Here is a 56,607-nt window from a genome sequence, read left to right as displayed (position 1 = left end):
GGGGTGCGGGGAGGAGAGTGGAGGACGCCGCGGTGCGGGCTGCGGGGAGGACGGTGGAGGAACGCTCCCCGGACGTTCCCGGGGTGCGGCCGGGGTGCGGCCGCGGCACCTCCAGGGCATGAAAAAGCTCCCCGGCGGTGCACCGGGGAGCTGATCGGACCCTGCAGACCGCCGTGCGGCAGCAGGGTGGGGGGAGGTGGAGGGGCCGGTCGGGTCGGTCCGAGCGGGCGGCGCCCTGCGGTCGGCTCCGGGTCCGGGCGGGGCCGGTCAGGTGGACGGGCCCCCGGAGTTGCGCTGGTCCCAGCGCTCCTCGAGGTTCTGCAGGAAGGGCGACGAGCGGCGGGGCGGGCCGCCCTTGCCGGGCTCCCCGCCGGGGCGCGGCTTGCCGGAGCGCAGCGTGGCGACGTAGACACCCGCGCCCATCACGACGAAGCCCAGGACCCCGACCAGGATGGAGTCGATGACGACCCCGCCCAGGAGGACGAGCAGGCCGACGACGGCGATCACGATCCCGAGGACGATGTTGCGGGTGGAAGCACCCCTGACGGCGCGGGACCCCATGTTCGTCACGAACCTCGGGTCGTCCGCGTGGAGCTGCTTCTCGAGCTGCGCCAGGAGCTGTTGCTCGTGCTCGGACAGTGGCACGGTATGCCTCCTCATCCTTCGGGTGCGGATTCCCCGGCTGTTCCGGCGCCGCCTGCTACCAGGATAGACCGTCGGGTGCTGATTTGGCACCGCGCACACGGCTGTCAACAGCCTCCGAGTTGCCCTCCGGACTCCGGGGTGCGGGAGGCAGGAGACGGGCGGGGCCGAGGCGCTCGGCGCCGAAGCGGGCGTGCACCCGGTCCATGGCCTGCTCGGCGGCCCCCCACTCCTCCTCGCGGCCGTCCAGGCTCAGCTGCAGGGCGTCCGTGGCGGGCTCCAGCCGCTCGGCGCGGATGCCGATGAGCCGGACCGGCTGGGGCCGGTCCCCGAGCTCCTCGAGCAGGCCCACGCCGTGCTCGAGGAGGTCGTGGGCGGACGTGAAGGGATGCTGCAGGGTCCGCGACCGGGTGATGGTCGTGAAGTCCGCCCAGCGCACCTTGAGCCCCACCCGGCGGGCGCGCAGACCCTGCCGGCGCAGCCGCGAGGCGGTCCGGTGGCTGAGCCGCAGGAGGGTCTCGTGCAGCACGCGGTCGTCCGCGACGTCCCGGGGGAAGGTCTCCTCCGCGCCCACGCTCTTCTCCTCGCGGACCGGTTCGACGGGGCGGGGGTCCCGTCCGTTGGCGAGCTCGTGCAAGTGGTGGCCGGCCGCCCGTCCGACCAGGCGGGTCAGCATCGGCACGGGGGCGGCCGCGAGGTCCCCCACGCTCCTGAGCCCCGCGCCGGTGAGCGTCTCGGCCGTGCGCCCGCCGACGCCCCACAGCGCCGAGACCGGCAGCTCCGCCAGGAACGCGACGGTGTCCTCGGGCTGGACGAGCAGCAGGCCGTCCGGCTTGGAGCGGGTGGAGGCGATCTTCGCGACGGTCTTGTTGGCGCCGATCCCCACGGAGGCGGTCAGTCCCAGCTCGTCCCGCACACGGGCCCGCAGGCCGCGGGCGATGCCCACGGGCGGGCCGAGCCGCCGGACCGCTCCGGCGACGTCGAGGAAGGCCTCGTCCACGCTGATCTGCTCGACACGGTCGGTGATGTCCCAGAACATGGCCATGACCCGGCGGGAGTAGGCGTCGTAGGCGTCCCGGTGGGGCTCGAGCAGGACGGCCCGGGGGCACATCGCCCGGGCCCTTGCCAGGGGCATGCCGGAGCGGACGCCGAACGCCCGGGCCTCGTAGGACGCGGAGAGGACGACGGAGCGTCCGCCCGACCCGGCCACGATGACGGGCCTGCCGCGCAGCCCAGGGGCCGCGAGCAGCTCCACGCCGACGTAGAACATGTCCATGTCGACGTGGAGCACGGCGCACTGCCGCCAGCGCTCCAGCCGGTCCCTCGGCGTCTCGGTCACCGCGTCCTCCTCCCGGGTCCGGCACAGCTTAGCCCTCGGCGCGGACATCCCGGCCGCGGTGCGGGCCCCGGCCCGGGCGGAGCGCCCCGGTCCGCTCACCGGGCCTTCGATAGGCTGGGGCGGACATCGCGGACGACCGGCAGAGGGCGTCCGCCGCCGCCCCAAGTCCGAGGTCGATCCGCCCATGACGTGCCCGCCCCTCCCGCACCACCCCGACGCCCCCGCCGGCACCGCGCCGCAGGCCCGGCCCGAGGACGCCTTCCGCGCCGAGGACGAGCGGTTCGTGGCGCGGCTGCACGCGGAGCTGGAGGAGTTCTTCGGCCGGCAGCGAGCGGTCCTGGGCGGCATCTCGGCGGACGCCCTCCCGCTGCTGGACGCCGTCGTCGCGCTCTCCGCCGGCGGCAAGCGGCTGCGGGCGCGGCTGTGCTACTGGGGCTGGCGGGCGGCGGGCGGCGACCCGGAGGACCCGGCCGTGGTCCGGGCCGGGGCGGCGCTCGAGCTCTTCCAGTCCGCCGCGCTCATCCACGACGACGTCATCGACCGCTCCGACACCCGCCGCGGCGCCCCCAGCGTGCACCGCCGCTTCGAGTCCGTGCACGCGGACCGGGGCTGGGCCCTGGACGGTCCGGCCTTCGGCGTGGCCGCCGCGATCCTCTCGGGCGACCTGTGCCTGTCCTGGAGCGAGCAGTCGTTCGCCGCGGCCACCACCACGGCGCCCGGCGGCCACCGCGCACGGGCGGTCTTCGACCTCATGCGCTCCGAGGTGATGGCCGGGCAGTACCTCGACGTGCAGGGCGAGGTCGCCGGCGGGGGCCAGGACCGCGACGGCGCGGTGCAGCGGGCCCTGGACGTCATCCGGTACAAGTCGGCGAAGTACTCGGTGGAGCACCCCGTGGTGCTCGGCGCCGCCCTGGCCGGGGCGCCGGAGCCGGTCCTGGAGCGCTGCTCCGCGTTCGCGCTGCCCCTGGGCGAGGCGTTCCAGCTGCGCGACGACGTCCTGGGCGTGTTCGGCGATCCCGCGGCCACGGGCAAGCCCGCCGGCGACGACCTGCGCGAGGGCAAGCGGACGGTGCTCGTCGGCTACGTCCGCACGCTCGGCAGCGAGGCGCAGATCGCGCGGCTCGAGGACGCCCTGGGCCGACCGGAGCTGACGGAGGAGGACGTCGAGGAGCTCCGCTCGCTCATCACGGCGTGCGGCGCCCTGGGCTCCACGGAGGAGCTCATCGAACGGCTCAGCGGGGAGGCGTTCACCGCGCTGGACCGGCTCGGGGCCGACGCCGTGCCGATGGCCGCGCTGCGCGGCCTCGCGACGGCTGCGGTCCGCCGCTCGTCCTGAGTCCGGCGCGCCGGGCCGGTCCCGCGGTCGGGGCCGGTCCGGCGCGCCGGTCAGGAGCGGGTCACCAGGCCAGGGCCTGCGCCCGGCGGCGGATCTCCGTCTTGCGCCCGTCCCGCAGCGCGTCGACGGGACGGCCCGGCAGGGACTCGTCCTCGGTGAACAGCCACGTGATCGCCTCGACGTCGGTGAAGCCGGAGTCCCGCAGGACCGCCACCGTGCCCTTCAGCGAGTCGACCACGGCGCCGTCCAGCAGGAAGGCGGCCGGCACCCGGCGGATGCTGTCGTGCGGGTTGCGGACGGCGAGGAGCGTCCCGTCGTCGACGAGGCCGTGGACGCGGGTGACCACGAGGCCGAGCTGCTCGGCGACGTCGGGCAGGGGCAACCACTCCTGGACGAGACCGTCCAGGCGGTCGAACTCCTCGGTGCTGATTCCGGATGTGTTCTTCACGCCCCCAGAGTGCCACGTCCGCCGGTGCCCGTGCCACGCGGGCCCGCCACGGTATGCTCGACCCGCGGAGCCGGCTGAGACCTCCGCACCTTCCCCGATCAGCGTCAGAGAGTTACTTCATGCCGTATCCCCCCGACAGCGACACGACCGACCCGAACGACGCACCGCGCTCCACCACCGCCGAGACCACTGCCGAGACCTCCGCCGAGGCCTCCGGGCGGCAGGACGACCGCTCCCCCGGCTGGGCGCGCCGCGCCCGGACGGGGTCGGCGGTCACCGCCGTCGCCGCCCTCGCCGCCCTGGGCGGGGGCACCGTGGCCCACGCCGCCCCCGCCCAGACGGCCCAGGTGGCCTCGGCGCCCCTGCTCGCCGGCCAGAAGACGACGAAGGCCCCCGTGCACACCGTGTCCCCCGGGGACTCCCTGTGGGCGGTCGCCCAGCGCCACGGCGTGGCCGTGGACGAGCTCATGCGGTGGAACGACCTCTCCGGCGCGGCGCTGCTGCTGCCCGGGCAGGAGCTGCGCCTCTCCGGCGGGGCGGCCCCGGCGGCCGAGCCTTCGAAGAAGCCGGCCCCGCCCGCGGCGGAGCCGCCCCGGACGGAGCACGTGGTGCGCTCGGGCGACTCGCTGTGGAGCATCTCGCAGGCGCGCGGGGTGTCGGTCCAGTCGCTCCTCGACGGCAACGACCTCACGGTGAACTCGCTGCTGCGCCCGGGCCAGCGGCTGTCGGTCTCGGAGCCGGCCCCCGAGACCGTGCGGACCGCCCAGGCCCCTGCCCCCGAGCGGGCCGAGCAGCCCCGGCCGGCGCCCGCGCGCGCCGTCGGCGACACCTTCCTGGGCCGCACGTACGAGGACGGGGTGGTGGACTCCGCCAACCGCCACCACGAGCAGCTCGCCGCCCGCCCCGCGCCCTCGCGCGAGGAGATGCGCCGGCTCGTCCACGACACCGCCGTGCGGATGGGCGTGGACCCGGCGCTCGCCCTGGCGCACGCCCACCAGGAGTCGGGCTTCGACCACCGGGCCGTGTCCCCCGCGGACGCCGTGGGCACCATGCAGGTCATCCCGGACGCCGGGGACTGGGCCTCGGGACTCGTGGGCCGGGAGCTCGACCTGCTCGACCCGCAGGACAACGTCACCGCCGGCGTGGCCATCATCCGGCAGCTGGGCCGCGCCGCGCCCAGCACCGACGTGGCCATCGCCGCGTACTACCAGGGCCTGCACGGGGTGAAGAAGTACGGGATGTACGACGACACCAAGCAGTACGTCAAGAGCGTCAAGACGCACCGCAAGCGGTTCGGACCGTGACCTGCGACCCAGCCTGCGCACAGCGCCCCGCCCTAGGCTGATCCCGTGCAGCACGCGCTCCCCGACCACCTGACCGGGACCGTCCTCGAGGGCCGCTACGAGCTGGGTCCGCGGATCGCCCGCGGTGGCACCGCCACCGTGTACCGGGCGGTGGACACCCGCCTGCAGCGCGTCGTGACGGTCAAGCTCATGCACGCCCACCTGGCCGAGGACCCGGCCGCGGCGGACCGGTTCGTGCGGGAGGCCCGGTCGGCGGCGCGGCTGTCCCATCCCCACGTGGTCTCCGTGCTCGACCAGGGCCACGCCCCGGACGGGGTGCCGTACCTGGTCATGGAGCACGTGGCGGGCTCGACGCTGCGGGACCTCCTGCGCCGGCGCGGCGCCCTGCCCCCGGGCGAGGCGCTCGGGCTGCTGGAACCGGTCCTCGACGGGCTGGCGGCGGCCCACCGCGAGGGCCTGGTGCACCGCGACGTGAAGCCGGAGAACGTGCTGATCTCCGCCGCCGGCCGGGTGACCGTCGCGGACTTCGGTCTCACCCGCGCCGTCGACCAGCACACGGCGACCGGAACGGTGCTGGGCACGGTCGGCTACGCCTCGCCGGAGCTCGTCACGGGGCAGCGGGTCGACACCCGCGCGGACGTGTACTCGGCCGGGATCCTGCTCTTCGAGCTCCTGGCCGGCCGCCGTCCCTTCGAGGGCGGTCCGCTGGCCGTGGCCCGCGCCCACGCGGACGGCGCCGTCCCGGACCTCCGCACCCTCGATCCCGGTCTCCCGGCCGGTGTGGCGCGGCTGGTCGCCCGGGCCACGGCACGGGAGCCGGAGCGGCGTCCGCCCGACGCCGGCAGCTTCCTCGACGAGCTCCGGTCGGTCCGGGCGGGTCTGCGGCCCGCGGAGCTCGACCGCCCCCCGGGACCCGGCGCCGCCCGCGGCACCCCGGCCGTGCCGGCTCCGGACGGCGCGGCCACGGCGGCCCTGGACCCCGCGGTCGGACCCACCGCGGCCCTCGGGGCGGGCGCCCCCACGGAAGCCCTCGGCCGGGGCGCTCCCACGGAGGCTCTCGGGACGAGCGGCACCACGGAGACCATCGGCCGGCACGCCCCCACCGAGGCCCTCGGCCGGGACGCTCCCACGGAGGCGTTCGGCCCGGCGGCCGGCCGGACCGGGGTGCCGGGTCCGCACGCCGCGACCCTGGGAGCGGCTGGAGCCGGGGCCCCGGCGGTCTCCGGCCGGCCGCTGCCGGCGCGGACCTCGAGCGGCTCCTCCGACCCCTGGCGGCCCGAGGTCGAGCTGCGGCCCACCCGGCCCCTGCACGCGGCGGGGACGCTGGCCCTGGTCGCGCTCGCGGTGGCCGGGGCGGCGTTCCTGGGCTGGCTCCTGGGCTCCGGTCCGGGCGGGACCGTGAGCGTGCCGGACGTGCGGGGAGCGGGTCCGGAGCTCGCCGAGCAGTACCTGGCCGGGGCCGGTCTGGGCAACGTCGCCGTGCACGAGACCGCGGACCCGGTGGCCCCCGCCGGCACCGTGCTCGGCACCGACCCGGAGGCCGGGGCCACGGTCCGCTCCGCGGAGCAGGTCGTCCTGCTGGTCTCGACCGGTCCCGTGCGGACCACCGCGCCCGACGTCACCGGGATGTCCGAGGAGGACGCCCGGGCGCGCCTCGAGGACGCCGGGCTGGCGGCCGGCACCCGGGGCCCGGTCGCCGACGCCGCCGCCGCCGGGACGGTCGTGGGCCAGCACCCCGAGGCGGGCGAGGCGGTGGCCGAGGGGTCGGCGGTGGACCTCGCCGTCTCCCTCGGGGCCCGCGCCGACTCCGCGCCCGGGGTGCTTGGCAGGCCCGTGGACGAGGCGGTCCGGCTCCTCGCGGAGGCGGGGTTCGCGGCGCGGGTCGAGGAGAGCCTCGGCGCCCCCTTCGGCTACGTGGTGGCCCAGACGACGGACGGGGCCGAGGTCGTCCTCACCGTCGTCTGAGCGGACGGCAGGAACGGCCCCGGCCCCGTCGGCCGGTCCCGCGCTCAGCGGCGGGAGAGGTAGCCCGCCACGAGGAACGCGATCTCCAGGGACTGCATGTGGTTCAGGCGCGGGTCGCACAGCGACTCGTAGCGGTCCTGGAAGGAGGACTCGTCGACGGGGTCGGCGCCGCCGAGGCACTCCGCGACGTCGTCGCCCGTCATCTCCACGTGGATGCCGCCGGGGAAGGAGCCGATCGCCTCGTGCACCTCGAAGAAGCCGCGGACCTCGTCCACGACGTCGTCGAAGTTTCGGGTCTTGTACCCGGACGGCAGGGACACGGTGTTGCCGTGCATGGGGTCGGTGACCCACACGACCTTGGCGCCGGAGCGCTCCACGGCCTCGACGAGCGGGGGCAGCTTCTCCCGGATGTTCTTCGCGCCCATGCGGGTGATGAAGGTGAGCCGTCCGGGCTCGCGCTCCGGGTCGAGCTTGTCGATGAGCGCCAGCGCGTCGTCCCCGGTGGTCTTGGGGCCGAGCTTCACGCCGATCGGGTTGCGCAGCCGGGAGAGCAGGTCCACGTGGGCGCCGTCGAGCTCCCGGGTGCGCTCGCCGATCCACAGGAAGTGCCCGGACGTGCCGTACGGGAGGTGGGTGCGGGAGTCGATGCGGCTCAGCGCGCGCTCGTAGTCCAGCAGCAGGGCCTCGTGGCCGGCGTAGAACTCCGTGGTGCGCAGGGCGTCGAAGTCCGCGCCGCACGCGTCCATGAACTTCACGGCCCGGTCGATCTCGCGGGCGAGCGACTCGTACCGGGCGTGGGCCGGGTTCGTGGTGAAACCCATGTTCCAGGCGTGCACGAGGCGCAGGTCCGCGAACCCGCCCGTGGTGAAGGCCCGGATGAGGTTCAGGGTCGAGGCCGAGGTGTGGTAGCCGCGCACCATCCGCCGCGGGTCGTGGACCCGGGACTCCTCGGTGAAGTCGAAGCCGTTGACCATCTCGCCGCGGAACGTCGGCAGCGTCGTGCCGTCGCGGGTCTCGTCGTTGGACGAGCGGGGCTTCGAGAACTGCCCGGCCATCCGGCCCATCTTCACCACGGGCATGGACGCGCCGTAGGTGAGCACCACGGCCATCTGCAGCAGCGTCTTGACCCGGGCGCTGATCCGGTCGGCGGTGGCGCCCTCGAAGGTCTCGGCGCAGTCCCCGCCCTGCAGGAAGAACGCCCGGCCGTTGGCGACCTCGGCCAGACGGTCGCGCAGCTTGTCCACCTCCCCCGCGAAGACGAGGGGCGGGACCGCGTTGAGCTCGGCGATCGAGGCGGCGAAGTCGGGGTGGTCGCGCCAGGTCGGCTGCTGGTCGGCGGCCAGCTCGCGCCAGTCGTCCAGCCCCGGGTAGTCGGCCGCGGAGGGCACCGGGGAGGCGAGGTTGCGGAGGCTGTCGGGAACGGTGAAGTCGAGCATCATGTCTTCCTATGTCTCGTCCGGGGCGGGGCCGGGCGCGGGATCAGGGTGCGGTGGGCCGCGGGGTGTCGTCGTCAGCGGCGCCGGGACGGTCGCGGTGGGCGATGGAGTCCGCGGTCCGGCGGGCGGTGTGGGCGGCGCTGCGCGCCTTGTCCTTGGCGTTGCCCACGAGCTCCGCCGCGGCCTGCTTGGTCTCCTGGCGCTTCTGCTCGGCGAGCCGCTTCTTGTGCTCCGAGGCGTAGACGTCCACGTAGACCTGGCCGGAGAGGGCCTGGATCGCGTGCATGATCTCGTCGGTGACCTCGCGGAGCAGGGCGTGCTCACCCTGCCGGCCCCGGTAGCGGGAGAAGTCGAGGGGCTCGCCGAAGATCGTGGTGACCCGGGCGCTGCGGCGGGGCAGCGGGAGCCTGGTCCCGATCGGCTGGACCTTGTCGGTGCCGACCATGGCGATCGGGACGACCGGGGCCCCCGTCTCGAGCGCGAGCCGGGCCACCCCGATCTTGCCCTTGTACATGCGGCCGTCCGGGGAGCGGGTGCCCTCCGGATAGATCCCGAGCAGCTCGCCCTCCAGCAGCTTGCGGCCGCCGTTGCTCAGGGACTTCGCGCTGGCCCGGCCCCCGGAGCGGTCCATGGGGATCTGGTTGATGGCGCGGAAGAACGCGGCCATCACCCTGCCCTTGACGCCGGGGCTGTTGAAGTAGTCGGACTTCGCCAGGAAGTACACCTGCCGGGGCACGGCCACGGGCATGAACACCGAGTCGGAGACGGAGAGGTGGTTGCTCGCGAGGATGGCCGGGCCCTCCTCGGGCACGTGCTCCAGGCCGCGCACCTCGGGACGGAAGGCGACGTTGATCAGGGGGCCGACGACGTAGCGCTTCAGAAACATGTAGACCATGTGGGAGGGGACTCCTTCGTGCTGATCGGGATGTCGCGAGGGTCCGTGCCGCTCGGACCGGGTCCGGCCTCCGGTATTCTCTCACGTCCGCACGGGCACCCGCGCCGGTCCGCCCGCCGACGGCGCCCGCCCTGACATCATGGACGCATGACGCCACCCGTCGAGGACCAGCACCTGCCCGCCCCCTCCGCGACCGTCGGGCCCGCCGCCGCGGACGATCCCGGCGCGCCCTTCCACCATCCGGCCGACGGGCCCGCGGGCGCGCTCGTGCTGCACGGCTTCACCGGCGTCCCGTTCAGCGTCCGCCCCTGGGGCCGGGCGCTGCACGCGGCGGGCGCCGACGTCGTCGGGCCCGTGCTGCCCGGCCACGGCACCCGCTGGGAGGACCTCGCCGGCGTCCGCTGGGAGCAGTGGCGCGACCACGCGGCCGAGCACGTGCAGCGGCTGCGGGCCCGGCACGACGTGGTGGTGGTGTGCGGGCTGTCCATGGGCGGGGCGCTCGCCCTGCACCTCGCCGCGACCCTGCCCGTCGACGGGGTCGTGGCCCTGAACCCGGCGCTGTCCCTCGTCAGCCGCACGGCCCGGCTCGCCCCGGCCCTGCACCGCGCGGTGCCGTCCGTGCCGGGCGTGGGGGACGACATCAGCCTCCCGGGCGTCACCGAGCACGCCTACCCGCGCACGCCCGTGGCGGGCGTCGCCGAGCTGGGCCGGTTCATGACCCGGACCCGGAGGATGCTGCCCGCGGTCACCGCCCCGGTCCTGGTGCTGCGCTCGCAGCACGACCACGTGGTGTCGGACGCCTCGCACCTGCAGGTGCTGCGCCGGGCCGGCGGGGACGTGGAGCTGGTGCGGCTGGCGGAGAGCTTCCACGTGGCCACCCTGGACCGGGAGGCGGACGTGGTCGCGGCGCGGTCCGTGCGCTTCCTGGAGGACCTGCTGGCGGGCCGCAACCCGGTCACCGCGAGACCGTTGCGCCCCGCCTCCCGGGGGGACCGGCGATGAGTGCGGGCCCGGGGACGCCGGGCGGCGCCGGGCACGGCCCCGAGGACGAGTGGAGCCGGATCGTGTCGGACCTCGAGGACGTGCGCCGGGCCGGGGACCGGCACCTCGCCGGGCCCCGGGACTGGTCCCCCGAGGACGCCGGGCCGGGCGCGTCCGCCGGGGCGGAGGACGCCGCCCCGGAGGACGCCGGAGCGGAGGCTGCCGGGACAGAGGGCGCCGGGGAGCCGGAGGACGCGGGGGACGACGACGCGCCCTACTCCCCCGACCCCGGGCCGGTCACGCAGGGACTCAGCGGCGGGGCACTGCTGTCCTGGACCGTGCTGGTCGGGGTGCCCGTGCTGCTGGTGGTGCTCTCCCTCCTGCCCGGCTCCCTGCCGTGGTGGGCCATCGTGGGGGGCCTGCTCGCCGTGGTCGGGGCCATCGGCCACCTGCTGCGGTCCCTGCCCGACGACCGCGACGAGCTGGACGACGGCGCCCGCGTCTGACGGGGTTTGCGTGAGCCAATTCACTAGACTGGAGCGGACGGCCCACCGACCCCGATCCGAGGAGAACCCCATGCGCCACGTCGCGACCGACGCCCTCGTGGACCCACCGGCCCACAGCCGCATCACCGACTTCCTCCTCATGCAGGCGGGCCAGGACGAGGATCCGCACCTGTACACCGTCCTGGGACCGGAGGGGGCCGCCCGCGAGGTGCGCGCCCGGGAGTTCCTCGCCGCCGTGCAGGGTGTGGCCAAGGGTCTCGTGGCCGCGGGGATCGAGCCCGGGGACCGGGTGGGCATCCTCAGCCGGACGCGCTACGAGTGGACCCTCGCGGACCTCGCGATCTGGTACGCCGGCGCCGTGCCCGTCCCCGTCTACGACTCGTCCTCGGCGCAGCAGATCGCCTGGATCATGGGCGACTCCGACGCCAAGGCCGTGTTCGTCGAGACGCAGGCCCTCGAGGACTCCGTGCTCGCCGCCTCGCGGGAGACGCCGTTCCGCGCCGCGGAGAACGTCTGGCGCCTGGACGGCACCGGCACGGGCCCCGACGAGCTCGCGCGCGCCGGCGCGGACGTGCCGGACGAGGAGCTCGAGGCCCGCCGCACGTCGCGCGGGCTCGAGGACGTCGCCACGATCATCTACACCTCGGGGACCACCGGACCGCCCAAGGGGTGCGAGCTGACGCACGGGAACTTCGTGCGGCTGTGCGAGAACACGACCCTGGTCGTCGAGGACATCATCCACCCGGGCGCCCGGACGCTCCTGTTCCTGCCGCTGGCCCACGTCTTCGCCCGCTTCGTGGAGGTGATCGCCCTCTACTCCGGGACCGTCCTGGCCCACACCCCGGACGTGAAGAACCTGATGGCGGACCTCGGGGCCTTCCGGCCCACGTTCATCCTGGCCGTCCCGCGCGTGTTCGAGAAGATCTACCAGAGCGCCCGCCTCAAGGCCGAGAAGGCCGGCGGGGCGAAGTCCCTGATCTTCGAGCGCGCGGTGACCACGGCCGTCGCGTACTCGAAGGCCGGTCAGGACGGGCGGGTCCCGCCGCTGCTGCGCGCGCGCCACGCCCTCTACGACCGGCTCGTGTACTCGAAGCTGCGGGACGCGATGGGCGGGGAGGTCACGCACGCCGTCTCGGGCGGCGCCGCCCTCGGCACCCGGCTGGGCCACTTCTTCAACGGGATCGGCGTGTACGTCGTGGAGGGCTACGGGCTCACGGAGACCACGGCCCCGATCGCCGTCAACACCCCGGAGATCGGCAAGATCGGCACCGTGGGCCTGCCGCTGCCGGGCAACGAGGTGCGGATCGGCGAGGACGGGGAGGTCCTGGTCCGGGGCACCCACGTCATGCGCGGCTACCACGGGCGCGAGGACCTCACCGCCGAGGCCTTCGAGGACGGGTGGTTCCGCACCGGCGACCTCGGCTCGCTCGACGAGGACGGCGCCCTCACCCTCACCGGCCGGAAGAAGGAGATCATCGTCACCGCCGGCGGCAAGAACGTGGTCCCCAACGTGCTGGAGGACCCCATCCGCGCCTCGGCCCTGGTCTCCCAGGTCATGGTGGTCGGGGACGACCGGCCGTTCGTGGCCGCCCTCGTGACCCTCGACCAGGACGTGCTCCCCGCCCGCCTGGAGCTGATGGGCCTGGACCCCGCGATGCCGGTGGCGGAGGCCGCCCGCCACCCGAAGGTCGTCGAGCACGTCCAGGACATCGTCACCCGGGCGAACCAGGCGGTCTCCCGCGCGGAGAGCATCCGGGCCTTCGAGATCCTCGACGTCGACTGGACGGAGGCCTCCGGGCACCTGACCCCGTCCATGAAGATCAAGCGGGCCAGGATCGCCCAGGACTTCGCGGACCGGATCGAGGAGATCTACTCGCGCCCCGCCCCCGAACCGGCCGCGGCCCCCGCCACCCCGGCGGAGCGGATCAAGGAGAAGCTCTCCCACGCGCACCTGCCGGGCCGCGGCTGACCCCGGGCCGGCCGGCGGCCGGTGGGATCACCGGCCGCCGACGAGGGCCCCCGGGGACAGCGGTGAGTGCTCGGGGACGTCGAGGCCCAGCAGGGCGTTCTCGACGACCTCGCTCAGGGCGGGGTGGATCCAGTACTGGCCGCGCGCCATCGTGTGCGCGTCGAGGCCGAAGGACATGGCCTGCACCAGCGGCTGGATGAGCAGGGAGGCCTCCTCCCCGATCAGGTGCGCGCCCAGGAGGCGACCGGTGCCCTTCTCCGCGATCAGCTTGCACAGCCCCGTGCGATCCTCCATGGCCCACCCGTAGGCCGTGGCCCCGTAGTCCTGCACCTTGACGGTGATCTCGCTGCCCTGCTCGACCGCCCACTGCTCGGCCTCCTGCTGCGTCATGCCGACGGAGGCGATCTGCGGGCTGGTGAACACGGCGGAGGGCACGAACCGGTGGTCGGTGGCCCGGAGGTCGCCGGGGTGCAGGAGGTTGTGCTGCACCGTGCGGGCCTCGGCGTTGGCCACGTGCTTGAGCTGGTAGGGCGAGCTGATGTCGCCCAGCGCCCACACGCCCTCGACGGGGCGGCCCCCGGAGAGGGCGCGCTGGTGCTCGTCGACGGCCAGCAGCCCGTCCGGCCGCACGTCCAGCCCGCCCGCCCGGGCGTCGAGCACGTCGGTGTTCGGCTGCCGGCCCGTGGCCACCAGCACCACGTCCGCGGGCAGGCGCATAACGAGCTCCGGGTCCTGCGGGTCGCGGAAGGTGACCATCACGGCGCACTCGTCGCCGTCCCACTCCTCGACCTCGCTCAGCGACCAGCCCGTCTCCAGCTTCCACTGCCGGGAGGCCTCGCGGGCGAACCGCTCGGCGATCTCCGGGTCGTGGTAGCGCAGGATCCGGTGCGAGCGGTTGACCTGGGTGACGCGCGCGCCGAGGCTGGAGAAGACGTGGGCGAACTCGGCGCCGATGTAGCCGCCGCCGACCACCACCACGCGGCGGGGCATCTCCTCGATGCGCATCACCGTGTCCGAGGTGTGCACCTGGGGCAGGTCGATCCCGGGGATCTCCGGCCGCACCGGGCGCGAGCCGGAGGCCACCACGATCTGGTCGGCCGTGAGGTCCTCCCCCGAGGCGGTGCGCAGGGTCCGCGGGGCGGTGAAGCGCACGTGCTCCTCGTAGACCGTCACGTGCGGCAGCGTCCGGCGGTACTCGAGCCCGCCGTGGGAGATCGCGTCGATCCGCCCGAAGATCCGGTCCCGCATCTCCCGCCAGCGCACGTCCTCCACCGAGACGTGGAGGCCGAGCCGGTCCGCCTCCTGGGCGCGGCGGGCCACGCTCGCCGGATACGCGTACATCTTCGTCGGGATGCAGCCGACGTTGAGGCAGGTGCCGCCGAAGGTCCCGCCGTCGATGATGGCGACGTCCAGGCCCTCGTAGTCCTCGGTGAGGATCGAGTTGCCCGAGCCGGAGCCGATGATGATGAGGTCGAATTTCCGCATGCGACCCATCCTATGCGCGCCCGCCGGGCGGCCCCCGCCGGCACCGCGGCCCTCCCGGGGGCCGCGGTGCCGGCGCGGGCGTGCCGGGTCAGCCGGCGGTGTCGAGCGCCAGCAGGAGGTCGCCGCCGGAGACCTGGGTGACCCCGGTCAGTGCGACCCGGGCGACCGTGCCGCCGGTGGGGGCGGTGATGGAGGCCTCCATCTTCATGGCCTCGATGGTGGCCACCTGCCCGCCCGCCTCCACGGTGTCGCCCTCGGCCACCGTCACGGTCACCGCCCCGGCGAACGGGGCGGCCACGTGGCCGCGGTCCGTGGGGTCGGCCTTCTCGGTCTCGGGCACCGAGGAGGTGATCGAGGTGTCGCGGACCTCGATCATCCGGGGCTGGCCGTTGAGGGTGAGCATCACGGTGCGCATGCCCTTGTCGTCCGGCTCCGAGATGGCCTGCAGGGTCACCAGCAGCCGCACCCCCTTGCCGAGGGAGATCACGTGCTCCCGGTCGGAGGTCAGCCCGTAGAGGAAGTCCCGGGTGTGCAACAGCGCCAGCTCGCCGTACTTCGCCCGGCTGGTCTCGTAGTCCCGCGTCGGGCCGGCGAACAGCAGCCGGTTCAGCGTGGCGCGGCGGGTGGCAGGGTCCCCGGCCAGGGCCTGGGAGTCCTCCGGGGCCAGCTCCGTGATCCCGACACGCACGTTGCGGCCCTCCAGGGCCTTGGAGCGGAACGGTTCGGGCCACCCGCCGGGAGGCGTGCCGAGCTCCCCGGCGAGGAAGCTGATCACCGAGTCCGGGATGTCGAACTTCTGCGGGTTCGCCTCGAACTCGGCCGGGTCCACGCCCATGCCCACCAGCTGCAGGGCGAGGTCGCCCACGACCTTGGACGAGGGGGTGACCTTGACCAGTCTGCCGAGCATGGCGTTGGCGGCGGTGTACATGTCCTCGATCGCCTCGAACCGCTCCCCCAGTCCCAGCGCGATGGCCTGCTGGCGCAGGTTCGACAGCTGCCCGCCGGGGATCTCGTGCCGGTACACGCGCCCGGTCGGGGCGGTGAGCCCGGACTCGAACGGGGCGTACATCCGGCGGATGACCTCCCAGTAGGGCTCCAGGGCGGTCGCGGCCTCCAGGGGGATGCCGGTGTCCCGGTCCGTGTGGGCCAGGGCGGCGATCAGCGCCGAGGCGGGCACCTGGGAGGTCGTGCCGGCCATCGAGGCCTCGGCCACGTCCACCGCGTCCACGCCCGCGTCGATCGCGGCCATCAGCGTGGCGAGCTGCCCGCCGGCGGTGTCGTGGGTGTGCAGGTGCACGGGCAGGTCGAAGCGCTCCCGCAGGGCGGTCACCAGCTTCGCCGCCGCCGCGGGGCGCAGGAGCCCCGCCATGTCCTTGATCGCCAGCACGTGGGCCCCGGCGTCGACGCACTGCTGGGCGAGCTCGAGGTAGTAGTCCAGGGTGTAGAGGTCCTCGGCCGGGTCCAGCAGGTCCCCGGTGTAGCACAGGGCGACCTCGGCGACCGCGGTGCCCGTCCTGCGCACGGCCTCGATGGCCGGGGCCATCTGCTCCACGTCGTTGAGGGCGTCGAAGATCCGGAAGATGTCCACCCCGGTGGCCGCGGCCTCGGCCACGAACGCGTCCGTCACCTCGGTCGGGTACGGGGTGTAGCCCACGGTGTTGCGCCCGCGCAGCAGCATCTGGATCGGGATGTTCGGCATCGCCTCCCGCAGCAGCCGCAGCCGCTCCCACGGGTCCTCGCCGAGGAAGCGCAGCGCGACGTCGTAGGTCGCCCCGCCCCAGGCCTCCACGGACAGCAGCTGCGGCAGCGTGTGGGCGTAGGCCGGGGCCGCGGCCAGCAGGTCCCGGGTGCGCACCCGGGTGGCCAGCAGCGACTGGTGGGCGTCCCGGAACGTCGTCGAGGTCACCGCCACCGCCTGCTGCTCCCGCAGGGCCCGGGCGAACCCCTCGGGGCCGAGCTCGACGAGCCGCTGCCGCCACCCCGGCGGCGGGGTGTGCTCGGAGGGTCCGTCGAAGGGAGAGCGGAACGGCTCGTCCTGCTTGTCGCCCGGGTAGCGGGGCAGCTTGGTGCGCGGGTCGATGCCCTCCACCCGCTCCCCGTTGGGCTGGTTCACCGTGACCTCGGCCAGCCAGGTCAGCGCCTTGGTGGCCCGGTCCCCGGAGGTGCGGGCCTCGAGCAGCTCGGGGCGGCGCTCGATGAAGTCGGTGGCCACGTTGCCGGCGAGGAACTCCGGGTCGGCCAGCACGGCCTGCAGGAACTGGATGTTGGTGGACACCCCTCGGATCCGGAACTCGGCCAGGGCACGCTGGGACCGGTGCACGGCGGTGGCGTAGTCCCGGCCCCGGCAGGTGAGCTTCACCAGCATCGAGTCGAAGTGCGGGGAGATCTCCGCCCCGGCGTAGACCGTGCCGCCGTCCAGGCGCACCCCCGCGCCGCCGGCGGAGCGGTAGGCGGAGATCTTCCCGACGTCGGGGCGGAACCCGTTGGCCGGGTCCTCGGTGGTGATCCGGCACTGCAGGGCGGCCCCGCGCACGGCCAGCTCGTCCTGGGCGATGCCCAGGTCCGCCAGGGTCTCCCCGGAGGCGATGCGCAGCTGCGACTGGACGAGGTCGACGTCGGTGATCTCCTCGGTCACCGTGTGCTCCACCTGGATGCGCGGGTTCATCTCGATGAACACGTGCTGACCCGCCCGCTCCCCGGCCGTGTCCACCAGGAACTCCACGGTGCCGGCGTTGACGTAGCCGAGCTCCTTCGCGAACTTCACCGCGTCCCGGTGCAGGGCCTGGCGGATCCCCTCGTCGAGGTTCGGCGCCGGGGCGATCTCCACGACCTTCTGGTGCCGGCGCTGCAGGGAGCAGTCGCGCTCGAACAGGTGCACCATCCCGCCCTCGTTGTCGGCGAGGATCTGCACCTCGATGTGGCGGGGCCGGAGCACGGCCTGCTCCAGGAACACGGTGGGGTCGCCGAAGGCGGTGTCGGCCTCGCGCATCGCGGCGGCCAGCGCCTCGGGCAGCGCCTCGGGGGTCTCCACCCGGCGCATGCCGCGGCCCCCGCCGCCGGCCACGGCCTTCACGAAGATGGGGAACCCGATGCCCTCCGCCTGCGCCAGCAGCTCCTCGGGGTCCGCCGAGGGCTCCGTGGAGGCCAGGGTCGGGATCCCCGCCCGCTTCGCCGCCTTCAGCGCCGCGACCTTGTTGCCGGCCAGCTCCAGGATCTCGGCCCGCGGGCCGACGAAGGTGATGCCCTCGCGCGCGGCGGCACGGGCCAGGTCCGGGTTCTCCGAGAGGAACCCGTAGCCGGGGTAGATCGCGTCCGCCCCGGACTCCTTGGCCACCCGGACGATCTCCTCGACGTCGAGATAGGCCCGCACGGGGTGGCCCTCCTCCCCGATCCGGTACGCCTCGTCGGCCTTCTGCCGGTGGATCGAGTTGCGGTCCTCGTACGGGAACACCGCCACCGTCTTGGCGCCCAGCTCGTAGGCGGCACGGAAAGCACGGATCGCGATCTCGCCGCGATTGGCCACCAGGATCTTGGAGAACATCAACACCCGTTCCGCACCCGGGGCCGTTCGGCGGACACCCGGGCACTGATTCGTCGAAGGTCGGACAACGTCGCGCACACGGTCAGCATGGCCGTCCGCGGGCGGTCCTGACCAGTGAACCACGCCACCCCGGGGCACACTGTGACTGCTGTCACAGAGCGACGTCGTGGTCAGCGTACACGGCGGCGGCGCGGGGGCGGGGCGGCCGCGGGCGGCTCCGCGCCGGAGCGGGGCGGAGCGCGCCCGCCCGGCTACGATGGGCGCAGCCGTCTCCTCGCCGCGGCCCCCGATCCCGGACCCGAGGAGCCGCTCCTCCCGTTTCCCCGCGAGCGAAGGGTGTCCCCTCCGTGCAGATCGTCAGCGTCAGCAGCCTCAAGGGCGGTGTCGGCAAGTCCTCCGTGACCCTGGGGATCGCCTCGGCGGCCCTGCAGGCGGGAGTGCCCACGCTGGTGGTGGACCTCGACCCGCACGCCGACGCCACGACCGGACTGGGCGTGCACCCGGAGCGCGGTCACGACATCGGAGAGGTGCTGCGCAGGCCGCGCCGGGGAGCGCTCGAGCGCGTGGTCGTGGCCTCGGCCTGGGCGGTGCGGGCCGGCCTGGACAGCAGGGCCCTCGACGTCGCCCCGGGCTCGGCCCGCTCGTCCCACCTCGACCGCTCCGAGTACCGGGAGAAGGACCTCGGCCGGCTGGAGCGCGCGCTCTCCGGCGCCCAGGGGTACGACCTGGTGCTGGTCGACTGCCCGCCCACCCTGAGCGCGCTGACCCGCACGGCGTGGGCCGCCAGCGACAAGGTGCTCTCGGTGGCGGAGCCCTCGCTGTTCTCGGTGGCGGGCACCAAGCGCACGATGACGGCGATCGCCCAGTTCGAGCAGAGCCGCACGTGGGCCGTGCCGGCTGCCGGGGTGGTGGTCAACAAGGTCCAGCACTCGTCGGTGGAGCACCGGCACCGCCTGGACGAGCTGCAGGAGCTGTTCGGCCCCCTGCTGGTCAGCCCGGTGATCCCGGACCTGCCCGTCTGGCAGCAGGCGCAGGGCGCGGCCTGGCCGATCCACCGCTGGCCGGGAGCGGAGGCCCAGGACATCTCCGGGCGGTACACGGCGATCCTGCAGGGTCTGCTCGACGGCTCGTCCTGAGCCGCCCGGCTCAGCCCGCGCTCTGCCGGCGGGCCCGGCGCTCGGAGAGCTCGTCCCCGGGCAACGGCTCCTGGGCGGGGGCGCGGTCCGCTCCGGTGTGCTCCCCGGGGAGCGCCGCGAGGGTCCCCTCGACCTCGCGCCACACCCGGCCCACGGCGATCCCGAAGACGCCCTGTCCGCCCTGCACCAGGTCGATGACCTCGTGGGGGGACGTGCACGCGTAGACGCTGGCGCCGTCGCTCATCATGGTGAGCCGGGCCAGGTCCTCCACGCCCTGGGCGCGCAGCGCCCCCACGGCGGTGCGGATCTGCTGCAGGGAGACGCCGGTGTCCAGGAGCCGCTTGACGATCTTCAGGACGAGGATGTCGCGGAAGCTGTAGAGCCGCTGCGTGCCGGACCCGGAGGCGCCGCGCACGGTGGGCTCCACGAGACCGGTCCGCGCCCAGTAGTCGAGCTGCCGGTAGGTGATGCCCGCGGCCTTGCAGGCGGTGGGGCCGCGGTAGCCGACGGACTCGTCCCGGATCACGGAGTCGTCGAAGAGGACGCCCTGGGTGCCGTGCGCCGGAGGGCCGCCGGGCTGCTCGCGTTCGCTCACGCCGCCTCCTCGCTCGTGGACCCGGTGCTCGCGGCGCCGGGAGTGGATGGTCTCACAGAGACGTCCGGATCCCCCCGGGAACACCTCGAGTACACCTTATGACGGTAGACCTCCCCGGGGACGGGGTCAAAGACATCAGGGGCCCGGACCCCGTGTCGGGCGGACGGGGACGGCTCAGAAGTCCTCGGGGTCGACGTTGTCGAGGAAGTCGCGGAACTGCTCGACCTGCGTCTCCGGGGGCAGCTGCGGCTCTCCCTCCCCCGCGCGGGGGGACGGCTCCCGCAGCTCCCCGTCCCCGCTCATCACGAGACCGGCTTCGTCGAGGACGGTCTCGGTGCACAGGATGGGGCAGTCGGTGCGGGCGGCCAGGGCGATCGCGTCCGAGGCGCGGGAGTCGACGACCGTGCCGTCCGAGAACTCGAGCGCGGCGTGGAAGACCCCCTCCTCCACCGTGTGGATCCGCACCCGGGTGAGCGTGCGCCCGAACGCGGTGGCCACCGACAGCACGAGGTCGTGCGTCAGGGGCCGGGGCGGCTCGATCCCCTGCACGGCGAAGACGATGGACGTCGCCTCGTTCGTGCCGATCCAGATCGGCAGGTGCCGTCCGCCCTCGACCTCGCGGAGGACGACGACGGGCTGCGCCGACGGCACGTCCATGCGGACGCCCGCGATCTCCATCAGGACCTGGTGCACGGCCACGTCAGCCCTCCACCGCGGCGCGCTCCTGGAGCGCGGCGATCTCCGAGCGCACGAGCGAGGTGTGGATGGTGAGGCACAGGCCCGAGATCTCCTGGGCGCGCTCGACCGCGCGTGCCCTCGAGGCGGCGTCCCGGCGGGAGGTGAGGGGCGCGACGGCGCGCTCCACGAGGCCCAGTTCCCGGTCCGCGGCGGCCTTGAAGGGGCGCAGGTGGCGCGGTTCCAGACCGTGGGCCGTCAGCGCGAGGGCCGCCCGGGTGATGGCGAGGGCGTGGTCGTCGAAGGCCCCGTTCTGCTCCCGGATCAGCCCGTAGCTCACGAGCTCCCGGACGAGCGGGATGCCGGCGCCCGTGCGGGCGGCGAGCTCCCGCAGGTTGTAGGTGCGCGGCGCGCTGACGACCGGCAGGGGGGCGGTGACCGGATCGGCGGGCTCCGCGGTGCGCCGGGCGTCGTCGGCGCGGGCGTCCTCGTCGGCGTCCAGCCGCTCCCGGATCACCTTCAGCGGGAGGTAGCGGTCGCGCTGGAGCTCCAGGATCCGGCGCAGCCGGTCCACGTCCGCGCGCGAGAACTTGCGGTAGCCGGACGCGGTGCGCGCCGGGTGGACCAGGCCCTTGTCCTCCAGGAAGCGCAGCTTCGAGGCGGTGATGCCGGGGTGGTCCTCGCCGAGCTCCTTGAGCACGGCGCTGATGCCCACCCGGGCCTCGTGCTGGACGTCGTCCCGGTGGGGATCGGTCTCCGCGGGGTCGGTCATGGCTCCCTTCTACTGGTCCGACTGCGAGCGCAGCGAACGGTAGAACGTGAACCGGAACTTCCCGATCTGGACCTCGTCGCCGTTGTCCAGCTGCGCGCTGTCCACGCGGTCGCCGTTGACGTAGGTGCCGTTCAGGGATCCGGAGTCGATGATCTCGAAGGAGTCGCCGCGCCGGACGAACCGCGCGTGCCGGCGCGAGACGGTGACGTCGTCCAGGAAGATCTCGGAGGACGGGTGGCGGCCGGCGGGGACCTCGTCCCGGTCCAGCAGGAAGCGTGACCCGGAGCCGCCGCTGTCGTGGGCCACGAGCAGTGCGCTGCGCGGCGGGAGCGCGGAGACCGCCGAGCTCTCCTCGGGGGAGAGCTTGTGGGAAGCCGCGTGCGAGAGGACCTCGGCCACGATCTGGATCGACGTGGTCTCCGGCTCCCCCTGGGGTGCGTTCGAGCCGTTCTGGGTTCTGGACATCTCTTCCCTCGACTGGTGACGTGTTGGTGGACGGGTCCTGTGGGACCCCTGCCCCGCGACCTCCTGTCCCGGCGGTCCCCGGGCGACCGGCCGGAGCCACCCGGTTGCTTGTCAGTGTACCGGGTGGTGGAGACACGGAGGGGCGGCCGGGACACGTCCCGGCTCGCGCGTGGTCGGGTCCTGCGCGGGTCAGTCGAGCTGGGCGGCGTACCCCTCGGCGTCGAGCAGCCCGGAGCGGTAGTCCTCGCCGGAGGGGCGGACCGCGAACAGCCAGCCCTCCGCGTAGGGGGCGGAGTTCACGGTCCCGGGCTCGGCCTCGAGCGCCTCGTTGACCGCGGTGACCTCACCGGAGACGGGGGCGAAGATGTCGCTCACGGACTTGGTGGACTCGATCTCGCCCACGGCGGCGCCCGCCTCGACGCTCTCCCCCACCTCGGGCAGCTGGACGAACACGACGTCGCCCAGCTCGCTCTGCGCGTGGTCGGTGATCCCGATGCGCACCGCGCCGTCGGCGTCGGGGCCCGCGATCCACTCGTGCTCGGCCGTGTAGGACAGGTCGGCGGGGATGTTGCTCATGGGGTGGCTCCTGGTCCGGCGGGTGCGGTCGGCTCGATTATGGCACAGACGTCCCCGTGGCCCGAGGGCGCGGGACCTCGCGGGTGTCGGCCGCTCAGCGGCCCTCCCACGCGGTGATCTCGGCGTGGATCGCCCGCTTGCGCTCCGTCCCCGCGAAGGACGCGTCCACCGAGTTGCGGGCCAGTGCGACGGCCTGCTCGTCGGTCAGTCCCAGCGCGTCGCGCAGGTCCTGGAAGACGTCCCCCACGTAGCCGCCGAAGTAGGCCGGGTCGTCGGAGTTGACCGTGACCAGCAGCCCGCGCTCGAGCATGTCCAGGACCGGGTGGTCGGCGAGCGTGTCGACCACGCGCAGCCGCACGTTGGACAGCGGGCACACGGTGAGCGGGACCCGCTCCGCGACGAGGCGGTCCACGAGCTCCGGGTCGCTCAGGCACTGGATGCCGTGGTCCACCCGCTCCACGCGCAGCACGTCGAGGGCCTCCCGGACGTACTCGGGACCCGCCTCCTCCCCCGCGTGGGCGACGACGTGCAGTCCGGCCGCCCGTGCCCGCGCGTAGACCTCCTCGAAGAGCGCCGGGGGATGGCCGACCTCGGCCGAGTCGAGGCCGATCCCGTCGATGCGCGGCAGCTGGTCCCCGAGGGAGTCGAAGAGCTCGACGGCCTCCGCGGCGGGCCGGTCCCGCAGGAAGCACAGCAGCAGCGTGCTGGTGAGGCCGTGCTCGGCGCGGGCGGCGTCGAGGGCGGCGCGGATGCCGTCGACCACCGTCCCGAGCGGCACGCCCCGGGCGGTGTGCGCCTGCGGGTCGAAGAAGACGTCGACGTGCCGCAGGCCCTGCGCCGCCGCGCGCTCGAGGTAGGCCCGGGTCAGCGCCTCGAAGTCGGAGGCGTCGCGCAGCACCGCCATCGTGGCGTAGTAGAGCGCGAGGAACGAGGACAGGTCCTCGAAGTCGTACTGCCGCCGCAGCTCCTCGACGGAGCCGTAGGGCAGCTCCACCCCGTTCTTGGCGGCGAGCGCGAACGCGAGCTCGGGCTCGAGGGTGCCCTCGATGTGCAGGTGCAGCTCCGCCTTGGGCAGGGTGTGCAGGTCGTTCAACTCCGGCGCTCCTTCGCGGTCGGCCCCGGGGACCGGAGCACTCGACGTCCCGTGCAGTGTATGCGCCGCGGTCGGCGGCGGGGCTCCGCCCCCGCTGCCGGGTCGCCCCGCACCGCCCGACCGCCGTCGGCCCCGCGGCCGGAGTGCTCTAGGCTCGCGAGCGGAGCCGCTCGGAGGAAGGAGTGCCAGATGTCCGGTGTCGTGGTGGTCGGACAGGTGGGACGGGATCTCGTGCTGACCGTGGCGGAGCTGCCGGCGGAGGGCGGTTCCGCCGACGTGCTCGAGCGGCAGGAGCTGCTCGGCGGCAAGGGCGCGAACCAGGCCGTGGCGTGCCGCCAGCTCGGCGCCGAGGTCGCCCTGGTGGGGGTCGTGGGCACCGACTCCGCCGGCACGGAGGTGCTCGCCCAGGCCGCGGCCGACGGGATCGACGTCGGCGCCGTGGTGCGCCGCGCCGGCGCCCCGACCGCGCTGCTCGTCGACCTCGTGGGGCCGCGCGGGGTCCGCCGCCTGCTGGAGGACGTGGACGCCCGGATGCTGCTGGACGCCGGGGACGTGCGCGCGAGCCGGGACCTGCTGCGCTCGGCGGACGCCGTGCTGGTGCAGCTGCAGCAGCCGGGGGCGGCCGTGACGGAGGCCCTCGAGGCGGCCGCGGCGGGGGGCGCGATCGTGGTGGCCGACGGCGCCCCGGCGGACGGGGCGGTGCGCCGGCGGGTGCTGGGCACCGCGGACGTGGTGCGCGCGGACACCGCCGAGACGGAGGCACTGGTGGGCTGGGCGCCGCAGGACGTGCCGGGGACGGTGCGGGCCGCGGAGTCGCTGCTCGCGGAGGGCCCGCGCGTCGTCGCCCTGGCCACCGGCGAGGGCGACGTGGTCGCCTGGCCGGGCGGGCACGTGCTCCTGCCCCACCTGGGCGAGGATCCCGTGGACCCCACCGGGGCGGGCGACTCGTTCGTGGCCGCGCTCACCGTCGCGCTGCTGCGCGGGGAGAGGCCGGAGTCCGCCGCCTGGTGGGCCGCGGCGGCGGCGGCCGAGGTGGTCGGCAGCGCCGGCGGCCGGCCGGACCTCGACCTGGACCGGCTGCGGGAGTCGGCCTCCCGGGCCCGCCGGTAGGCAGCACGGGCGCCGGAGGCGCCGTCCCCGGGAACGAGAGAAGGCCGGTGGTCCGCGTTCCCGCGGTCCACCGGCCTCGAATCGTCGGGCTGACAGGATTTGAACCTGCGACCCCTTGACCCCCAGTCAAGTGCGCTACCAAGCTGCGCCACAGCCCGAAGTGCTCAGTACGTTCCCGCCCCGAGCACTCGCATCACATTACAGCAAGCTCCGGCGGAATTCATCTCGGCGGGCGCCTCAGCGCTTCCGGTTCCGCTTCTCCCGCACGCGCATGGACACCTCGATGGGGGTGCCCTCGAAACCGAAGGTCTCGCGGAGGCGGCGGGTGATGAACCGCCGGTACCCTGGGTCGAGGAAACCGGTGGTGAACAGCACGAAGCGCGGCGGCCGGGAGGAGGCCTGGGTGCCGAAGAGGATGCGCGGCTGCTTGCCGCCGCGCACGGGGTGCGGGTGGGCGGCCACGATCTCGCCGAGGAACGCGTTGAGCCGCCCGGTGGGGACGCGAGTGTCCCACGAGGCCAGGGCGGTCTCCAGGGCGGGGACCAGCCGGTCCTTGTGCCAGCCGGTCTTCGCCGAGACGTTCACCCGCGGCGCCCAGGCCACGTGCGCGAGGTCGCGGTCGATCTCCCGCTCCAGGTAGTAGCGGCGGTCCTCGTCCATGAGGTCCCACTTGTTGAAGGCGAGCACGAGGGCGCGCCCGGAGTCCACGGCCAGCTGCAGGATGCGGACGTCCTGCTCGGAGAGCACCTCGTCCGCGGCCAGCAGCACCACGGCCACCTCGGCGCGCTCGAGGGCGGCCTGGGTGCGCAGGGACGCGTAGAAGTCCGCGCCCTGGGCCATGTGCACGCGGCGGCGGATGCCCGCGGTGTCGATGAAGCGCCAGGGCTTGCCGCCCAGCTCGATGAGCTCGTCCACGGGGTCGCGGGTGGTCCCGGCCAGGGGGTCCACGACGACGCGCTCGGAGCCGGCCAGCTTGTTGAGCAGCGAGGACTTGCCCACGTTCGGGCGCCCGATGAGCGCCACGCGGCGGGGCCCGCCGGTCAGCTCGGTCTCGGCCACGGCGGAGAACTCCGGCAGCAGGTCCGTGACCGCGTCGAGGACGTCGGCGGCGCCGCGCCCGTGCAGGGCGGACACCGGGTGCGGCTCCCCCATGCCGAGGGACCACAGGTAGGTGGCCTCGACCTCGAGCTGCGGGGAGTCCACCTTGTTGGCGACCAGGATCACCGGCTTCCGGACCTTGCGCAGCATCTTCACGATGGCCTCGTCCGCGGCGGTGACGCCCACGGTGGCGTCGAGCACGAGCAGCACGGCGTCGGCGAACTCCACGGCCATCTCGGCCTGCTCGGCGACGCGGGCGTTGATGCCCTTGGCGTCGTACTCCCACCCGCCGGTGTCCACGAGGGTGAAGTTGCGCCCGTTCCAGGTGGCCCGGTAGGAGACGCGGTCCCGGGTCACGCCCGGGGTGTCCTCCACGACGGCCTCGCGCCGGCCGAGGATGCGGTTGACGAGGGTCGACTTGCCGACGTTGGGGCGGCCCACGATGGCGAGCACCGGGGCGGGCCGGCGCACGGGGGCCTGGTCCCCGTCCTCCGCCCACTCGGCGAGCAGCGCGGCGTCCTCCTCGTCGAGCTCGTAGTCCTCGAGCCCGGCCCGCAGCGCCTGCGCGCGCTGCTCGGCCTCGTCGTCGTCGATGGCCGCGAGCCGCTGGGCGACGTCGTCCGTGGTGCCGCCGAGGATCTCGGCCTCGTAGGGGTCGTGGGCGGTGTCGTGCGCGGAGTTCTCGGGGTTGCCGGTCATGGCTGTCCTTCGCTGGGCCGGGTGCGGCCGGTCGGGGTGCGGAAAAATGTCGGGGGGTGTGCGGGGCGGAGCGGTTCAGGCGGAGCGGCCCGCGGCCCGGACGACCACGTCGATGACGGCCTGGACGGTCTGCTCCACGGTGAGCTCGGAGGAGTCGATCGTCACGACGCCGTCGGCGGCCTCGGTGAAGTTCACGACCGTCGCGTCCTTGGCGTCCCGGCCCACGACCCGGGCCCGCAGCTGCTCGGCGTCCTCGACGCCGCCGTTCTGCAGGCCGCGCCGGGCCATCCGGGCCCGTTCGTCGGCGGTGAGCAGGATCCGGGCGTCGGCGTCGGGGGCCACCACGGTGGTGGTGTCCCGGCCCTCGGCCACGATGCGCCGGCCGCTGTCCGCGATGAGCTCCTGCTGGCGGGCCACCAGCACCGCCCGCGCGGCCTGGTTGGTGGCCACGGCGCTGACCGCCTCGGTCACCCGGGCGCCGCGGATCTCGACGCCCACGTCGGTCCCGCCCACGAACACCAGCTCCCGGTCGGGGTCGGTGCCCTGGGCGAGCGGGAAGGAGCGGGCGGCCTCGACCACGGCGCCGCCGTCGGAGAGGTCCACCCCGCGGTCGAGGCACCACCACGTCAGCGCGCGGTACATCGCGCCCGTGTCCAGGTAGGCGAGGCCGAAGCGGCGGGCGACCTCCTTGGACACGCTGGACTTGCCGGAGCCGGAGGGCCCGTCGATGGCGACGACCAGCTGCCGGCCGGCGGCGGCCGGCGTCCCGGTGCCGGGTGCTGCGCTGCGGGCGGTGTTCGTTCCGGTGTTCACTGCACGACCTTCCATCCGCGCTCCTGGAGCGCCTCGACGAGTTCCTTGCGGCGGTTGGGCAGCACGGAGACCTCCACGAGGCCCACGGGCTGGCCCGGGGAGTGCTCGAGGCGCAGGTCCTCGAGGTTGACGCCGATCTCCCCGATCTCGGTGAGCAGCCGGGCGATCTGCCCGGGGACGTCCCCGACGAGCACGGTGAGGGTCGCGAACGCGCGGGGCGCGCCGCCGTGCTTGCCCGGGATGCGGGCCCGGCCGGCGTTGCCCTCCGACATCAGCTGGGCGATGTCCAGCCGGGCGCCCGGGGCGCGCGGGGCCTCGAGCGTGGCGATGAGCCGGTCGAGGTCCTCGCGCACCCCGTGCAGGGACGCCACCACGGGAGCGGCGTTCGCGGAGAGGATCTGCACCCACAGGCCCGGGTCGGAGGCGGCGATGCGGGTGGTGTCCCGCAGCCCCTGGCCCGCGAGGGACAGGTGGTGCAGCGGGGTGTCCTGCAGCCGGGAGGCCAGCAGGGAGGACATCACCTGCGGCAGGTGGGAGATCAGCGCCACGGTCGTGTCGTGCTCGCGGGCGTCCATGAACGTGACCGTCGCCCCGAGGTCCACGGCCAGGTTCTTCGCCGCGGCCAGCGCCGCGGGCGCGGAGCGGCCGGAGTCGCACACGACCCAGGGCATGGACGTGAACAGCTCGCCGCGGGCGGCCACGGGGCCGGACTTCTCCCGCCCGGCCATGGGGTGGGTGCCCACGTAGCGGGTGAGGTCCCCGCCCCGGGCGCGCACGTCCTCCAGCACGGACTCCTTCACGGAGGCGATGTCGAGGACGACCGCCTCCGGGTGGCGTCCCAGCGCCTCGACCACGGTCTCGGCGGTGACGTCGGGCGGGGTGGCGACGACGACGAGGGCCGGCTCCGGCACCCGGTCCTGCCCCGCCGCGCGGCAGGAGCGGCCGGCGCCGATGTCCTGGGCCACGGCCTCGGCGGTGGGCGAGGAGTCCTGCAGCCAGACGTCCACGCCGAGGTGGCGCAGGCCCAGGCCGATGCTGGCGCCGAGCAGGCCGGCGCCGACCACGAGCACGGGCCCGGCGGTCGCCGCGGGGGTCGGCGGTGCGGTGGGGGTCTGCGTCACGGGCGCTCCCTACATGCCCACCGAGGCGAGGAGGTGCCCGACCTCGGTCTTCGACAGGCGGCGGATGGTGCCCTGGCGCTGGTCCCCGATCCGGATGGGGCCGACCTCGGTACGCACGAGCTTCTCGACGGGGTGGCCCACGGCGTCGAAGAGCCGGCGCACGATGCGGTTGCGCCCGGAGTGCAGGACGACCTCGACCAGCAGGTGGCCGGGGGTGGAGTCCACGAGCCGGAAGGAGTCGACGGAGGCGATGCCGTCCTCGAGCTCGATGCCGGCCTTCATGGCCGCGCCGACGCCCTTCTCCATGGGCCCGCGGACCTGCACGAGGTAGGTCTTGGGGACCTCGTAGGAGGGGTGGGTGAGCCGGTTGGTCAGCTCGCCGTCGTTGGTCAGCAGCAGGAGGCCCTCGGTCTCGACGTCGAGGCGGCCCACGTGGAAGACGCGCTCGTTCTTCTGCTGGTTCAGGTAGTCGGCCACGCACGGCCGGCCCTCGGGGTCCTCCATGGTGGAGAGCACCCCCTCGGGCTTGTTGAAGGCGTAGTAGACGAGGTTCTCGTCGAGCTGCACGCGGACGCCGTCGACGTGGATCTCGACGGTGTCCAGGTCCACGCGGATGCCGAGCTCGGTGATGGTCTCCCCGTTGACCTGCACGCGGCCGGCCTCGATCATCTCCTCGCACACGCGCCGCGAGGCCACGCCGGCCTGGGCCATGAGCTTCTGCAGGCGCACCCCGTCCGGGTCGTGCTGGTCGAGCCGGTCCACGGGCGGGTTCTTGGGGCGGCGCTTCCGGTGCGGCGGGCGGTACGGGGTGGCGGGCATCCGCCGGGAGCTCTTCTCGGAGGACGCGAACGGGCGGGGCCCGCGGTCCTGACCGGTGCCCGTCGAGGACCCGCCCTTGGCTGCGCCACCCTTGCCGGCGCCCCCCTTGGCTGCGCCACTCTTGGCTGCGCCACCCTTGGCGGGGCCGCGGCCAGGAGCGCCCTTCCCGCCCTGGAACGACGTGCCGCCCTGGCCGGTGCGGGGCTTCTGGCCGCCCTGGGAGCCGGGGGCGCGGCGGCCGCCGGGCCCGGGGCGGCCGGATGATGAACGTGAAGTGGCCATGGTGGTGTCTCAGTCCTCGTAGTGGTCGATCTGGTCGATGCCCGGCAGATGAGGGGCGATGTCGGGGAGCTCGTCGAGCGAGCCGATGCCCATCTTCTCCAGGAAGAACGTGGTGGTGCCGTAGAGCACGGCGCCGGACTCGCCGTCCCGCTCGAGCTCGCGGATCAGGCCTCGCTGCACGAGCGTGCGGACGACGCCGTCGACGTTGACCCCGCGGATCGCGGAGATGCGTCCCCGGCTCACGGGCTGGCGGTAGGCCACGACGGCCAGGGTCTCCAGGGCCGCCTGCGACAACCGGGCGGTCTGTCCCTCCGCGACGAACGCGGAGACGACGGGGGCGAACTCGCTGCGCGAGTGGATCCGCCAGCCGGCACCGGTGCTGCGCAGCTCGAACCCGCGCGGCGCCAACGTCCCATCATACCCCGGATCGGCGGCGACGCCGTCGTACTCCGCGCGGAGCCGGTCGAGGACCCGCTGCACGGAGGCGACCGGGACCACGAGGGCGGCGGCGATCTCGTACTCGCTGACGGGCTCGTCGGCCACCATCAGGATCGCTTCGACGGCGGCCCGCACGCCGCCGGGCAGCGCCTCGAGGTCCGGCCCGCCCTCGGCCGCGGGGCTCACGCCGGGGCCCCCGAGGCGGCCGGGACCCCGTCCGGGGCCGCGACGACGGCCGCCGGGCCCGCGGCGTCCTCGGACAGCCGGTCGGCGGTCCACCCGGTGCCCGCCCCGGTCCAGCGGACCGTCAGCTCCCCCAGCGGCTGCTCCTGGGCGAGCTCGAGCACCGCGTCCCGGTACATCTCGAGCAGCGCCAGGAACCGCACGACCACCGCGAGGGTGGACCCGGCGTCCGCGACGAGCACCCGGAAGGAGCGCGGGGCTCCGTCCTCGAGCAGCCCGGCGAGGATCTCCGCCTCGTCCCGGACCGTCACGGCGGCCCCGTGCAGGTGGTCCACCCCGACCTCCGCGGGCGCCCCGGGGCGGGGCACGAAGACGGAGCGGGCGATCGCGGCGAACTGCTCCGGCGTGGTCCGCCAGTCGAGCTCGGGCAGCACGGCCGCCACGTCCGGGTCCAGCGGCACCGACCGGGGCAGGCGGGTGGACTCGGCCCGCATCCGCTCGTCGAGCAGCACGGCCACCTCCTTGAACGCCTTGTACTGCAGCAGCCGGGCGAAGAGCAGGTCCCGTGCCTCCAGCAGGGCCACGTCCTCCTCGTCCTCGACCTCCCCGCGCGGCAGCAGCCGGGCGGCCTTGAGGTCCAGGAGCGTCGCGGCGACCACGAGGAACTCGCTGGCCTCGTCGAGGGCGCGGGTCGAGCCGATCTCGTGCAGGGCGCGCACGTACTGGAGGAACTCGTCCGTGACGGTGGCCAGCGCGATCCGGGTGATGTCCAGCTCGTGCTTGGCGATCAGGGAGAGCAGCACCTCGAAGGGCCCCGCGAAGTCCTCCAGCTGCACCGCGAAGCCGCCGGGACCCTCGGGGACCGGCGGCTCCTCGGGGTGCATCAGGGTGCGCCGCCGCGCGAGATGAGCTCCCGCGCCAGCTGACGGTAGGACTCGGCGCCCTGGTGGGCCGTGGCGAAGGAGAGGATGGGCTCGGCGGCCACCGTGGCGTCCGGGAACTTCACGGTGCGCTTGATGACGGTGTCGAAGACCTTGTCGCCGAAGGCGTCCACGATCCGGGCCATGACCTCGCGGGAGTGCAGGGTCCGGGAGTCGAACATCGTGGCGAGCACCCCGTCGATCTGCAGGCGGGGGTTGAGCCGGTCCTGGACCTTCTCGATGGAGTCCACGAGCAGCGCCACGGCGCGCAGGGCGAAGAACTCCGCGATGAGCGGGATGACCACCCCGTGCGCGGCGGTCAGCGCGTTGACCGTCAGCAGCCCCAGCGAGGGCTGGCAGTCGATGATGATGACGTCGTAGTGCTCCTCGAGCTTGCGCAGGGCACTGGCCAGCACCTGCTCGCGGGCCACCTCGGTGACGAGCTGCACCTCCGCCGCGGAGAGGTCGATGTTCGCGGGGAGCAGGTCGACGCCCTCGACGTCGGTCTCCTGGACCACGTCCCAGACGTCCACGGAGCGGTCCATCATGACGTTGTAGACCGTCAGCTCCAGCTCGTGCGGGTTGGCGCCGAGGCCGGCGGAGAGGGCGCCCTGCGGATCGAAGTCGACGAGCAGGACCTTGCGCCCCAGCTCGGCGAGCGCCGCGCCGAGGTTGATGGTCGAGGTGGTCTTCCCGACCCCGCCCTTCTGGTTGACCATCGCGATGATCCGGGCGGGCCCGTGGGTGGAGAGCTCGGGCGGCTCGGGGAAGTCGCGGGCGGGACGGCCGGTCAGGCCGACGGTTCCCGTCCCGGCCTCGCCCGTGCCGGGGTTCCTCTCGTCGCTCTGCTGGCTCACTCGTGGCACCGCTCTTTCGTTCGTGGTCGCGCTCGGGCGGACCGGCCCCGGGCACGGGGCGGCCCGGGCCGGACGGGCCGACCTGGGGTTTTCCTGGACTCGATCAGCTACCAGGGTACCGCCGCCGCCGGGCGGCCCCGAATTCCCGGGCACGGTGGAGCCGGCGGACGACGACGGCCCGCGCCCGCCGCGCCCCTCTCGGGGGCACGGCGGGCGCGGGCCGGACACGGGTCCCGGTGCGGGACGGGTCAGCGCACGCCGGCACCGGCCGCGGCCTCGACCTTCTCCACGACGGAGTCCTCCACCCGGGCCCCGGGAGCGGGCTCGGCGGCGGGCCGGTCCTCGGCGGTGCCGTGCGAGTGGGCGGCCATGGTGGACTCGTCGAACCGGTCCTGGCCGGAGAGCACGCGCTCCACCTGGACGAGGTCGATCTCGCGGGTCCACTTGCCGATCAGCAGGGTGGCCACGGCGTTGCCGGTGAAGTTGGTCAGGGCGCGGGCCTCGGACATGAAGCGGTCGATGCCGACGATGATGCCGACCCCGTCGACCAGGTCGGGGCGGTGGGACTGCAGGCCGCCCGCCAGGGTGGCCAGGCCGGCGCCGGTGACCCCGGCGGCGCCCTTCGAGGCGATGATCATGAACACCAGGAGGGAGATCTGCTCGCCGATGGCCAGCGGGCTGCCCATCGCGGAGGCGACGAAGAGGGCGGCCATGGTCAGGTAGATGGCGGTGCCGTCCAGGTTGAAGGAGTATCCGGTCGGGACCGTGACGCCGACCACGGGCTTGGAGACGCCCACGTGCTCCATCTTGGCGATGAGCCGGGGCAGGGCCGCCTCGGAGGAGGAGGTCGAGAAGATCAGCAGGTACTCGCGGCCCAGGTACTTCATGAGCCGGAAGATGTTGATCCCCGTGACCGCCTTCAGGAGCCCGCCCAGGACCACCACGATGAACAGGACGCAGGTGAGGTAGAAGGCGATCATCAAGGTGGCCATCGAGACGATGGCCTGGACGCCGGTCTCGCCGACCACACCGGCGATCGCGCCGAACGCCCCGATGGGGGCGACCCACATGACCATGATCAGGATCCGGAAGACCAGGGCCTGGACGTAGCCGACGGCCTTGAGCACGGGCTTGCCGGCCGGGCCCATCTGCTGCAGCGCGAAGCCCACGATGAGCGCCACGAACAGGGTCTGCAGGATGTTGCCCTCGGTCAGGGAGGACAGCAGGGACGTGGGGATGATGCCGAGCAGGAACCCGATGGTCCCGCCCTCCCCGTCGCCGTGGCCCGCGTCCGTGACCTCGTACTCCGAGCCCTGGATGTTCAGGCCCTCGCCCGGGTGGATGAGGTTGCCCACCACCAGGCCGATGCCCAGTGCCATGGTGGACATCGCCATGAAGTAGGCCAGGGCCAGGCCGCCGACCTTGCCGACGGTCGCCGCCTTGGCGATGGAGCCGACGCCCAGGACGATCGTGCAGAAGATGATGGGGGCGATCATCATCTTGATCAGGGCGATGAACGCGGTGCCGACCGGCTTGAGCGTCTGGGCGAACTCGGGGGCCAGGAGGCCCAGGACGGCGCCGGCGACGACGGCGACGATCACGAAGACGTACAGGTAGTGCGTCCTGTCCTTCTTCTGCTTCTGGGCGGGCGGCTGCGGGTCGACGGGGTCCGTGGCGACGGTGGCCATGCTTGTCCTCCGGTTCGGGTGGGTAGCGCGGTGGGGTGGAGCGCGGGACCCGGGATCGGGCCGATGTGACGAGTCTCACCGCGGCCCGGCGCCCTGTCGTGTTGTGGTCATAATGGTCGTGACGCCCACCACAAGAGAGGGAGGGACGACCGGGAGATCAAGGAGCGGACATGTCCCTGGCCCGGCGCTTCTTCCTGATGCAGCTCGCCGTCGTCGCGCTGGTGACCCTCGCCGTCTCCCTCGTCCTGTTCGCCCACGAGCGCGGCGCGGTCGTGGAGCGCGCCGAGGCGGTGACCCGGGTCCTCGCCACGGCCCTCGCGGACGACCCGTACGTGCTCGAGGCGGTGGGCGGGCCGGACCCGCACGCCGTGCTGCAGCCGCTCACGGACCGGCTGCTCGCGGACACGGACCTCGACTTCGTCACGATCATGGCCCCGGACGGCACCCGCTGGACGCACCCCCTGCCCTCCTCGGTCGGCGAGGCCTACCGCGGGGACCGCTCGCACGCGCTCGCCGGGCAGACCTGGACCAGCACGGAGCGCGGCAACCTCGGCCCCTCCGTGCGCACGATCGCCCCGGTCCGGGACGGGGACGGCACGGTCGTGGCGCTCGTGGCCACCGGTGTCCTCCTCGAGGCCGTCTCGCAGCAGGCGCTCGCCCAGCTGCCGGCGGTGCTCCTCGTCGGGCTGCTGCTGCTGGCCGCGTCGGCGACAGTCGCGGCCCTCGGCTCCCGGTACCTGGGCCGGGTCACCCACGGCTGGGGGCCGGAGGAGCTCGCCCAGGTGCACGCGCTGCACGACGCCGTGCTCAACGAGGCCACGGAGGGCCTCCTGCTCGTGGACACGACCGGCGCGGTGCAGGTGCTCAACGCCCGGGCGCGGGAGCTGCTCGGGGTCCGGGCCCCGGCGGCCCCGGGACCGGCCAGGCACGAACCCCTCCCCGTCGCGGACCTGGACCTGCCGGACGCGCTGGCGGTCCTCCTGCGCGCCGGCGCGCCCGTGCAGGAGCAGTGGTTCGTGGTCGGGGAGCGCACCCTCATCGTCTCGGCCCTCCCGGCCCGCGGAGCGCTCGCGGGGCGCGGCACGATCGTGATCCTGCGGGACCACACCGAGATCTCGCGGCTCTCGGGACAGCTGCGCGCCACCGCGGCGCTGGCCGGGGCGCTGCGGGCCCAGACCCACGAGCACGCCAACCGCATGCACACGGTCGTCTCCCTACTGGAGCTCGGCCGGGACGAGGAGGCCCTCGGCTTCGCCTCGGCGGACATGGTGCGCACCCGGGTGCTGTCCGACGACCTACTCGCCCACCTCGACGACCCGTTCCTCGCGGCCCTGCTGGTCGGCAAGACCGCCGCGGCCCACGAGCGCGGCGTGGAGCTGGAGGTCGTCGTCGACCCGGACGCGCCCCGGATCCCCGTCTCCCCCGCCGACCTCGTGACCCTCGTCGGCAACCTCGTCGACAACGCCGTCGAGGCCGCCGCGGCCAACGCCGACCGGGTCCGCCCGGTCGTCGAGGTCGAGATCGCCCGGGCGCCCGACGCCGCGGACCCCGCCCGGGACGCGGTCGTGATCACCGTCGCCGACACCGGGATGGGGGTCCCCGACGACCTCGCCCGGGAGGTGTTCGAGCTCGGCGTCACCACGAAGCCGGCCGGCCCGGAGGGCCGCGGCGTGGGCCTGCACCTGGTGCGGGAGGTCGTCGAGCGGTGGGGCGCGCGGATCGAGCACCGCAACGACGGCGGGGCCGTGTTCACGGTGACCGTCCCGGTGGCCCGCGACGCCGCGGCGGGGCGGGCCCCGTGAGCGCGCCGGTCCGCGTCCTGGTCGTCGACGACGAGCCGCTCACCGCCGCCGCCCACGCCCAGTACGTCGAGCGCTCACCGGGCTTCGAGGCGGCCGCCACCGCCGTGTCCGGGCGGACGGCCGTGCAGGCCGTGCAGGCCGCCCGGCGGGCGGGGCGACCCGTGGACCTGGTGCTGCTGGACGTGAACCTGCCGGACATGTCCGGTCTCGACGTGGCACGGACCCTGCGCGCCCGCGGCGAGACGGTGGACCTGCTGGTGATCACGGCGCACCGGGACGTGGCGACCGTCCGGGCCGCGAGCACCCTGGGCGTGGTCGGCTACCTCATCAAGCCCTTCACCTACGCCGTGTTCGAGGAGAAGCTCGACGCCTACCGGCGCTACCGCTCCGCCCTGGGCGCGGCCGGGACGGTGGGCCAGGCGGAGGTGGACCGCGCGTTCGCGGCCCTGGGCGCGCCCACCCGCCCGGACGCGCCCAAGGGCCTGTCCCCGCAGACCCTCGAGTCCGTCACCGCGCTGATCCGGGGCGGGGAGTGGCTCTCGGCCGGTGAGGTCGCCGAGCGCAGCACGCTGTCCCGGGTCACGGCGCGGCGCTACCTCGAGCACCTGACGGCCCGGGGCCTCGTGCAGCGCCGCCCACGCCACGGCACCCCCGGGCGGCCCGAGCTCGAGTACGGCTGGGCCGGGCAGGACGTCTCCCCCGGCCGCTGACCCCGTGCCGTGCGCCGGAGCGTCACGAACCGCTCGGCGGGCGCAGCACGCCCTCGAGGGCCTCGAGCACGGAGGCGTCCTCGATCGTCGAGGGCACGGTGTAGTCCTCGCCGTCGGCCATCTGCCGCATGGTCTTGCGCAGGATCTTCCCCGAGCGGGTCTTGGGGAGCCCCTCCACCACGGCCACGTCCTTGAAGTCCGCCACCGCCCCGATCTGCCGGCGCACGAGCGCCACGAGCTCCTCCCGGAGCTGCTCCGGCGGGACGTCGGCACCGGTCTTGAGCACCACGTACCCGGACGGCCGCTGGCCCTTCAGCGGGTCCCCCACCCCGATCACGGCGCACTCGGCCACCGCCGGGTGGGAGGCGAGGACCTGCTCCATGGCCCCGGTGGACAGGCGGTGCCCGGAGACGTTGATGACGTCGTCGGTGCGCCCCATGACGTAGACGTAGCCGTCCTCGTCCACGTGGCCGGAGTCGCCCGTGGCGTAGTAGCCGGGGAACGCGCTGAGGTAGGAGTCCACGAACCGCTGGTCGTCGCCCCACAGCGTGGGGAGCGTGCCCGGCGGCAGCGGGAGGCGCAGGGCGATGTTGCCCTCCTCGCCGGTCTCCACCGGCCGGCCCAGCGGGTCCAGGATCTCCACCCGGTAGCCCGGCACCGGCACGGACGGCGAGCCGGCCTTCAGGGGCAGCCGCTCGATCCCGAAGGGGTTGGCGCAGATGGCCCACCCCGTCTCCGTCTGCCACCAGTGGTCGACGACCGGGACGCCCAGCACCCGGGCGGCCCAGTGGTACGTCTCCGGGTCGAGCCGCTCCCCCGCCACGAACAGGGCCCGCAGGGAGCCGATGTCGTGCCGGCGCACCAGCTCGCCCTCGGGATCCGCCCGGCGGATGGCCCGCAGGGCCGTGGGCGCCGTGAACAGCACCTTGACGCCGTGGTCCTCGACACGCTGCCAGAACGCCCCGGCGTCCGGGGTGCCCACGGGCTTGCCCTCGTAGAGCACGGTCGTGGCGCCGGCCAGGAGCGGGCCGTAGACGATGTAGGAGTGGCCCACCACCCAGCCGACGTCGGACGCGGTCCACATCACCTCGCCGGGGCCGACGTCGTAAATGTGGCGCATGGACCACGTCAGGGCCACGGCGTGCCCGCCGTTGTCGCGGACCACGCCCTTGGGGGTCCCGGTGGTCCCGGAGGTGTACAGGACGTAGAGCGGGTCGGTGGCCGCGACCGGGACGGGCGCCGCGGGCTCGGCACCCTCGACGGCCTCCGCCCAGTCGAGCCACTCGACGGCCGGCTGCCCGCCGGCCCCGGCCCGGCCCCGGGCGTCCTCGAGCGTCGTCTCGAACCCCGGGCGCTCGTGCACCACCACCGTCCCGGGGGCGTGCTCGGCGAGCCGCAGGGCCTCCTCGATGGCCGGGATGTACTCGATCCGCCGCCTCGGCTCCACCCCGCCGGTCGTGGTCACCACCACGACCGGCCGGGAGTCGTCGATGCGGGAGGCGAGCTCCTTCGGGGCGAACCCGCCGAAGACCACCGAGTGCACCGCACCCAGCCGGGCGCAGGCGAGCATCGCCACGACGGCCTGCGGGATCATCGGGAGGTAGACGAGCACCCGGTCGCCCTTGCCCACCCCCCGGGCGGCGAGCGCCCCGGCGAACAGGGCGACGTCGTCCCGCAGGCGCGCGTAGCTGAACCGCTCCTGGACCCCCAGCACCGCGGAGTCGTAGACGAGCGCGGTGCGCTCGCCGTGACCGGCCTCCACATGTCGGTCGAGGGCGTTGTAGGAGGTGTTGAGCTCGCCGTCGGGGAACCAGCGGTAGAGCGGGGCTGCGGTGTCGTCGAGGGCGGTGGTGGGCTCGCGCACCCAGTCCACGGCGCGGGCGGCGTCGAGCCAGAACCCCTCCGGGTCCTGCACGCTGCGGCGGTAGACCTCCGCGTAGCCCTCGGCCGGCGGCGGTGTTCGGTGGTCGGTGCTCATGGGTCCCTCCCAGGGGTTGCGGTCCTGCCGGACACCCTAGTGGTGCAGGTCACACACGACAAGACCTGTGTATACACAGATGCACGATCGAGCCGATCCGGACCAAATCCCTCGTCAACTGCACCGAACTGTGTATACAATGCTCGTGCATTGTGATGCCTGTCACCCAGAGTCCGCGGCGCACTCCCCGTCGCGGGCGACAAGAGCGAGGAGGGAGCCGTGCGAGCCAGCGACCGCGCCTACGAGGCCCTGCGCGAGGACATCGTCGAATGGCGGCTGCTCCCGGGCCAGGTGCTCGGCGAGGTCGAGCAGTCGGAGCGCTTCGGCATCTCGCGCACGCCGATCCGCGAGGCCCTCAGCCGGCTCACCGCCGACGGTCTCGCGGAGGCGCACCGAGGCCGCGGCGTCGTGGTCTCCCAGGTCTCCCTCGAGGACGTCCGCGCCCTGTTCGAGCTGCGGGAGGCCCTCGACTGCCGGGCGGCCCGGCTGGCCGCCCGGCGCCGCGACCCCGTCGCGTTCCAGGAGCTGGCCGCCGAGCTCGAGGCGGTCGTGGCCCAGCTCCACGGGCCGGGCACGGACCGGGCCGGGTACTACGACCTCGTGGAGCGCATGGACCGCGCCATCGACGAGGCCACGGCCAATCCGTACCTCACCGCGGCCCAGCGCTCCCTGCGCCTGCACCTGGCCCGGGTGCGCAAGCTCTCCCGCACCAACCCCGACCGGCTCGCGCGCGCCGCCGCCGAGCACGCCCAGATCGCCCGCGCCGTCGCGGAGGGCTCCGAGGAGCTCGCCGAGGCGGCGACCCGTGTGCACCTGGCCAACTCGCTGCAGGCAGTCCTGACCACCCCTGTCCGGGAGTGGGTCCAGCCCGCTCCCCCGCTCGAGGCCGCCGGCTGAGCGCGGACACCCCATCGACCGCCGCCGGCGGTCGTCCGTCCCCACGAGAGGAACTCCCATGACCGTTCTCCATTCCGTGCGCGTCCACCCGTCCAAGGACAACCTGCCCCGCGAGGAGCAGCTGGCCTGGAAGATGGCCGAGGTCGCCGCCGACCCGGTCGAGGTCACCCCCGAGGTGACGGAGATGGTGATCAACCGGGTCCTGGACAACGCCTCGGTCGCGATCGCCTCCCTCAACCGCGACCCGATCGTCTCCGCCCGGGACCAGGCCCTGGCCCACGCGCCCACCCCGGGCGGCACGGGCTCGGGCCTCTACGGCGTGGACACCGCCACCCGCAAGGTCTCCCCCGAGTGGGCGGCGTGGGCCAACGGCGTGGCCGTGCGCGAGCTCGACTACCACGACACGTTCCTGGCCGCCGAGTACTCCCACCCCGGCGACAACATCCCCCCGATCCTGGCCGTGGCCCAGCACGTGGGGGCCACCGGCCACGACCTGGTCCGCGGCATCGCCACCGGCTACGAGCTGCAGGTGGACCTCGTGAAGGCGATCTGCCTGCACGCCCACAAGATCGACCACGTCGCCCACCTCGGCCCCTCCGCGGCCGCCGGGATCGGCACCCTGCTCGGCCTGCCCGTGGAGACGATCTTCCACGCCATCGGCCAGGGCCTGCACACCACCACCGCCACCCGCCAGTCCCGCAAGGGCGAGATCTCCACCTGGAAGGCCCACGCCCCGGCCTTCGCCGGGAAGATGGCCGTGGAGGCCGTGGACCGCGCCATGCGCGGGCAGACCTCCCCCACCCCCATCTACGAGGGCGAGGACGGGGTCATCGCCTGGCTGCTGGACGGCCCGGGTGCGGCCTACGAGGTCCCGCTGCCGGCCCCCGGGGAGGCCAAGGCCGCGATCCTGGACACCTACACCAAGGAGCACTCGGCGGAGTACCAGGCGCAGGCCTGGATCGACCTGGCCCGCAAGCTGCACCGCGAGCACCCCGAGGCAAAGGACCCCGACAACGTGACCTCGGTGGTGATCCGCACCAGCCACCACACCCACTACGTCATCGGCTCCGGGGCCAACGACCCGCAGAAGTACGACCCCACCGCATCGCGGGAGACCCTCGACCACTCGATCCCCTACATCTTCACCGTGGCCCTGCAGGACGGCACCTGGCACCACGTGGACTCCTACGCCCCGGAGCGCGCCGGACGCCCGGACACCGTCGAGCTGTGGCAGAAGGTGACCACCGCCGAGGACCCCGAGTGGACCCGCCGCTACCACTCCCTGGACATCAGCGAGAAGGCCTTCGGCGGGTCGGTGGAGATCACCCTCACCGACGGCACCGTGATCACCGACGAGATCGCCGTGGCCGACGCCCACCCGCTGGGCGCCCGCCCGTTCGCCCGCGAGCAGTACGTCACCAAGCTGCGGACGCTGGCCGCCGGGATCGTCGCCGACGACGAGCTGGACCGGTTCATCGCCGCCGCCGAGAACCTCCCGGCCCTGGGCGCCGGCGAGCTCGACGCCCTCAACGTCACCGCCTCGCATCCCCTGCGCACCGGCACGAAGGGAATCTTCTAAGCCATGCTGTTCTCCACCACCACCCCCGAGGCCAAGCGGATCGCCCTGCGCGAGATGCTGGCCGGCCCCCGCACCGTCCGCTTCCCCGGCGCCTACACCCCGTTGTCCACGAAGCTCATCCAGGAGCAGGGCTTCGACGGCGTCTACATCTCCGGGGCCGTGCTCGCCAACGAGCTCGGCTTCCCCGACATCGGGCTCACCGCCCTGCCCGAGGTGGCCGCCCGGGCCGGGCAGATCGCCCGGGTGACCGATCTGCCGTGCCTCGTGGACGCCGACACCGGCTTCGGCGAGCCCATGAACGTGGCCCGCACCGTCCAGGAGCTCGAGAACGCCGGCCTGGCCGGGTGCCACATCGAGGACCAGTTCAACCCCAAGCGCTGCGGCCACCTGGACGGCAAGAACGTCGTGGACCTGGCCACCGCCGTCAAGCGGATCCGGGCCGCCGCGGAGGCCCGCCGGGACCCGAACTTCCTGATCATGGCCCGCACCGACATCCGCGGCGTCGAGGGCCTGGACGCCGCCACCGACCGGGCGAAGGCCCTGGTGGACGCCGGGGCGGACGCGATCTTCCCCGAGGCCATGGCCGACCTGTCCGAGTTCGAGGCGATGCGGGCCGCGGTGGACGTGCCGATCCTGGCGAACATGACCGAGTTCGGGAAGTCGCAGCTGTTCACCGCCGACCAGCTCCAGGACGCCGGGGTGAACATGATCATCTACCCGGTGACCCTGATGCGCGCCGCCCTGGGCGCCATGGAGCGCGTGCTGGACACCCTCCGCACCGACGGCACCCAGGAGGCGGCCGTGCCGGAGATGCTCACTCGCGCCCGGCTCTACGAACTGGTGGACTACAACGGGTACAACCAGTTCGACTCCGGGGTCTTCGACTTCGAGGTCCCCGGGCTGCACCACTGACCGCACCCACCGCACCGACCACGTGAAGGAGACCACCATGACCGAGACCCAGAGCGAGGTCCACAAGGGACTGGCCGGCGTCGTCGCCGACTACACGGCCATCTCCAAGGTCAACCCGGACACCAACTCCCTGCTCTACCGCGGCTATCCCGTCCAGGAGCTCGCGGCGAACTGCTCCTTCGAGCAGGTCGCCCTGCTGCTGTGGAACGGCGAGCTGCCCACGGACGAGGAGCTGGCGGAGTTCCGGGCCCGGGAGCGGGAGCACCGGGCGCTGACGCCCGAGCTCAAGGCGATCATCGACGCCCTGCCGACCACCTGCCACCCCATGGACGTGTGCCGCACCGCGGCCTCCGTCCTGGGCGCCCAGGACCCGCAGGCCGAGGACTCCTCCCCCGCGGCGAACCTGGCCAAGGCGCAGAAGCTGTTCGCGGCGATGCCCGCCGTCGTCTGCTACGACCAGCGCCGACGCCGCGGCCAGGACGTGGTGGCCCCGCGCGACGACCTCGACTACTCGGCGAACTTCCTGTGGATGGCCTTCGGCGAGGAGGCCGACCCCCAGGTCGTCGAGGCGTTCAACGTGTCGATGATCCTCTACGCCGAGCACTCCTTCAACGCCTCGACGTTCACGGCCCGGGTGGTGACCTCGACCCTGTCGGACCTGCACTCGGCGGTCACGGCCGCCATCGGCGCGCTCAAGGGCCCGCTGCACGGCGGGGCCAACGAGGCCGTCATGGAGACGTTCGTGGAACTGGGCATCCGCAAGGAGGAGACCGAGGCCGAGGCCGAGACCCGCGCCAAGGCCTGGATGGACGAGGCCCTGGCGGCGAAGAAGAAGGTCATGGGCTTCGGCCACCGCGTGTACAAGCACGGTGACTCGCGGGTGCCCACCATGAAGGCGGCCCTGGACACGATGGTCGCCCACTACGGCCGGGGCGAGCTGCTGGGCCTGTACAACGGGCTCGAGCGGTCCATGGACCAGGCGAAGGGCATCAAGCCCAACCTCGACTACCCCGCCGGTCCCACCTACTGGCTCATGGGCTTCGACATCCCCACGTTCACCCCGCTGTTCGTGGCCGCCCGGATCACCGGCTGGACCGCGCACGTCATGGAGCAGGTGGCCGCCAACTCCCTGATCCGCCCGCTGTCCGAGTACAACGGCCCGGACGAGCGGCACCTGTAGCGCGCCGGGCAGGGGGCGGGTCCGGGGACCCGCCCCTTGCCCGTCCCCGCCGGTCCGCTCCCGTCCCGCGACGGTCCGGACGGGAGACGTCCGGGCGGGACGCGGCGGGCTCAGTAGGTGGGCGCCGCGGGCAGCCCCATGTAGTGCTCGAGCGTGGGGATGTCCTGGTCGACCATGCCGGAGGCCACGTGCACGCCGACGTAGCGCAGGTGCCACGGCTCGTAGGCGTAGCCGGTGGTCGCGGTCCGGCCGCGGGGATACCGCACGACGAAGCCGTGCTCGTGGGCGTGCTCGCGCGCCCACGCCCCGGCCGGGGTCCCCTCGAAGCAGCTCTGCAGACCGCACTCCCCGCTCGGGTCGCCGATGTCCATGACCAGCCCGGTCTGGTGCTCGCTGTGACCGGGCCTCGCCGAGATCAGGTCCGCCTGCGCCTGCCCGTAGCGCGCCACGTAGTCGCGGTAGAGGCCGGCCTGCGTGGCGTAGGAGCGGTAGCCGCTGACCGCGGTCAGAGGAGCCCCGTCCGCCGCCGCGGCCCGCTGCATCCGCCGGAACGCCGCGGCGGCGTCCGCCCGCAGGAGCTGCCCGCCCACGGACTCGAGGGGGCGCGGCACGTGGTCGGCCGGGTTGAGGGGGCGGCGCTTGTTGACGACGACGTACACCGACGCGGCACGGTCGATCTCCCGGACCACCCGGGTCCCGGCGCCGCGGGCCCAGCTGACGGACCCGCGCTGGAAGGTCTGCCGGCAGCCGCCGCCCGTGCAGGACTCCGCCGAGACCGGATACCCCAGGGCGCCGTGCTCCGCGCCGCGGCGCAGCCAGGCCGCCCGGATGCCGCCGCCGGTGGGATGCGCACCGCTCGGCCGCGACCACACCACGACCCCGCCCTCGAAGGCCTGGTGGCAGCCGGCGTCGCGCAGTCCGCACACCTCACGGCCCACGGGGTAGCCCAGCGGCCCCCGCTCGTGGTCCTGCGCGGCCCACGCGGCACGGATCGCACCCCACGTGGGACGGGCCCCGGTCCGCGGGGACCAGTGGATGGTCCCGCGCTCGAACTTCTGGTAGCAGCCGCCCCGGACGAGCCCGCACCGCTCGGCCCCCAGGGCCCGGCCGAGCCGGCCGTCCGCTCCCCCGAGCCGCTGGTGCTCGGCCTGGATCGCCGTGGCCCCGAACGCCGGGGTGCCGAGGCCGGGGAGGACCAGTCCCGGGAAGGCCAGTCCGAGGGCGAACAGCAGGACGAGCAGCGTCCGGCCCGTCCGCCCGGTCCTCCGCGTGCTGGGCTGCGTGGTCTGCCGTGTGCTGTGCCGCGTGGTCTCGCGCATGACGTCCCCGTCCGTCCGCCGAGCGGAGCGCTCGGGCGTGCGTCCAGGCTAGGCCGCGGGCGGGCCTTCCCGAAAGCACCGGCGCGTGTGTGACCCCGCCGGGACGCGCTGCCGGTGACCCGCCCCGGCTACCGGGCGCGGGGGTGGGCTGCGGCGTAGACCTCGCGCAGGGAGTCAACGGTCACCAGGGTGTAGACCTGGGTGGTGCTGACCGACGCGTGGCCGAGCAGCTCCTGGACGACCCGCAGGTCGGCGCCGCCCTCGAGGAGGTGGGTCGCGAAGGAGTGCCGCAGCGTGTGCGGGGTGATCCGGTCGCCCAGGCCCACCCGCTCCGCCGCGCTCTTCACCGTGGTCCACGCCGTCTGGCGGCTGATCCGCCCGCCCCGGGCGTTGAGGAACAGCGCGGGGGTGCCTCGTCCCCGGGCGGCGAGCGCGGGCCGGCCCCGCACGAGCCACTCGTCCACGGCGCGCACGGCCCAGGAGCCCAGCGGCACCATCCGTTCCTTGCCGCCCTTGCCGAACAGCCGCACGAAGGGCATCCCCGCGCCGCTCTCCTCCGGTTCCCCGCTGCGGCGCACGGCCCGGGAGAGGTCGTCGACGTCGAGGCCGGTCGCCTCCGAAATCCGGGCGCCCGTCGAGTAGAGCAGCTCCAGCAGCGCCCGGTCGCGCAGCTGCTGGGGGGTGTCGGTGCCGGTCGACTCGAGCAGCGCGGTGACCTGCTCGACCGGGACGGCCTTGGGCAGGCGCATCCCGGGCGTGGGCGGCTGGACGGGGGCCGCGGGGTCCGTGCGCGTCATCCCCTCGAGGACCCAGAACCGGTGGGCGCCCCGGACCGCGACGAGGATGCGGGCGGCGCTGCGGGTGCTCAGGGGCGCGCTGTCCTGCGACCCGGCGGACAGGTCCCGGAGGAAGTCGCGCACGTGACCGGTGGTGATGCCCTCCGGGGTGGTCACGGGCGGATCCGTCCGCTCGCGGAGGTGCTCGGCGTAGCGGCGCAGGTCCCGGCGGTAGGCGGCCAGCGTGTTGGCGGCCAGCCCCCGTTCGACGGCCAGGTGCTGCAGATAGCGCTCCAGGGCGCGGTCGAGCGCGTCGCCGGGGTGGTCACCGGACGGGGCGCCGGGCGAGGTCCCGGACGTCCCGTCGGTGGGGAGGCCGGTCACCGGAGGTCGGGGTGACCGGGCCACGGGGCGTCGGCCGGGCGCAGGGACCGGTAGCCCTCCGCCCGGGCGGCGTGGGCGGCGAGGACCCCGATCACCGCGGCGGGCGAGTTCAGCCGGCCCTCCAGCACCGCCCGCACCGCGCCGTCGAGCGGGACCCACGCCCCGTGGATCTCCGCCTCCTCGCCGTCCCGCTCGTGGAGCTCGTGGTCCGGGACGTCGCTGAGACCACGGGCCAGGAAGATCCGGTTGGCCTCCGAGGAGGAACCGGGGCTGTTGTGGAAGTCCACGAGCACGTCCCAGCGCTCGGCCCGCAGGTCGGCCTCCTCCGCGAGCTCCCGCTGGGCCGCCACGGCGGGGTCCTCCCCCTCGACATCGAGCAGGCCGGCGGGGATCTCCCACATGGTCATCCCGACCGGCCGGCGGTACTGGTTGATCAGGAACACCTCGTCGCGGTCGTTGAGCACGAGCACGGACACGGCGCCGGGGTGGGTGATGTAGTCGCGCCGCAGCGGGTCCTCCCCCCTGGCGAGCTCGAACTCGTCGCGCCGGACGTCCCAGATGAAGCCCTCGTAGACCGTCTCGGAGGCCACCGTGCGGCGGTCGCTGAGCTGGTCGGAGAGCTCCTCGGGTGCGAGGTGGCGGATGTCCATGGGGTCTCTTTCGGAACGGCCGCCGTCGCGGGGCGACGGGAGCGGCGGGCGGGGTGCGGATGGGGAGACGGTGCAGGCGCCGGTCCTCGCGAGGACCGGCGCCTGCACCGGGACGCCCGTGCGGTGACGGGCGGGGGCTCAGCGGCCCTCGGCCTCACGGCGCTCGAGGGCCGCCTTGACGAGCCCGTCGAACAGCGGGTGCGGGCGGGTCGGGCGGGACATGAGCTCGGGGTGCGCCTGGGTGCCCACGTAGTACGGGTGGACGTCGGCGGGCAGCTCCACGAACTCCACGAGGGTGCCGCCCGGAGAGGTCCCGGAGATCACGAGCCCCGCCTCCTCGAGGCGCTCCCGGTACTCGTTGTTGACCTCGTAACGGTGACGGTGGCGCTCCTTGACCTCGGTGGAGCCGTAGGCGCCGGCCACGACGGACCCGGGCCGCAGCTGCGCGTCGTAGAGGCCGAGCCGCATGGTGCCGCCCAGGTCACCGGCACCCTCGACGAACTGCTTCTGCTCGTCCATGGTCGCCACGACCGGGTGGGCGGTCTCCGGCTCGAACTCGGTCGAGGAGGCCCCCGCCAGGCCGAGCTCCGAGCGGGCGAACTCGATGACCATGCACTGCAGGCCCAGGCACAGCCCGAGGGTCGGGATGCGGTGCTCCCGGGCGAAGCGCAGGGTGCCGAGCTTGCCCTCGATGCCGCGGATGCCGAAGCCCCCGGGGACGCAGATCGCGTCGACGTCGCCGAGCTCGCGCTGGGCGCCCTCCGGCGTCTCGCACAGGTCCGAGGCCACCCACTTGATCTTCACGCGGGCGTCGTTGGCGAAGCCGCCGGCCCGCAGGGCCTCGGAGACCGACAGGTAGGCGTCCGGCAGGTCGATGTACTTGCCGACCATGGCCACCGTGACGAAGTGGGAGGGCTCGTGCACGGCCTTGAGCAGCCGCTCCCACTGCGCCAGGTCCGCGTCCCGGTAGTCCAGCCCCAGGTAGTCGAGGATGTAGGTGTCGAGCCCCTGGCTGTGCAGGGTCCGGGGGATGTCGTAGATGCTCGGGGCGTCGGGGCAGGAGATCACGGCGTCGTGGTCGACGTCGCAGGCGTTGCCGATCTTGCGCAGCATCGTGTCCGGCACCTGCCGGTCGGAGCGCAGCACCAGCGCGTCCGGCTGGATGCCGAGCCCGCGCAGCGCCGCCACGGAGTGCTGGGTCGGCTTGGTCTTCAGCTCGCCCGAAGGACCGATGTACGGGATCAGGGAGACGTGCAGGTAGAACACGTTGCGGCGGCCGACGTCCTGGCGGACCTGCCGCGCGGCCTCGAGGAACGGCTGGGACTCGATGTCGCCGACCGTGCCGCCGATCTCGGTGATGATGATGTCCGGCTGGTCGTCGCCCTGCGCGCGGCGGCGCATGCGGTTCTTCAGCTCGTCGGTGATGTGGGGGATGACCTGGACGGTGTCCCCGAGGTACTCGCCGCGGCGCTCCTTGGCGATGACCGTGGAGTACACCTGTCCGGTGGTCACGTTCGCAGAGGCGTCGAGGTTCTCGTCGAGGAACCGCTCGTAGTGGCCGATGTCGAGGTCGGTCTCCGCCCCGTCGTCGGTCACGAAGACCTCGCCGTGCTGGAAGGGGTTCATGGTGCCCGGATCGACGTTGAGGTACGGATCCAGCTTCTGCATCGTCACGGAGAGCCCGCGCGCCCGCAGCAGCATCCCGAGGGACGAGGCCGTCAGGCCCTTGCCGAGGGAGGAGGCCACGCCGCCCGTCACGAAGATCTGGCGGGTCACCTTGCCCGGTCGCTGGTTTTCGGTCTGCTGTGCGCCGGCCTCGTGGGCGGCTTCGTTTGCATTCACCACGGAATTCGACCCTATCATTCTTGTCCGCTCAGGACGTCGGTTGCGTGCTGGGGATCACCGGGCGGCGGCACCTCAGAGCACCGCGCCACGGACGAGCTCCCGGGCGTGCTCACGGGCCGCCGCGGAGTCCTCGTGGCCGGCGAGCATGCGGGCGAGCTCCACCACGCGCTCCTCCGCGTCGAGCACGCGCACGTCGCTGACCGTGGCGTCCGTGCTCTTCGTGACGAGGATGTGCTGGTCGGCGAACGCCGCGACCTGCGGCAGGTGCGTCACCACGAGGACCTGGACGTGCTGGGCGAGCATCTTCAGCCGGCGGCCGATCTCCACGGCGGCCTTGCCGCCCACCCCCGAGTCCACCTCGTCGAAGACGAAGGTGGGCACGGGGTCCACGGCGGCGAGGACCACCTCGATGGCGAGCATGAGGCGGGACAGCTCACCGCCGGAGGCGCCCTTGCCGAGGGGCCGGGGCGCGGCGGCGGCGTGCGGTCTGAGGAGGAACGAGATCTCGTCCCTCCCGTGGCCGGAGAACTCCTCGGTGGGCTCGACCTCGATGACGAGGGAGGCGTTGGGCATGGCCAGTGCCGTGAGCTCGGAGCTGACGGCACCGGAGAGCCGGTGGGCGGCGTCCCGGCGCCGTTCGGTCATCCGCGCGGCCAGCTCGCTCAGCTCGGCGTGCAGCTGCTCGAGCCGCGCCCGGAGCTCCTGCTCCCGCGCGGGGTCGTCCGTCAGCTCGTCGAGGCGCGCCCGCGAGCGCCCCGCCCAGTCGAGGACCTCGTCCACGGTGGCGCCGTACTTGCGGGTCAGGGACTTGAGCTTGGCCCGCCGGGACTCCACCTCGGCCAGGCGGGCGGGGCCCTCGTCGTCGAGCCCCGAGGCGTATCCCGAGAGGTCCGCGGCGATGTCGTTGACGAGCACGGCCAGCTCGGCGACCCGCCCCGACAGCTCCTCGAGATCACGGTCGGAGCCGGCCTCCTGCTCCAGGGCCCGGTGCGCCGCCGCCACGAGGGCGGTCGCGTCCGGGGTGTCGGCGTCGGCGAACTCCCCGCCGCTCAGAGCGGCGTGGGCCGTGAGGGCGGCGGCGCGCAGCTGCTCGAGGTTGGTCAGCTTCTGGCTCTCCTGGTCGAGGCGCTCGTCCTCGCCGGGCTGGGGGTCCACGGCGTCGATCTCCTCGAGGGCGCCCTGCAGACTCTGCGCCTCGAGGGCGCGTTCGCGGCCGTGCTCGGTGACCTCGCGCAGGGTCTGCTGCACGGAGCGGTACTCGGCGAGGCGCTCCCGGTAGCGGCGCAGCTCGGCGGCCAGCTCCTCCCCCGCGTACTGGTCCAGGGCGTGGCGCTGGGCGGCCGGGGACCTCAGCCGCAGCTGGTCGGACTGGCCGTGCACCGCCACCAGGGTCTGGCCCACCGCGGAGAGGGTGCCCACGGGAGCGGAGCGGCCACCGACGTGGGCGCGGCTGCGCCCCTCCGCGGTCACCGTCCGCGCGACGGTGATGAGGGCCTCCTCGGCGTCCCCGACGGCCTCGACGTCCACCGCGCCGCCGGCGTCCTCGACGAGGACCGCGGCGGGATGGCCGGCCGGCACCCGCACGACGGCCTCGGCGACGGCCTTGGGCGCCCCGGAGCGCACGGCGCCGGCGTCGGAGCGGTTGCCCAGCAGCATCCCGAGGGCGGTCACCACCATGGTCTTGCCCGCGCCGGTCTCACCGGAGAGGATGCTCAGCCCCGGGCCGAGGGGCAGCACGGCGTCGGTGATGACCCCGAGGTCGTGGATGCGGATCTCCTCGATCATTCAGCCGGCCTCCCCGGACTCGTCGCGGGTGCGGTGGGCGCCGGGGCGTCCGGCTCGTGCGGCATCTCGTGCCCGACGGTGGACTTCTGCTGCTCCTGCGCCTCGTCGCCGCGGACGACGGGCAGGGCCGTGGTCCGCGCCGCGGCCGCCTCGTGCGGGGGCACCGGCCCCCGCCAGCCGCTCGTGGGCAGCTCGAACTTCCGCACGAGCCGCTCCGAGAAGGGGGTGAGGTGCATCCGCGCGAGATTGACCGCCTTCGGGGAGCGCACCACCTCGATCCGGGAGCCCGGCGGCAGCTCGGTGGTCCGGCGGCCGTCGCACCACAGCACGCCGCGGGCGTCGGTGCGGGTGAGGACCTCGACGGCCATCATGGAGTTCGGGGAGATGACCAGGGGCCGGGAGAACAGGGCGTGGGCGCTGAGGGGCACCATGAGCAGCGCCTCGACCTCTGGCCACACCACGGGCCCGCCCGCGGAGAACGCGTAGGCGGTGGAGCCGGTCGGGGTGGCGAGGACCACACCGTCGCACCCGAAGGTGCTCAGCGGCCGGCGGTCCACCTCGATGACCACCTCGACCATCTTCTCGCGGTCGCCCTTCTCCACCGAGGCCTCGTTCAGCGCCCAGGTGTGCAGGACCTTCTTCTCGCCCTGCCACACGGTGACGTCGATCGTCATGCGCTGCTCCACCGTGTAGCGCCCGTCCACGATGGCCTCCACGGACTCGCGCAGGTCGGAGCGCTCGCTCTCGGCGAGGAAGCCCACGTGGCCCAGGTTGACCCCGAGCAGCGGGGTGTCCACGCTGCGCACCAGTTCGGCGGCGCGCAGGATGGACCCGTCCCCGCCGAGCACCATGACGAGCTCGATCTCCCGCAGGGAGACGTCCTCCTCGATGACCTCCACGGGCGCGAGCGGCTCCGCGTCCTCCTGGAGCGCCTCGAGGTCCGCCCGCGAGATCACCGGCACCAGGCCGGCCTCGTGCAGCTGGAGACAGGAGTCGCGGGCGGCGTCCTTGGCCTCTTGCCGGCCCATGTGGGCCATGACCAGGATCTTTCTGCTCACCGGGTCCTCCCGTTCTCGACTGCTCGGTGCGCGCGGGCGTCGTCAGGACCGGGACCGGCCCGTGGCGCACGCCGTGCCCGCGGACCGGGCACCGCTCACCACCCTACGCGAGGGCGGGGACAGTCAGGACGGCCGGTCCCGGCGGCACCACAGGAAGAACTCGTGGTTGCCGTCCTGGCCCGGCAGCGGGCTGCGCTCCCGGCCCCGGACCGACAGTCCGTGGGCCCGGGCGGCGGCGGCCACGGCCTCGACGGCCCGGGCCCGCTCCTGCTCGCTCGTGACCACCCCCGTGCGCGCGAGGCGCTCGGCACCGACCTCGAACTGCGGCTTGACCATGAGCACGAGGTCACCGCCCGGCACCGTGGCCGCCGCCAGCGGCTCCAGGACCAGGGTGAGCGAGATGAAGGACAGGTCGCAGACCGTGAGCTCCGCCGGGCCGCCGATGTCCTCGGGGCGCATCCAGCGCACGTTCATGCCCTCCAGCACCCGCACCCGGGGGTCGGCCCGGAGCGAGGGGTCGAGCTGGTCGTGGCCCACGTCCACGGCGACCACCTCCCGGGCGCCCCGTCGCAGCAGCACGTCGGTGAACCCGCCCGTCGAGGCGCCGGCGTCGAGGCACCGCTTGCCCGCCACGCCGATGTCCGGGAAGGCCGCGAGCGCTCCGGCGAGCTTGTGCCCGGCCCGGCTGACGTAGTCCGGGACGTCCGCGGGCCGGACCTCCAGCAGGTCCTCGGGGCCGACCCGGACGGAGGGCTTGGTCGCGGGGCGGCCGTTCACGAGGACCCGGCCCTCGCCGATCCACCGGGCGGCGACCGTGCGGGAGCGGGCCAGCGCCCGCGCGGTCAGCTCCTGGTCGAGACGGGAGCTCACCGGTGCGCCGCCTCCTCCTGTCCGGTGCCGGGTCGCGGCACGAGGCCGGCGGGGACCGTGCCGGGCTCGGCGTCGAGCTCGGCGACGAGTGCCGCGTGCAGCTCGTCGTAGCGGCCGGGGTGCTCCGCGACCGGCAGCGCCTCCAGCTCACCGGCACGGTCCAGCACGGCGTCCACCCGGGCGTGACCGGTCGGGCGCAGGGCTGCGCCGTCGTCCCCGGCCGGGCGCTGCGCCCCGGCGCCCCCGGTCACTCGCCCGCCTCCCACTCGGGGTCCGGGACCACGGGGACGTCGGTGTCGGGGTGCGCCGCCCACCAGGCCGCGCACGCGGCCCGCCAGGCGTCGAGGTCGTCCTGGGCGCCGCGGATCCGCAGCCGCGTGCCGTCGGTCTCGGCCTCCGCCGCTCCGCAGCGCGCGGAGTGCGCTCCGGCGGAGGACGAGACCTCGACCTCGGGATACGGCTCGAAGAGCGCGTGCAGGGTCCCGACGACGTGGTCCGGGCGCTCCGCGCTGCACGCGGCGAGGATCGTGTGCACGGTGTCCACCCCGGTGAGGACCGCGATCGTCGCGAAGCCGGCGGCGTTGCCGCCCCGGATGTCGGTGTCCAGCCGGTCCCCCAGCACCACGGGCCGGGCGCTGCCCGCCCGCTCGGCGGCGGTGCGGAAGATGGGGGCCTCCGGCTTGCCGGCCACGACCGGCGGCCGCGCCGTCGTGGCCGCCACGGCGGCCACGAGCGTGCCGTTGCCGGGCGCCAGACCGCGGGCCTGCGGAATGGTGCGGTCGGTGTTGGTCGCGACCCACAGCACGTCCGGGTCGGCCAGCGTGTACGCGGCCTCGGCCAGCTCGGCCCAGCCCAGGCCGGGGTCGAAGCCCTGGATCACGGCGCGGGGCTCGTCGGACTGGGCGCGGACCGGGACCAGTCCGGCCTCCGCGACGACGTCGGCCAGGGCCTGGGAACCGGTGACGAGCACCGCGGTGCCGGCCGGGACCCGCTGCGCCAGGAGCTCGGCTCCCGCCTGCGCGGCGCTCACCACGCCGTCCGGGCCGGTGGGCACGCCCAGGTCCGTCAGGTGCTCGGCGACCGTCGCGACGGAGCGCGAGGCGTTGTTCGTCACGAACACCACGGGCACGCCGTCCGCGGCGATCCGGCGGAGGACCTCCGGTGCGCCGGGGATGGCGTGCGGGCCGGCGTAGACGACGCCGTCCAGATCGCTCAGGACGGCGTCGTACCGGTCGAGCAGCCGCTCAGCCACGCCGCGGGCCGCCGTCCGTGCCGTCGCTCGCCTCGTCACGCGCGTCGTCACGCGCGTCGTCGCCGTCGAGGTCGGTGAGATCCTCGTCGTCGTCCGGGTCGAGGTCGGCCTCGGAGCCGCCCTCGAAGTCGTCGTCCGGGTCCAGGTCGTGCTCCGAGCCCTCCGCCTCGTCGTCCGGATCCAGGTCCGGTTCCTCCTCGGTGCCCTCGTCGAGCACGTCCTCGCTCTCGTCGTCCGCCCCGCCGTCGGGGTCGAGGCCCGGATTGTCGCCGGAGGCCTCGACCGCGTCTGCGGCCGGTGCGTCCGCCGGGTCCGAGGTCGGGTCCTGGGCCGTGTCCTCGGCGTCGGCCAGGACGACGCCGCCGGCCGGCACCTGCTCGGTCTCCTCCTCGTCGTCGAAGTCGACGATCTCCGGCTCGGCGAACTGCCCCGTCCCGAGGGCGGCCTCGGCCACCACGGCCTGCCGGTCCCAGGTCAGGGCCTCGCGGTCCCTGCCGACGCCCCGCAGGGCCTCGGCGTAGGCGCGGAACAGCCGGGGGCTGTAGGGGAAGCCCCGGTTCCTGTCCAGCTGCGGAATGGTCAGCGCGTCCACCGCACCCTGGGCGTCCCCCTGGTCCCGGCGCATGCCGGCCAGCACGATGGCCAGTTCCACCTTCTCGCTGGGCTCGAGCGACTGCACGGCCTCCGACGTCGCGAGCTCCACAGCCTTGTCCAGGCGTCCGAGGGCCCGCTCGCAGTCGACCATCAGGGGCAGGTGGATGTCGGCTCCGGTCATCCGGCGGAACGTGCGCAGCTCCTTGAGCGCCAGTGCGTAGTCACCCGCCTCGTACGCCGCGACGCCGGTCGCCTCCCGCACGGCGGCGATGCGGCCGCCGCGCCGTCCCGCCGCCTGCGCGTGCTCCAGCGCGAGCTCGGGGACGTCGAAGAGGTAGCGCCCGGCCATGACCAGGTGCTTCGCGACGGCCTCGGCGTTGCGCGGCTCGAGCGCCCCCAGCTGGGCACGGGTCGGCTTGTCGAGCTCACGGCCCGTGATGTCCTCGTCCACCTCGGGCGCCCGGTGACGGTGGGTCGAGACGTCGTCCCGGTCGTCACGCCGGCCCCGGTAGCCCTCGTCGCGGTCCGGGAACCCGCCGCGTCGGTCACCTCGCGGCGCGTACCCGCCGCGGCGGTCGTCGCCGTGGCCTCCGCGACGGTCACCTTGCCGGTCGTCCCGCCGGTCACCTCGCGGGGCGTACCCGCCACGACGCTCGTCCTGCCGGTCATCGCGGCGACCGCGGTAGCCCTCGCCCTCCCGGCGCGGCCCCCGCTCACCCTGCCGGTCGTCACGCCGGTCACCGCGGGGGGCGTACCCGCCACGACGGTCGTCCTGCCGGTCATCGCGCCGGTCGCCTCGCGGGGCGTAGCCACCGCGACGGTCGTCCTGGCGGTCGTCGCGGCGACCGCGGTAGCCCTCGCCCTCCCGGCGCGGCCCCCGCTCACCCTGCCGGTCATCACGCCGGTCACCGCGCGGGGCGTACCCGCCACGACGGTCGTCCTGCCGGTCATCGCGCCGGTCACCGCGCGGGGCGTAGCCACCGCGACGCTCGTCCTGGCGGTCGTCGCGGCGACCGCGGTAGCCCTCGCCCTCACGACGCGGCCCCCGCTCACCCTGACGGTCATCACGCCGGCGGTCGTCGCTGTAGCCTCCGCGACGATCACCTTGCCGGTCGTCCCGCCGGTCGCCTCGCGGCGCGTACCCGCCACGACGGTCGTCCTGACGGTCGCGGCCGGGCCGGTCGGCGGCTCCGCGGTCCTGGGAGTTGCGTCCGCGCGCCTCGCCGTCGCGAGCCGGACCGCGCTGCCCCTCGTCGAAACGGCGTCGGGGCTGGGCGCCGGAGCGGTCGCCCTCGCGCCCGGCTCCTCCGCCGGACCGGCGGTCGCCGGAATGTCCGTTCCGACGCTCGTCCCGGGACCCGTGCTGGAAAGACTCGGACACGTACCGCTCCTCTGTGCCGACGCGGTGCCGGTCGGCTCTCGTGGATGTCGGCGGTGGCCGGAGAACGGTCCGCCATGATGATCGTTCCCATTGTATAAGCAGGTCCGACGACCCTCTGTCCCGATTCGTCCCCGGCCGCTCCCTCGTCGGATGATGGGCTCATGTCCAAAAAACCCCTCACGTCCCACCTCCTGGTGCGCGTGCTGCTCGGCATCGTCCTGGGCGTCGCCTGCGGTCTGTTCTTTCCCGAACCGCTCGCCCGAGTCTTCCTGACGTTCAACGGCCTCTTCAGCGCTTTCCTCGGCTTCATCGTCCCGCTGCTGATCGTCGGTCTCGTCACCCCGGCCATCGGCGACCTCGGCAGAGGGGCCGGCAAGTGGCTCGGCGTGACCGCCGCCATCGCGTACGCCTCCACCGTCCTCTCCGGTCTGCTGGCCTTCGCCGTCGCCCGCGCCGGATACCCGTGGCTGCTGGCCGGGGAGCGAGACGTCGACGCCCTGGCCAACCCGGAGGAGAGCGCCCTCGCCGGCTTCTTCACGCTCGAGATGGAACCCGTGTTCGGCGTCATGACAGCGCTTCTCCTGGCCTTCTGCCTGGGGGTGGGCATCACCCTCATACCGGGTGACACCCTCCACCGGAGCATGGACGACCTGCGCCGGATCATCATGCGCATCGTGGAGCTGGTCATCATCCCGCTGCTGCCCCTCTACATCTTCGGGATGTTCATGGGCCTCACCACGAACGGACAGATCCTGGTGGTCGTCGCCACCTTCTCGAAGGTGGTGCTCGTCGCCCTGGCCCTGTCCGTCGTGCTGCTCGTCGCCCAGTACGTCGTCGCGGGGATCTACGTGGGCCGCAACCCCGCGACCCTGCTGAAGAACATGCTGCCTGCCTACGCCACAGCGCTGGGCACGTCGTCCTCCGCCGCGACCATCCCGGTCACCCTGAGGTGCGCGGAGGCCAACGGCGTCCGTCCGTCCGTGGCAGGCTTCGTGATCCCGCTGAGCGCGACGATCCACCTCGCCGGGTCCACGCTGAAGATCGTGCTGTTCTCGACGGCCGTCATGACCATCACCGGCACCGCCATCGACGACGTGGCCTACGTGGGCTTGATCCTCATGCTGGGGATCACGATGGTCGCCGCCCCGGGCGTTCCCGGCGGCGCGATCATGGCCGCCGTGGGTCTGCTCCAGGGCATGCTCGGCTTCGACGAGACCGCGGTGGCCCTGATGATCGCCACGTACATCGCCATCGACTCCTTCGGCACCGCGACGAACGTGACCGGGGACGGTGCCATCGCCGTGGTCATGAACAAGCTCATCGGCCGGCACACCGCGACCGGATCCGCACAGGAGAGCCCGGCGGAGCTGACGCTGTCGGACGCACACACCGCTCGGTAGTCGTCCGGCTCCATCCGCTGCGGGGCGGGGCCCCGCAGCGCCCGCTCGGTCGGTCTCCTTCGACCGGATGCCGCGGATCGTTCCCGAAGCTCCGCCTTGACCCGAGGTCCGGCGTCGGAGCCATCATCGGGCGGGGCACCCGTGCGGTGCCCCGCCGAGGAGCCGAGGGACGGCTCCGCCGGAGCAGAGGAGCCCTTCCAAGACGAAGTATCTGATCTCGTTCCCGAGTGAGGCCATGGTGGTCCCCGAGGAGGATTTCGAGGCGGTGGTGGAGGCCTCGCACGCCGCCATCGAGGAGGCCAAGGCGGCGGGCGTGTACGTCTTCGGCGGCGGGATCGACGAGGCATTCCCCGGCCGTGGGCCGAGCGGCCCGCGGGACATCAGGGACGAAGCATCCAGTAGAGCTCGGTGACCATGTCGGCAGGGTCGTCCCCCGGCCGCGGCTCGGTCACGTAAACCTCCCACATGCGGTCGCCGAGGGCGAGCCCCTGCTGCCCCGCCCACTCCGCCAGGTGCTGCCAGGATCGCCCGAGGTCGTCGTAGTTGCCGCGGTGCACGGACGTCGCCACGCGAGAGGCGGACAGCCGGCCCGCCACCACTGCGCCCTTCGGGGAGACCTCCCCCTGCACCGGGAAACCCACCTCCAGGTGCACCGTCTCCGCCGGAACCCCGTGGTAGACGGCCATCGGAGGACCCGTCGGCTCGAACGCCCCGTCGGACATCGCCTGTCCCAGTTCGCCGAAGGCGCGGTCGAAGAACTCCCGCAGCTCGCCCATGGCCACCGTTCCCGTCACCACCGCCGTGGGCTGCTCGTCCTGCTCGATCACCCTCGGGGTGAATGACTCATGGTCGGTCGCATCCATGCCCGCATTATCCGCTGTCGGCCGGTCCCGCGCTTCTGTGACGGACAGCGGTCGGTCCGTGGAGCGGCGGCCGTATCGCAGGTCCGGCTCGCTCGCCGGCGGCAGCGCGGCCCAAGGATGAGCACAGGCCCTCACCGTGGAATGAGGGCCTGTGCCGTAGAGCTCGTGCTGGATGATGGGTGTTG

The 56,607-nt window shown here is 74.0% G+C and carries 49 protein-coding genes, 1 tRNA gene and 1 pseudogene; 17 read left to right on the top strand and 34 right to left on the bottom strand.

Going from position 1 to position 56,607, the window contains the following annotated elements; translation table 11 throughout:
- Window positions 1-267: 267 nt before the first annotated feature.
- Together E7Z53_RS09420 and dinB are read right to left on the bottom strand one after the other, a co-directional pair.
- Entirely contained in the window at window positions 268-645 is a 378-nt protein-coding gene (locus E7Z53_RS09420; protein WP_017833696.1) for a DUF3040 domain-containing protein, read from the bottom strand.
- Window positions 646-700: 55 nt separating this feature from the next.
- The gene (gene dinB / locus E7Z53_RS09415; protein ID WP_017833697.1) at window positions 701-1,981 is read right to left on the bottom strand and encodes a DNA polymerase IV; all 1,281 of its coding nucleotides are present in this window, start codon (window positions 1,979-1,981) and stop codon (window positions 701-703) included.
- A 184-nt stretch (window positions 1,982-2,165) separates the two neighbouring features.
- Between dinB and E7Z53_RS09410 the strand changes: the two genes are divergently transcribed.
- On the top strand, window positions 2,166-3,317 hold the full coding sequence (locus E7Z53_RS09410; RefSeq protein ID WP_109243788.1) for a polyprenyl synthetase family protein: 1,152 nt from the start codon (window positions 2,166-2,168) through the stop codon (window positions 3,315-3,317).
- Window positions 3,318-3,378: 61 nt separating this feature from the next.
- Here E7Z53_RS09410 and E7Z53_RS09405 read toward each other — a convergent pair whose 3' ends face one another.
- Window positions 3,379-3,765, bottom strand: a complete 387-nt coding sequence (locus E7Z53_RS09405) for an Rv2175c family DNA-binding protein (protein ID WP_017833699.1) — start codon at window positions 3,763-3,765, stop codon at window positions 3,379-3,381.
- A 119-nt stretch (window positions 3,766-3,884) separates the two neighbouring features.
- Here E7Z53_RS09405 and E7Z53_RS09400 point away from each other — a divergent pair, with 119 nt between their 5' ends.
- Window positions 3,885-5,069, top strand: a complete 1,185-nt coding sequence (locus E7Z53_RS09400; protein WP_109243787.1) for a lytic transglycosylase domain-containing protein — start codon at window positions 3,885-3,887, stop codon at window positions 5,067-5,069.
- Window positions 5,070-5,114: 45 nt separating this feature from the next.
- Window positions 5,115-7,034: a protein kinase domain-containing protein gene (locus E7Z53_RS09395; RefSeq protein ID WP_176337660.1), complete on the top strand. Its 1,920-nt coding sequence runs from the start codon at window positions 5,115-5,117 to the stop codon at window positions 7,032-7,034.
- Between the two features lie 44 nt (window positions 7,035-7,078).
- Here E7Z53_RS09395 and E7Z53_RS09390 read toward each other — a convergent pair whose 3' ends face one another.
- Entirely contained in the window at window positions 7,079-8,473 is a 1,395-nt protein-coding gene (locus tag E7Z53_RS09390; protein WP_017833702.1) for a class II 3-deoxy-7-phosphoheptulonate synthase, read from the bottom strand.
- Between the two features lie 40 nt (window positions 8,474-8,513).
- On the bottom strand, window positions 8,514-9,365 hold the full coding sequence (locus E7Z53_RS09385; RefSeq protein ID WP_017833703.1) for a lysophospholipid acyltransferase family protein: 852 nt from the start codon (window positions 9,363-9,365) through the stop codon (window positions 8,514-8,516).
- Window positions 9,366-9,512: 147 nt separating this feature from the next.
- Between E7Z53_RS09385 and E7Z53_RS09380 the strand changes: the two genes are divergently transcribed.
- From E7Z53_RS09380 to E7Z53_RS09370, 3 genes are all read left to right on the top strand, one after another.
- Window positions 9,513-10,367 (top strand): alpha/beta hydrolase, encoded by an 855-nt coding sequence (locus E7Z53_RS09380; protein WP_017833704.1) that lies wholly within the window; start codon window positions 9,513-9,515, stop codon window positions 10,365-10,367.
- Complete coding sequence (locus E7Z53_RS09375) at window positions 10,364-10,852, top strand: hypothetical protein (protein WP_176337659.1); 489 nt, start codon at window positions 10,364-10,366, stop codon at window positions 10,850-10,852. The genes E7Z53_RS09380 and E7Z53_RS09375 overlap by 4 nt, the downstream gene beginning before the upstream one ends.
- A gap of 70 nt (window positions 10,853-10,922) precedes the next feature.
- Window positions 10,923-12,821 (top strand): AMP-dependent synthetase/ligase, encoded by a 1,899-nt coding sequence (locus tag E7Z53_RS09370; protein WP_176337658.1) that lies wholly within the window; start codon window positions 10,923-10,925, stop codon window positions 12,819-12,821.
- A gap of 27 nt (window positions 12,822-12,848) precedes the next feature.
- Here the strand turns inward: E7Z53_RS09370 and E7Z53_RS09365 are convergent, their stop codons facing one another.
- The gene (locus tag E7Z53_RS09365) at window positions 12,849-14,306 is read right to left on the bottom strand and encodes a mycothione reductase (protein WP_017833707.1); all 1,458 of its coding nucleotides are present in this window, start codon (window positions 14,304-14,306) and stop codon (window positions 12,849-12,851) included.
- An 88-nt stretch (window positions 14,307-14,394) separates the two neighbouring features.
- Window positions 14,395-17,847, bottom strand: coding sequence for a pyruvate carboxylase (locus E7Z53_RS09360; RefSeq protein ID WP_176337657.1), 3,453 nt, complete (start codon window positions 17,845-17,847; stop codon window positions 14,395-14,397).
- 347 nt (window positions 17,848-18,194) lie between these two features.
- Between E7Z53_RS09360 and E7Z53_RS09355 the strand changes: the two genes are divergently transcribed.
- Window positions 18,195-18,983: a ParA family protein gene (locus E7Z53_RS09355; RefSeq protein ID WP_017833709.1), complete on the top strand. Its 789-nt coding sequence runs from the start codon at window positions 18,195-18,197 to the stop codon at window positions 18,981-18,983.
- A gap of 10 nt (window positions 18,984-18,993) precedes the next feature.
- Here E7Z53_RS09355 and E7Z53_RS09350 read toward each other — a convergent pair whose 3' ends face one another.
- From E7Z53_RS09350 to E7Z53_RS09325, 6 genes are all read right to left on the bottom strand, one after another.
- The gene (locus E7Z53_RS09350; RefSeq protein WP_017833710.1) at window positions 18,994-19,578 is read right to left on the bottom strand and encodes a MerR family transcriptional regulator; all 585 of its coding nucleotides are present in this window, start codon (window positions 19,576-19,578) and stop codon (window positions 18,994-18,996) included.
- Window positions 19,579-19,752: 174 nt separating this feature from the next.
- Entirely contained in the window at window positions 19,753-20,277 is a 525-nt protein-coding gene (locus E7Z53_RS09345) for a bifunctional nuclease family protein (protein ID WP_017833711.1), read from the bottom strand.
- 1 nt (window position 20,278) lies between these two features.
- The gene (ftsR, locus tag E7Z53_RS09340; RefSeq protein WP_017833712.1) at window positions 20,279-21,025 is read right to left on the bottom strand and encodes a transcriptional regulator FtsR; all 747 of its coding nucleotides are present in this window, start codon (window positions 21,023-21,025) and stop codon (window positions 20,279-20,281) included.
- Window positions 21,026-21,034: 9 nt separating this feature from the next.
- Window positions 21,035-21,490, bottom strand: coding sequence for an FHA domain-containing protein (locus E7Z53_RS09335; protein WP_017833713.1), 456 nt, complete (start codon window positions 21,488-21,490; stop codon window positions 21,035-21,037).
- A gap of 189 nt (window positions 21,491-21,679) precedes the next feature.
- Window positions 21,680-22,066 carry a glycine cleavage system protein GcvH gene (gene gcvH, locus E7Z53_RS09330; protein ID WP_176337656.1) on the bottom strand — a complete coding sequence of 129 codons (387 nt, stop codon included), beginning with the start codon at window positions 22,064-22,066 and terminating at the stop codon, window positions 21,680-21,682.
- A 94-nt stretch (window positions 22,067-22,160) separates the two neighbouring features.
- The gene (locus E7Z53_RS09325) at window positions 22,161-23,159 is read right to left on the bottom strand and encodes an adenosine deaminase (protein WP_109223020.1); all 999 of its coding nucleotides are present in this window, start codon (window positions 23,157-23,159) and stop codon (window positions 22,161-22,163) included.
- Window positions 23,160-23,348: 189 nt separating this feature from the next.
- Between E7Z53_RS09325 and E7Z53_RS09320 the strand changes: the two genes are divergently transcribed.
- Window positions 23,349-24,269, top strand: a complete 921-nt coding sequence (locus tag E7Z53_RS09320; protein WP_176337655.1) for a PfkB family carbohydrate kinase — start codon at window positions 23,349-23,351, stop codon at window positions 24,267-24,269.
- 84 nt (window positions 24,270-24,353) lie between these two features.
- Here E7Z53_RS09320 and E7Z53_RS09315 read toward each other — a convergent pair.
- The 9 genes from E7Z53_RS09315 to E7Z53_RS09275 form a co-directional block, all read right to left on the bottom strand.
- Window positions 24,354-24,427, bottom strand: a tRNA-Pro gene (locus tag E7Z53_RS09315).
- Between the two features lie 79 nt (window positions 24,428-24,506).
- Complete coding sequence (der, locus tag E7Z53_RS09310; RefSeq protein WP_017833717.1) at window positions 24,507-26,066, bottom strand: ribosome biogenesis GTPase Der; 1,560 nt, start codon at window positions 26,064-26,066, stop codon at window positions 24,507-24,509.
- Window positions 26,067-26,141: 75 nt separating this feature from the next.
- A complete protein-coding gene (gene cmk, locus E7Z53_RS09305) occupies window positions 26,142-26,879 on the bottom strand; it encodes a (d)CMP kinase (protein ID WP_241975562.1) in 738 nt (245 codons plus the stop codon).
- Window positions 26,876-28,000 (bottom strand): prephenate dehydrogenase, encoded by a 1,125-nt coding sequence (locus tag E7Z53_RS09300; protein WP_109223015.1) that lies wholly within the window; start codon window positions 27,998-28,000, stop codon window positions 26,876-26,878. The genes cmk and E7Z53_RS09300 overlap by 4 nt, the downstream gene beginning before the upstream one ends.
- A gap of 9 nt (window positions 28,001-28,009) precedes the next feature.
- Window positions 28,010-29,101, bottom strand: a complete 1,092-nt coding sequence (locus tag E7Z53_RS09295) for a pseudouridine synthase (protein ID WP_176337654.1) — start codon at window positions 29,099-29,101, stop codon at window positions 28,010-28,012.
- Window positions 29,102-29,110: 9 nt separating this feature from the next.
- On the bottom strand, window positions 29,111-29,725 hold the full coding sequence (gene scpB / locus E7Z53_RS09290; RefSeq protein WP_035924068.1) for an SMC-Scp complex subunit ScpB: 615 nt from the start codon (window positions 29,723-29,725) through the stop codon (window positions 29,111-29,113).
- Window positions 29,722-30,606, bottom strand: a complete 885-nt coding sequence (locus E7Z53_RS09285; RefSeq protein WP_017833722.1) for a segregation and condensation protein A — start codon at window positions 30,604-30,606, stop codon at window positions 29,722-29,724. The genes scpB and E7Z53_RS09285 overlap by 4 nt, the downstream gene beginning before the upstream one ends.
- Window positions 30,606-31,499, bottom strand: coding sequence for a ParA family protein (locus tag E7Z53_RS09280; protein ID WP_017833723.1), 894 nt, complete (start codon window positions 31,497-31,499; stop codon window positions 30,606-30,608). The genes E7Z53_RS09285 and E7Z53_RS09280 overlap by 1 nt, the downstream gene beginning before the upstream one ends.
- Window positions 31,500-31,747: 248 nt before the next feature.
- Window positions 31,748-33,187, bottom strand: a complete 1,440-nt coding sequence (locus tag E7Z53_RS09275; RefSeq protein WP_035924070.1) for a cation:dicarboxylate symporter family transporter — start codon at window positions 33,185-33,187, stop codon at window positions 31,748-31,750.
- A 170-nt stretch (window positions 33,188-33,357) separates the two neighbouring features.
- Between E7Z53_RS09275 and E7Z53_RS09270 the strand changes: the two genes are divergently transcribed.
- Window positions 33,358-34,989 (top strand): sensor histidine kinase, encoded by a 1,632-nt coding sequence (locus tag E7Z53_RS09270; protein WP_176337653.1) that lies wholly within the window; start codon window positions 33,358-33,360, stop codon window positions 34,987-34,989.
- Window positions 34,986-35,699: a response regulator gene (locus tag E7Z53_RS09265; RefSeq protein ID WP_017834265.1), complete on the top strand. Its 714-nt coding sequence runs from the start codon at window positions 34,986-34,988 to the stop codon at window positions 35,697-35,699. Before E7Z53_RS09270 ends, E7Z53_RS09265 begins: the two co-directional genes overlap by 4 nt.
- Window positions 35,700-35,721: 22 nt before the next feature.
- Here E7Z53_RS09265 and E7Z53_RS09260 read toward each other — a convergent pair whose 3' ends face one another.
- On the bottom strand, window positions 35,722-37,677 hold the full coding sequence (locus tag E7Z53_RS09260) for an AMP-binding protein (protein WP_136341301.1): 1,956 nt from the start codon (window positions 37,675-37,677) through the stop codon (window positions 35,722-35,724).
- 219 nt (window positions 37,678-37,896) lie between these two features.
- Here E7Z53_RS09260 and E7Z53_RS09255 point away from each other — a divergent pair, with 219 nt between their 5' ends.
- From E7Z53_RS09255 to E7Z53_RS09240, 4 genes are read left to right on the top strand one after another with little or no spacing between them, the layout of a single operon-like run.
- On the top strand, window positions 37,897-38,574 hold the full coding sequence (locus E7Z53_RS09255; RefSeq protein WP_017834267.1) for a GntR family transcriptional regulator: 678 nt from the start codon (window positions 37,897-37,899) through the stop codon (window positions 38,572-38,574).
- 58 nt (window positions 38,575-38,632) lie between these two features.
- A complete protein-coding gene (locus E7Z53_RS09250; RefSeq protein ID WP_017834268.1) occupies window positions 38,633-40,153 on the top strand; it encodes an MmgE/PrpD family protein in 1,521 nt (506 codons plus the stop codon).
- Window positions 40,154-40,156: 3 nt separating this feature from the next.
- A complete protein-coding gene (prpB, locus tag E7Z53_RS09245) occupies window positions 40,157-41,065 on the top strand; it encodes a methylisocitrate lyase (RefSeq protein WP_017834269.1) in 909 nt (302 codons plus the stop codon).
- A gap of 37 nt (window positions 41,066-41,102) precedes the next feature.
- Window positions 41,103-42,245, top strand: coding sequence for a bifunctional 2-methylcitrate synthase/citrate synthase (locus E7Z53_RS09240; RefSeq protein WP_109223012.1), 1,143 nt, complete (start codon window positions 41,103-41,105; stop codon window positions 42,243-42,245).
- 110 nt (window positions 42,246-42,355) lie between these two features.
- Here the strand turns inward: E7Z53_RS09240 and E7Z53_RS20300 are convergent, their stop codons facing one another.
- The 10 genes from E7Z53_RS20300 to E7Z53_RS09180 form a co-directional block, all read right to left on the bottom strand.
- Complete coding sequence (locus tag E7Z53_RS20300; protein ID WP_255219515.1) at window positions 42,356-43,564, bottom strand: D-alanyl-D-alanine carboxypeptidase family protein; 1,209 nt, start codon at window positions 43,562-43,564, stop codon at window positions 42,356-42,358.
- A gap of 128 nt (window positions 43,565-43,692) precedes the next feature.
- Entirely contained in the window at window positions 43,693-44,724 is a 1,032-nt protein-coding gene (locus tag E7Z53_RS09220) for a site-specific tyrosine recombinase XerD (protein WP_109223008.1), read from the bottom strand.
- Entirely contained in the window at window positions 44,721-45,374 is a 654-nt protein-coding gene (locus E7Z53_RS09215) for an NUDIX domain-containing protein (protein WP_017834272.1), read from the bottom strand. The genes E7Z53_RS09220 and E7Z53_RS09215 overlap by 4 nt, the downstream gene beginning before the upstream one ends.
- 138 nt (window positions 45,375-45,512) lie before the next feature.
- The gene (locus tag E7Z53_RS09210) at window positions 45,513-47,237 is read right to left on the bottom strand and encodes a CTP synthase (protein WP_035924074.1); all 1,725 of its coding nucleotides are present in this window, start codon (window positions 47,235-47,237) and stop codon (window positions 45,513-45,515) included.
- A gap of 54 nt (window positions 47,238-47,291) precedes the next feature.
- Window positions 47,292-49,004 carry a DNA repair protein RecN gene (recN, locus tag E7Z53_RS09205; protein WP_176337652.1) on the bottom strand — a complete coding sequence of 571 codons (1,713 nt, stop codon included), beginning with the start codon at window positions 49,002-49,004 and terminating at the stop codon, window positions 47,292-47,294.
- Window positions 49,001-50,062 (bottom strand): NAD kinase, encoded by a 1,062-nt coding sequence (locus E7Z53_RS09200; protein ID WP_081994162.1) that lies wholly within the window; start codon window positions 50,060-50,062, stop codon window positions 49,001-49,003. The genes recN and E7Z53_RS09200 overlap by 4 nt, the downstream gene beginning before the upstream one ends.
- 123 nt (window positions 50,063-50,185) lie before the next feature.
- Window positions 50,186-50,932, bottom strand: coding sequence for a TlyA family RNA methyltransferase (locus E7Z53_RS09195; RefSeq protein ID WP_176337651.1), 747 nt, complete (start codon window positions 50,930-50,932; stop codon window positions 50,186-50,188).
- A complete protein-coding gene (locus E7Z53_RS09190) occupies window positions 50,929-51,183 on the bottom strand; it encodes a hypothetical protein (protein WP_109244423.1) in 255 nt (84 codons plus the stop codon). The genes E7Z53_RS09195 and E7Z53_RS09190 overlap by 4 nt, the downstream gene beginning before the upstream one ends.
- Complete coding sequence (locus E7Z53_RS09185; protein WP_126350059.1) at window positions 51,180-52,184, bottom strand: HAD-IIA family hydrolase; 1,005 nt, start codon at window positions 52,182-52,184, stop codon at window positions 51,180-51,182. The genes E7Z53_RS09190 and E7Z53_RS09185 overlap by 4 nt, the downstream gene beginning before the upstream one ends.
- Entirely contained in the window at window positions 52,177-53,229 is a 1,053-nt protein-coding gene (locus tag E7Z53_RS09180) for a hypothetical protein (protein WP_176337650.1), read from the bottom strand. Before E7Z53_RS09180 ends, E7Z53_RS09185 begins: the two co-directional genes overlap by 8 nt.
- 12 nt (window positions 53,230-53,241) lie before the next feature.
- On the opposite strand from E7Z53_RS09180, the gene E7Z53_RS09175 reads away from it, so the two are divergent.
- The 3 genes and pseudogenes from E7Z53_RS09175 to E7Z53_RS19985 all read left to right on the top strand — a co-directional run.
- Window positions 53,242-54,237, top strand: a complete 996-nt coding sequence (locus tag E7Z53_RS09175) for a hypothetical protein (RefSeq protein WP_176337649.1) — start codon at window positions 53,242-53,244, stop codon at window positions 54,235-54,237.
- Window positions 54,238-54,320: 83 nt separating this feature from the next.
- Window positions 54,321-55,559: a dicarboxylate/amino acid:cation symporter gene (locus E7Z53_RS09170; protein WP_176337648.1), complete on the top strand. Its 1,239-nt coding sequence runs from the start codon at window positions 54,321-54,323 to the stop codon at window positions 55,557-55,559.
- Window positions 55,560-55,794: 235 nt separating this feature from the next.
- Window positions 55,795-55,902: pseudogene (locus tag E7Z53_RS19985) on the top strand (transcription initiation protein); the annotation flags it as partial.
- Between the two features lie 37 nt (window positions 55,903-55,939).
- Here the strand turns inward: E7Z53_RS19985 and E7Z53_RS09160 are convergent.
- Window positions 55,940-56,422 carry a GyrI-like domain-containing protein gene (locus E7Z53_RS09160; RefSeq protein WP_017834283.1) on the bottom strand — a complete coding sequence of 161 codons (483 nt, stop codon included), beginning with the start codon at window positions 56,420-56,422 and terminating at the stop codon, window positions 55,940-55,942.
- Window positions 56,423-56,607: the final 185 nt, after the last annotated feature.

The organism is Kocuria salina, assembly GCF_013368965.1.
GTDB lineage: Bacteria > Actinomycetota > Actinomycetes > Actinomycetales > Micrococcaceae > Kocuria > Kocuria rosea.
The sequence above is the reverse complement of the archived record's forward strand: the minus strand, read 5'-3'. Positions and strand labels throughout refer to the sequence as shown.

Excerpts from the sequence above, each read along its gene's own strand:
- E7Z53_RS09410 (WP_109243788.1), top strand. The coding sequence starts at position 2,166 with ATGACGTGCCCGCCCCTCCCGCACCACCCCGACGCCCCCGCCGGCACC.
- E7Z53_RS09400 (WP_109243787.1), top strand. The coding sequence starts at position 3,885 with ATGCCGTATCCCCCCGACAGCGACACGACCGACCCGAACGACGCACCG.
- E7Z53_RS09390 (WP_017833702.1), bottom strand. The coding sequence starts at position 8,473 with ATGATGCTCGACTTCACCGTTCCCGACAGCCTCCGCAACCTCGCCTCC.
- E7Z53_RS09385 (WP_017833703.1), bottom strand. The coding sequence starts at position 9,365 with ATGGTCTACATGTTTCTGAAGCGCTACGTCGTCGGCCCCCTGATCAAC.
- E7Z53_RS09380 (WP_017833704.1), top strand. The coding sequence starts at position 9,513 with ATGACGCCACCCGTCGAGGACCAGCACCTGCCCGCCCCCTCCGCGACC.
- E7Z53_RS09375 (WP_176337659.1), top strand. The coding sequence starts at position 10,364 with ATGAGTGCGGGCCCGGGGACGCCGGGCGGCGCCGGGCACGGCCCCGAG.
- E7Z53_RS09370 (WP_176337658.1), top strand. The coding sequence starts at position 10,923 with ATGCGCCACGTCGCGACCGACGCCCTCGTGGACCCACCGGCCCACAGC.
- E7Z53_RS09365 (WP_017833707.1), bottom strand. The coding sequence starts at position 14,306 with ATGCGGAAATTCGACCTCATCATCATCGGCTCCGGCTCGGGCAACTCG.
- E7Z53_RS09360 (WP_176337657.1), bottom strand. The coding sequence starts at position 17,847 with ATGTTCTCCAAGATCCTGGTGGCCAATCGCGGCGAGATCGCGATCCGT.
- ftsR (WP_017833712.1), bottom strand. The coding sequence starts at position 21,025 with ATGACCGACCCCGCGGAGACCGATCCCCACCGGGACGACGTCCAGCAC.
- E7Z53_RS09335 (WP_017833713.1), bottom strand. The coding sequence starts at position 21,490 with ATGTCCAGAACCCAGAACGGCTCGAACGCACCCCAGGGGGAGCCGGAG.
- gcvH (WP_176337656.1), bottom strand. The coding sequence starts at position 22,066 with ATGAGCAACATCCCCGCCGACCTGTCCTACACGGCCGAGCACGAGTGG.
- E7Z53_RS09320 (WP_176337655.1), top strand. The coding sequence starts at position 23,349 with ATGTCCGGTGTCGTGGTGGTCGGACAGGTGGGACGGGATCTCGTGCTG.
- der (WP_017833717.1), bottom strand. The coding sequence starts at position 26,066 with ATGACCGGCAACCCCGAGAACTCCGCGCACGACACCGCCCACGACCCC.
- E7Z53_RS09295 (WP_176337654.1), bottom strand. The coding sequence starts at position 29,101 with ATGGCCACTTCACGTTCATCATCCGGCCGCCCCGGGCCCGGCGGCCGC.
- E7Z53_RS09285 (WP_017833722.1), bottom strand. The coding sequence starts at position 30,606 with ATGCACCCCGAGGAGCCGCCGGTCCCCGAGGGTCCCGGCGGCTTCGCG.
- E7Z53_RS09275 (WP_035924070.1), bottom strand. The coding sequence starts at position 33,187 with ATGGCCACCGTCGCCACGGACCCCGTCGACCCGCAGCCGCCCGCCCAG.
- E7Z53_RS09270 (WP_176337653.1), top strand. The coding sequence starts at position 33,358 with ATGTCCCTGGCCCGGCGCTTCTTCCTGATGCAGCTCGCCGTCGTCGCG.
- E7Z53_RS09260 (WP_136341301.1), bottom strand. The coding sequence starts at position 37,677 with ATGAGCACCGACCACCGAACACCGCCGCCGGCCGAGGGCTACGCGGAG.
- E7Z53_RS09250 (WP_017834268.1), top strand. The coding sequence starts at position 38,633 with ATGACCGTTCTCCATTCCGTGCGCGTCCACCCGTCCAAGGACAACCTG.
- prpB (WP_017834269.1), top strand. The coding sequence starts at position 40,157 with ATGCTGTTCTCCACCACCACCCCCGAGGCCAAGCGGATCGCCCTGCGC.
- E7Z53_RS09240 (WP_109223012.1), top strand. The coding sequence starts at position 41,103 with ATGACCGAGACCCAGAGCGAGGTCCACAAGGGACTGGCCGGCGTCGTC.
- E7Z53_RS20300 (WP_255219515.1), bottom strand. The coding sequence starts at position 43,564 with ATGCGCGAGACCACGCGGCACAGCACACGGCAGACCACGCAGCCCAGC.
- E7Z53_RS09215 (WP_017834272.1), bottom strand. The coding sequence starts at position 45,374 with ATGGACATCCGCCACCTCGCACCCGAGGAGCTCTCCGACCAGCTCAGC.
- E7Z53_RS09210 (WP_035924074.1), bottom strand. The coding sequence starts at position 47,237 with ATGATAGGGTCGAATTCCGTGGTGAATGCAAACGAAGCCGCCCACGAG.
- recN (WP_176337652.1), bottom strand. The coding sequence starts at position 49,004 with ATGATCGAGGAGATCCGCATCCACGACCTCGGGGTCATCACCGACGCC.
- E7Z53_RS09170 (WP_176337648.1), top strand. The coding sequence starts at position 54,321 with ATGTCCAAAAAACCCCTCACGTCCCACCTCCTGGTGCGCGTGCTGCTC.
- E7Z53_RS09160 (WP_017834283.1), bottom strand. The coding sequence starts at position 56,422 with ATGGATGCGACCGACCATGAGTCATTCACCCCGAGGGTGATCGAGCAG.